Origin of the sequence: Paucibacter soli (genome assembly GCF_037482845.1) — a bacterium.
GTDB classification, from domain to species: domain Bacteria; phylum Pseudomonadota; class Gammaproteobacteria; order Burkholderiales; family Burkholderiaceae_C; genus Paucibacter_B; species Paucibacter_B soli.
The window spans coordinates 1-54,429 of the sequence record NZ_JBBHJW010000014.1 but is presented as its reverse complement, the minus strand read 5'-3'; the positions used below and the strand labels follow the sequence as shown (position 1 = coordinate 54,429).

Sequence of the window (54,429 nt, the reverse complement as noted above, 5' to 3'; positions counted from 1 at the left end):
CTAATCTTCGATGTGGGGCTCAGGACAGCCGCACGCGCGGATCCACCCAGGTGTAGGCCAGGTCGATGAGCGCATTGCTGGCCACATAAAGGGCCGCGCCCAGGAACACCATGGTGCGCACGATGGCGAAGTCCTGGCCCGAGATGGCCTCGATGATGAAGGCGCCCAGGCCGGGGATGCCGAAGAAGCTCTCGAACACCAGGCTGCCCAGGAACACATAGGGCAGGTAGGAGCCGGCGCTGGTGATGATGGGAATCAGCGCATTGCGCAGCACGTGGCGGAACAGCACCACCGGTTCGGAGAGCCCCTTGGCGCGGGCGGTGCGCACATAGTCCTTGCCCACCTCCTCCAGGAACATGGCGCGGTACAGGCGCGCCTCGCCGCCCAGGCGCGAGAGCAGCGAGAGCACGATGGGCAGGGCCAGGAACTTGATCGCGTCCAGGCCCGGCTCGTAGCCGCCGATGGGCACCAGTCGCAACAGGCGCGAGAAGAAGTATTGGCCGACGATGATGTAGAACAGGCTGGAGATCGACAGCATCAGCACGCACAGCACCACGCCCCAGAAGTCGATGCGCGTGTTGCGGAAGAACACCAGCAGCAGCGCGAAGGCGGTGCTCACGATCACCTGCAGCACAAAGAGCGGCACCGCCAGCTGCAGGCTCACGCCCATGCGCACCTTGACCTCGTGCCCGATGTTGACGGCCTGGCGCGCATCCGAGCGGCCGAAGTCCAGCAGCATCAGCGAGATCGAGCGCTCCCACAGAATCGTGTGGGTGAACTTCTGGCTGCCCGCCTGCGCTGCGTCGTAGTACAGCGGCTTGTCGTAGCCGCGCTCGGTCTTCCATTTCTCGATCTGCTCCTGGGTGACGCGCTTGCCGCCGATGTTCAGGCGCGCCATGTCGTCGGGCGTGTTGACCGAGAAGAACAGGAAGAAGGTCAGCAGGTTCACGCCCACCAGCACGGCGATGCCGTAGCCGAGGCGACGTAGCAGGTACTTGATCATGTCCTCAGGCCTCAGGCGCCGCGCGCGGTGGCGAGCTCGCGGGCGCGGAAGGAACGGCGCGTCAGCCAGGCGATCACGGCCGCGCCCGCCGCCAGCAGCAGCAGGGGCCACCAGATCGGATGGTTCCACTCGGCCTGCCTGCGCGCGCGCTCGGCGGCATCGACGCGGTAATAGCGCCCCACGTCGCGTACCACGATGCTGGGCTTGCCGTTGTAGACCCAGTGCTGGAAGGCCAGGCCCACATAGGGCCAGTAGCCCCAGGACCAGGGCGCGTCCTCGCGCACGATGGCCAGCATCTCGTCCATTACGCGCTGCTTTTCCGGGCCATCGTCCAGGGTCTGCAGGCGCTTGTAGAGGCGATCAAACGCGGGGTTCTCGTAGTTGGAGGCGTTCTCGCCCTCGAACCTGGACTTGCTGTTCGGGCCGTAGAGCAGGAACAGGAAGTTCTCGGCATCCGGATAGTCGGCCAACCAGCCCCACCAGTAGATCTGGTGCTTGCCCTTGAGCACCTTTTCCTGGAACTGGTTGAAGTCGGTGGCGCGCACGTCCAGCTGTAGCCCCAACTTGGCGAACTGCTTGACCATCCAGTCGTTCTCGGCCTTCATCTCGGGCGTGACCACGCGCATGAAGTCATAGCTCAGCACCAGGGGCTTGCCGGTGCCGGCGTCGCGCCCCTCCGGGTAGCCGGCCTCGGCCAGCAGGGCCTTGGCCTCCTCGATGGAGCGCCGTTGCACCTTGCCATCCACCATCTTGTGCGTCACCGGGTTGTGCCAGCCCGGCTGGCCCTCGCGCGAGCCGAACACGCCGGGTGGCGTGGGGCCATGGGCGGCATCGCCGCCCTTGTTGCGGAAGATGCGGCCATAGCCCTCCTCCCAGTCGATCGCGATCGAGATGGCCTGGCGCAGCTTCTTGTTGCGCTCGCGCTGCTCCGGCGTGCTGCCCTGCCCCACCACCGGATCCAGCCAGTTGAAGCCCACGTACCAGCTGCCGATGTCGGTATCCATGGGCAAGCGGTAGCCCTTCGCCGCGTAGTTGCGGAACACCTCGTCGGAGTCGCTCTTGTCCACCATGAACTCGACGCCCCAGTCAGTGCGCTCGATCTCGGGCAGGTCCAGATAGCCCTGCTTGAACAATTCCTTGCGCGGCACCCTCTCCTTGATGATGTTGGCGACGATCTTGTCGACAAAGGGCAGGCGCTTGCCGCAATCGTCCAGCAGACCGGCGGCCTTGTCGCCGGGCGCCCCCTCACAGGGGTAGCTGTCCTGGCGGTAATAGGGGTTGCGCGCCATCACATGGCGGCGGTCCTGCACATACTCGGTCATCATGAAGGGGCCGGTGCCCACCGGCCACTGGTTCCACGACAGGCTGTTCTCGTTCATGCCCGGCTGGGCATAGAAGGCGTCCACCTCCCAAGGCACGGGTGCGAAGAAGGTGGTGGCCAACCAGTACTGAAACTGCGGGTACTTGCCATTGAGCCGGATGCGCAAGGTATGCGAGTCCAGGGCCTCGGCCCCTTCCAGCGGCCACTTGCGAAAGTCCAGGAACGGCTTGTCGGCGAGGTTGTCGGGCAGGCCCTTGAGCAGCTTGGCGTTCTCCTCACGCACCCGCTGGCTGTAGGCTTTGAGGCCAAGCACATGTTCCGAGAACACACCGAACAGCGGCGCCTCGATACGCGGAGTGGCCTGGCGCTTGATGGCAAACACGAAGTCCTCAGCCACCAGCTCGCGCGTGCCCTGCTGGGCAAACTCCCAGGGCGAACGCTTGTCACCGAGCTCCGCGCGTGTGAGGCGGTGGTAGATGTACTGCCCCTGGGCATTCTTGGCAAAGGCCGGGTGCGGCGCGTAGCGCAGTCCGCGGCGGATGGGGATGTCGTAGACCGCCTGGGCGATCTGCTCGGCCGGCGCATCGTCGGGCAGACGCTCACCCTTGGCGTCCAGGTAATAGGGTTTGACTACCTCGGCCGCGGCGCGGCCCTCCAGCTGGTAGGGACGCTTGAGGTAGTGGTAGCCGTAGAGCGGCTCGTAGATATGGTAGGCGTAGGCACCCTCGGGCGCGGTGTAGGAGGCGGTCGGGTCCAGATAGCGCGGCGAGCGCTCATCGAAGGACATATAGAGCGTGTTGTCCTTCTCGGCACCGATCGGATAGGGGCTGTTGTTGCAGGCACCCAGCAGCACGCCCACGCAGGCCAGCATGCCCCAGCACAGTCGTTTCAACACGCCCCCTGCCACGACAGGTCAGTGGCCCCAGGCCAGCAGCGCGTCGCGCCCCTGCACCACCATGTCCACGCGGGCGCCCACCGGCAGGCAGACCTTGGTGGCCACGTGGCCGAAGGGCAGACCGGTGAAGATCGGCGTCTTGGTGCGCGCACGCACCGCCTCGATGGCCGTCTTCAGCGTGTAGCCACGGTCCAGCGGCGACTTCTTCCATGCGCTGAATTCACCCAGCACGATGGCCTTCTGCGCGTCCAGCACCCCCGCCTGTTGCAGCTGCAGCAGATTGCGTTCAACCCGATAGGGGTGCTCGTTGACATCCTCCAGAAACAGGATGCCTCCCTTGATGCGCGGAAGGTAGGGCGTGCCCAGCAGCGAGTTGAGCACGCACAGATTGCCGCCCCACAGGGTGCCGCGCGCCTCGAAGCCGTCGTGCCCGGCCTCGGTGCGAAAGCCCACCGCCTCCAGCAGCCCGCTCATGGCCTCGGTGAAACAACCCTGCGTCACGTCGTCCACGCCGCCCTCGGCATCGCTGCGGCCAAAGTCATCGCAGGCCAGCGGGCCAGCCCAACTCTGCAGCTTGGCCTTGGCCAGCAGCCCCAGCTGCAGCGAGGTCAGATCGCTCTGCCCGACCCAGCGGGTGCCGCGCTCCACGCTCTTGGCCAGCAAGGTCCAGTCGAGCTGGTCCAGCAAGCGCGTCAGGCCGTAGCCGCCGCGCGTGGCCAGCGCCACCGAGGGCGCGGCCCGGGCCACGCGGTGGATGGCTTGCAGGCGCGTTGCATCGTCACCGGCAAAGCGCTGATGCTTGGCCAGCGCCGCTTCGTCTATCGTCACCTCGAAGCCCAGCGCGCCCAGGCGCTTGGCGGCACGCTTGAGGGGCTGGGCCTGTGCCAGCACGCCGGCTGGGGTGTAGAGGGTCAGGGAACTCATGGTTTGAAGTCGTCCAGGTGAATGGCATCGCCCGTGGGAATGGGCTGGGATTCGCAATCGGAGTCGCTATGGGATGGTGCTTGCGCCGCGCGTGCCAGTTCGCGGCGCTTGCGTGCGGCCTCGCGCCGCTCGGCAAAGAATTCGCGCAGCAGCCTGGCCGAGGCCTCGCCCAGCAGGCCGCCCTGGATGCCGGTGTGGTGGTTGAGCTTGGCTTCGGCGAACAGGTCCAGCACCGAGCCAGCCACGCCGGTCTTGGGGTCGGGCGCGGCGAACACCACGCGTTTCAGGCGCGCATGCATCATCGCCATCGCACACATCGCGCAGGGCTCCAGGGTCACATAGAGCTCGCACTCGGGCAGGCGGTAATTGCCCAGCAAGGTGGCGGCATGGCGCAGCGCCACGATCTCGGCATGCGCGGTGGGGTCATGCGTAGTGATGGGCCGGTTGTAGCCGGTGGCGATCACCTGGCCCCGGCGCATCAGCACCGCACCCACCGGCACCTCGCCCACCAGCAGGGCGTTGTGGGCCTGGTCCAGCGCGAGCCGCATCGCGTATTCGTCGGCGGCACTGAAGGGGGCCTGCGGCTGGGGGGGATTGAATGGCTCGGTCATGGGCAGGCGAGCAAGTGTAGCAACCGTGGTCCCAAGCAGCCCCGCACAGCCGGTGCGAGCCCGGCAGCAGGACCATTGCCAAGCAGATGGCGCCGCGAGTGCTTGCGCTGGCGCAAGAAGTCATCAATGTTATGGACGCCGCGCCGCCAGAAGCTTAGAGTGATCGGGCAGATCCCGATTCCCTTTTAGGAGCAGATCATGTCAAGCGGAAAGATTCACAACTTCTCCGACAGCGGCCTGCACACTGCACTCCTGGCCGCGTTGATCGGTATCGTGGCGCTGATTCTGGTCGACGCCTTCTTCTTCACGCCCGAGGGTCGCACGCCGGTGATCTGGCGGCTGGATCGGGTGGTGGTGGAAGGCCAGGCCACGCCTCCCGGCCAGCTACCTGGCCGTTGAGTTGTGCGCCTTTGCTACATCTGCCGGAACAGGTGCAGATAGCTGCGGCTGACCGGCAGGATCTCGGGCCGACCCTTGAGATGCAGGTCGGCGGTCTCGTTCGGCCCGCGCGTCACATGGCTGACCGCATGCAGGTTCACCACCACCGAGCGGTGCACCTGCACAAAGCATTGCGGATCCAGCTGCTCCACCAGCTCGCGTATCGGCGTGCGTATCAGCGCCTCGCCCTCGTGCCAGACCACCAGGGTGTATTTCTCGTCCGAACGCATGAAGACGATCTGGTCCACCGGGATCAGCTTGAGCGTCGACCCCACGGAGGCGCGTATCCATTGCAGATGGCCCGCCGCTGAGCCAGTTGTCGAGGCCGCCGCGCCGGCGCCGCCCTCGGGCTGCATCAGCTTGCGCGCCAGGGTTTCGATCGCGGCCTGCAGATCGAGCTGCGGCGCCGGCGTGCCCGCCGCGCGCGCTCGCAGGCGCTCCTGCAGGCGCTGCACGGTGTCGGCCAGGCGCAACTCGTCCACCGGCTTCACCAGATAGTCGAGCGCGCCCTGTTCGAAGGCCTGCACAGCGTACTGCTCGTAGGCGGTGACGAACACGACCTGCGCGCGGCGCGCGATCTGGCGTGCCGCCTCCACGCCGTTCATGCCGGGCATGTGGACGTCGAGGAACACGATGTCGGGCTCATGCTGCTCGAACAGCTCCACCGCCTCGCGCCCGTTGCGCGCCTGGGCCAGCACGCGCAACTCGGGCCAGGCCGTGGCCAGGGCGCGCTGCAGGCTTTCGCGCAGCAGGGGCTCGTCGTCGGCAATCAGGGCGGTGGGGGCGGTGCTAGCGGTCATGGCGTGAAGCGGATCTCGGCGCGCAGGCCGTGGGGCCGATTCTCCTGCAGGTCGAGCGCGGCGCCCTCGCCATAGACCACCTGCAGGCGCTCGCGCAGATTGCGCAGGCCGGTGCCCGAGCCCATCTGCTGCACCAGGCCCACACCGGTGTCGGAGACCCACAAACGCACCTGCCCGTCCTCGAGCAAGCCGCCCAGTTCGATGCGCCCGCCCTCCTCGCTGGGGTCGATGCCATGGCGCACCGCATTCTCCACCAGGGTCAGCAAGGCCATGGGCGGAAAGCGCTGGCGCAGCAGCTCGGCAGGCACAGCGATCTCGTAGACCAGGCGATCCGGCATGCGCAGATGCATCAGCTCCAGATAGGCCTTCACCAGACCCAGCTCGTCGGCCAGGCAGGCGGTCTCGTCCTGCAGCCTCGGCATGGCGGCGCGCAGATAGGCGATCAGGCTGCGCAACACCGGCGCGGCCTGCGGCGATCCCGCTTCCACCAGGGCGCGCACATTGGCCAGAGTATTGAAGAGAAAGTGCGGCTCCACCTGGGCCTGCAAGAGGCGCAGGCGCGCGTCGAGTGCGCGCCGCTCCAGCTCGCTGCGCTCCAGCTCGAAGCTGAGCGCCTGGTTGCGTGCCTCAGCGTCGCGCTGACGGTACAGCGCGCCCATCGCCAGCAGCGGCCCCACCAGCAGGCCCGAACCGGCGATCCACAGAAAGCCCATCACCCGCCCCTCGCTGCGGATCAGCGAGGCGAAGTCGCCGCCCACCGCCACCAGGTAGACCAGCAGGGTGGCCACCGGCACCGCCAGCGCCACCACCAGCACCTGAAACAGCCAGCGCGCCCACCAGCGCGGCAGGCGCCGTGGCCATTGGCCCGCAGCGGCAAAGGCAAGCAGCGCCCACAGGCCGACGAACATGGTGCGGCCCACCAGCACCGGGAAGGGAGTGATGAAGATCGGGCCCAGCATCACCGCCGCCAAGCCCGCCAGGCCCAGCGCCAGCGCCAGCCGCAACGGCGTCAGGTAGGCAACGAAGCCCTGCCAGGGGCTGGGCGCTGCGGGCGATGCCGCGGGGGCAAGAGGGCTGGCGGTCGACATGGGCCGCACGATAGCGGCCTTGCGCGCCCCCACCAAGCGTCGGCGGCTGGCGGCGCGACGAACGACCGGAATCAGGCCTCGGGTGGCAGGGTCAGGGCATGGCCGGGCGGCCACACATCACTGCGTCGCGCCCGGCATTGAGCGCGAAGCGCAAGGCCTCCGCGGGCGATGACCAGGCAAAACCGCCCGCCAGGCTCTCGTCGCGATAGGTCTCGCGACGCGGCTGGCCGGCCGGCATGCGCACTACCACCACGGCGGCCACATAGCCGTACTGGCGTGGCCGCTCCAGCGCCCCCGCGTAGATCCTGAAATCCCCTGCGTCTACTTCTTGGAAATGCATGACCGACTCCTGTGCGATCAACGCATCGCCGACCGCAGCGCGACTGTGAACCTATACGCAGCGGCGCGCACCTCCCACTGAGGGGGGATGCAGATGTAAGCGACTGACCCGAGCTCGGCCAGGCCTGCGGCCGCAGATCGACGATCACATGCAACAGCATGTGTCAAGGCGCCGCCAGCCGCTCCAGCCAGGTGGCGAACTCGCCGTCCATGCTGCTGCCCCAGCCGCGCAGCAGGGCCTGGTAGCGCGGGTAGTCGCCGGCGCGGGTGAAGACCAGCATCTGGTCGATCTTGTCGCGCTGGCGCTCCATCATGAAGCGCACCGCCAGATAGCCCCAGCTGTAGATGCGCGCCTCACCGCTATTGGACTCATAGCCGGTGTCGAACAACTGACTCAGCGCAAAGGTCTTGGCGCCCGCGGCCTGCAGCGCCTTGGGATGATCGCTGCCACGCGCGAGGTACTCGGCCACACCCTCGCTCCACCACACCAGATAGGGCGTCAGCGGCGCCGGCCGCGGGCAGTTCTCGGGCGGTGCATGCGAATCATGCAGATTGGCGCAGAAGTCGCCGTAGAGGTTGTAGCGGCCATCGAGGTAGTGGACATACTCATGGCCGAGATTGCGCACCGTGCCATCGGCCCTCTGGTTGGCGACGAACTCGGCCTGGTTGCCCGCCCGACCGGGCAGGCCCTCCAGATACATGCCGCCGTTGTTGGTGGGCATGTTGAAATGGACGCCCGCATAACGCACAAAGTCGTCGCCCGAGCGATAGATATTGGCGCGCAGCGAGGTGTTCAGGTCATGCGCCATCGGCTTGCCGGCGGTGTGGAATAGCGCATGAAAGCGCGCCTCGATGGCGGCCAACTCGCGGCAGATGTCCGCCTCCTGATGGGCATCGAGCGCCTGAGAACGCAGGCTCAGGCTGGCGCTGCAGCGGTGCACGCGGCTCAGCACCTGCTCGACACCCGGGACGGCGCTGGACGGCGTCGTGGGCGCCGCGCAGGCGGCCAGCAATAGCATCACGCTGGCCGTGCTGAGGGCGCGCACGAAGGGGCGCCTACGGAAGGATGTGGAAGGCATGGACGCGGCCGCATGGTTTTGAAACAGTAACGCATATTACGATATATTTACACCATGCAAGGCGTCTCAAGATGCGCGCGAGGCGCTCCGGTTCAGGCGCTTTTCTGGGTGCGGCCGCACAGCGCGCAGGTCTGCGGCTGATCCGGCCCGACCGGGCGGAACTTGCTGCAGGACAGCAGTTTGGACGGCGGCACACCCTTTGGGCATTTGGCTCGCTTGGGCAGCGCTGCCGGCTGCTCGGCCGCTGGGCTGCTGGTGGCGCTAGGTTTGCCGCTCATGCTGAAGTCCTCGGTGTATGTAGGGGTGCCTGCCAGGCTTGTACGCGATGGCCGGGTCGCCGGCAACGCGCCGCAGCAAAGAAAATGCCCCGACGCTGGCGCGACGGGGCATTTCGTTTGGAGGAGAGGGGGGGATTCGAACCCCCGAGGCGTTTCCGCCCGCCTGATTTCGAGTCAGGTACATTCAACCACTCTGCCACCTCTCCGGTATTCGGTGCTCGCGTGGTTCAGTGCGAGTCAAGCCCGCTAGTATAGCGAACTTTTTCCAGCCTGTCAGGGTTTTGCGACTCAGCCGCGCAAAATTTCTCGGCCACCCAGATAGGGGCGCAGCACCTCGGGCACCGTGATGCTGCCATCGGCGTTCTGGTAGTTCTCCAACACCGCTACCAGCGTGCGGCCGACCGCCAGGCCGGAGCCGTTCAGGGTGTGCACCAGTTCGTTCTTGCCCTGGGCGTTCTTGAAGCGCGTCAGCATGCGCCGCGACTGGAAGGCCTCGCAATTCGAGCAGGAACTGATCTCGCGATAAGTGTTCTGCGCCGGCAGCCAGACCTCGAGGTCATAGGTTTTGGCAGAGGTGAAGCCCATGTCACCGCTGCACAGACTCACCACGCGGTACGGCAGGCCCAGCTTCTGCAGAACGGCTTCGGCATGACCCACCATCTCCTCCAGCGCCGCATAGCTCTGCTCGGGGTGAGTGATCTGCACCATCTCGACCTTGTCGAACTGATGCTGGCGGATCATGCCGCGCGTGTCGCGGCCGGCGCTGCCCGCCTCCGAGCGGAAGCAGGGGCTGTGGGCGGTCAGCTTGATGGGCAGTTGGGCGGCGTCCAGCATCTGTTCACGCACGCTGTTGGTGAGCGAGATCTCCGAGGTGGAGATCAGATACTGCTCGGCCTGTTCCTCATCGCCGCCGCGCAGCACCCAGAACATGTCTTCCTTGAACTTGGGCAGTTGTCCGGTGCCCTCGAGCACCTCGCGGTTCACGATATAGGGCGTGTAGCACTCGGTATAGCCATGCTCATCGGTCTGGGTGTTGAGCATGAACTGCGCCAGCGCGCGGTGCAGCTTGGCGGCCGGGCCGCGCAGGAAGGCGAAGCGCGAGCCGCTTAGGCGGGCGCCGGTGTCGAAATCCAGGCCCAGCGGCGCGCCCAGGTCGACATGGTCCTTGACCTCGAAGTCGAAGCTGCGCGGGCTGCCCCAGCGGCGCACTTCGACGTTGGCACTTTCGTCACCGCCGACCGGCACGGACTCATGCGGTAGATTGGGCACGCCCATCAGCATGGCGTTGAGCTCTTGCTGGATCGCGTCCAGGCGCTCGGCGCCGGCCTTCAGTTCATCGCCGATGCCGCCCACCTCGGCCATCACGGCGCTGCTGTCTTCGCCCTTGCCCTTGAGCATGCCGATCTGCTTGGACAGGCTGTTGCGGCGCGCCTGCAACTCTTCGGTGCGGGTCTGCACGCCCTTGCGCTCGGCTTCCAGCGCGGTGAAACGCGCCACATCCAGGAAGGGCTGGGGATTCTTGCGGGTATTGAGTCGCGCGATGACCGCATCCAGGTCTTTGCGCAGCAGGCTGATATCTAGCATGGGGATTCCTTGTTCAGTCCGGATTCTATGAAGCAAAGCGGCGCCACCAGCGGGCGCCGCTTGCAGCGACAACGCCCGCGTCAGGATCGGGATGAATTCGTCTCGGCCATGGACTTGTCGCCCAGGCCCAGTGGCAGTGGGAACCGCACATGCTCCTCCACGCCGGCCAAGCTGCGCACGGCGGTGGCCCCCAGGGCGCGCAGGCGGCTGATCACCGCCTGCACCAGTACGTCGGGCGCCGAGGCTCCGGCCGTGAGGCCCACACGGCTGCGGCCCTCCAGCCACTCGGCCTGCAGGTCTTCGGCGGCGTCCACCATATAGGCGGGCGTGCCCAGGCGCTCGGCCAGTTCGCGCAAGCGGTTGCTGTTGGAGCTGGTGGGGCTGCCCACCACCACCACCACGTCCACCTGCGGCGCCAGCACCTTGACGGCGTCCTGGCGGTTCTGGGTGGCGTAGCAGATATCCTGCTTCTTGGGCTCGCGCACCAGCGGGAAATGGCGCTTCACCGCCGCCAGGATCTCTGCGGCATCGTCGACGCTCAGCGTGGTCTGCGTCACCACCGCCAGCTTGGCCGGATTGACAACACGCACATGCGCCACGTCAGCCGCCTCCTCGACCAGGTAGATGCCTTCGCTGAGCTGGCCCATCGTGCCCTCGACCTCGGGATGCCCCTTGTGGCCGATCATGATGAACTCATAGCCCTCGCGGTGCAGCTTGGCCACCTCCACATGCACCTTGGTAACCAGGGGGCAGGTGGCGTCGAACACATGGAAGCCGCGCTCGGCCGCCTCGCGCCGCACCGCCTGGCTGACGCCATGCGCGCTGAACACCAGGGTGGCGCCGGCTGGCACCTCGGCCAGGTCCTCGATGAAGATCGCGCCCTTGGCCTTGAGGTCGTTCACCACATAGGTGTTGTGCACGATCTCGTGGCGCACATAGATGGGCGCGCCGAACTTGACGATGGCGCGCTCGACGATCTCGATGGCGCGGTCCACGCCGGCGCAAAAGCCGCGCGGCTCGGCCAGCAGGACCTCCTGCGGTTGGGTGATCAGGCTCATGCTCACAGCACCCCGATGACCTGCACTTCGAAGCTCACCGGCTGCCCGGCCAGCGGATGGTTGAAGTCGAACAGCAACCAGTCCTCGCCCACCTCGCGCACCAGGCCGGCATAGCTACCCTGCCCGTCCGGCGTGGGGAACTGCACCACGTCGCCGATGCCGTACTGCTCGTCGGGGTCGCCCAGCTGGCGCAGCAGCTGCAGCTTCACGCGCTGCAGCAGCTCCGGGTTGCGCGCGCCAAAGGCCTCGCCCGGCGCCAGCTCGAAACGCTGGTGCGCGCCCTCGGCCAGGCCGATCAGGCGCTGTTCGATGGCCGGGGCCAGTTCGCCATTGCCCAGCGAAAGCGTCGCCGGCTTGTCGGCAAAGGTGTTGATCAGCTCGCCGCCATCGGGGCCGGTCAAGCGGTAGTGCAGGGTCAGGAAGGACCCTTGTTGAATCAGGTTCACGGCGATTCCGGGCTTGTCCGGCTGCGTTGGTTTGGGGGGATTTTAGGCTTGGCCGACAATGCGGGCTTTTCCAGCCCCCTCCTGCCCTGCCCATGCCGCTCGATGCACTGCCGCCCGACGCGCGCCCGCGCGAAAAGCTGCTGGCACGCGGCCCCGCCAGCCTGGCCGATGCCGAACTGCTGGCCCTGCTGTTGCGCACCGGTTTCAAGGGCGTATCGGTACTGCAGCTAGCGCAGCAATTGCTTGACCATTTCGGCGGCTTGGCTGGCCTCTTGCGCGCCGATGTGACGGCCCTCGCAGCCGTCAAGGGCCTGGGTCCGGCCAAGCGTGCAGAGATCGCCGCGGTGCTCGAGATCGCGCGCCGCGCCCTGCATCAACAGCTGGAGCGCCGCACCGTCTTCGATACGCCCGACAGCGTCAAGCAGTTCCTGCGCCTGCAGCTCGACGGCCTTGGCCACGAGGTGTTCGCCCTGCTCTTCCTCGATGCCCAGCATCGCCTGATCGCGATGGAAGAACTGTTCCGCGGCACCCTCACGCAAACCTCGGTCTATCCGCGCGAGGTCGTCAAGCGGGCACTGGCCCATGGTGCGGCGGCGCTGATCCTGGCGCACAACCATCCGTCCGGCGTGGCCGAGCCCTCGCGCGCCGACGAATTGCTGACCCAGGCATTGAAGAACGCGCTGAGCCTGATCGACGTGCGGGTGCTGGATCATTTCGTGGTCGGCGGCGGCGACGCCGTCTCGATGGCCGAGCGAGGCCTGCTGTGAGCCCCAAGCCCGCCATCTTTCACAGCCTGCAGGATCTCAAGGCGCTGCAGCAGGAGTTGCTGCTGCGCCGCCGCGAGGCCGAGGAACGCGCCGAGCGCGCGGCCGCCGCGGCGCGCCTGCGCGAGCAGGAGCAGCGCCTGTTCGAGCTCAGCATTGGTGCCGTGACCCGGCTGCCCGATGCCCGGCGCGTGCTGCTGCGCGCCGAGCCGCCCACACCCGAACCGCGCCAGCGTCTGCTGGACGAACAGGCGGTGCTGCGCCAGGCGCTGTCGGACGATTTCGACGTCGACTCGCTGCTGGAGACCGACGAGACCCTGTCGTTCCGGCGCGCCGAGCTGGGCCCCGAGACGGTGCGCAAGCTACGCCGCGGCCATTGGGCCCTGCAGGGCCAGATCGACCTGCACGGCCTGCGCCGCGACCAGGCGCGCGAAGCGCTGGGCGCCTTCGTGCATGAAAGCGCCAGGCGCGGCCTGCGCTGCGTGCGCGTGGTGCATGGCAAGGGCAACGGCTCGCCGGGGCGCGAACCGGTGCTGAAAAGCCGCGTGCGCCGTTGGCTGGTGCAGAAGCAGGAGGTGCTGGCCTTTGTGCAGGCGCGCGCCAGCGATGGCGGGGCCGGTGCGCTGATGGTGCTGCTGGGTCAGCCCTGACGCTGATCAGACATTGCGCATCCAGTCGGCCGTGTTCATGAAGGAGGCGTCGAGGCGCTGCCGCAACTCAGCGTCCAGCTCGGTTTCCAGCATGGCACGGCGCATGCAGTCCATCCACTGATCGCGCTCGGCAATGCCGATTGCAAACGGCAGGTGGCGCGCGCGCAGGCGCGGGTGGCCAAAGCGCTCGATGTAATAGTCGGGGCCGCCCAGCCATCCGCACAGAAACCAGTGCAGCTTGTCGCGCGAGCCGTCCAGGCTGCCGGGATGCAGGGCGCGCAGCGGCGCATAGGCCGGCTCCAGCTCCATCAGATCGTAGAAGCGGTCCACCAGGGCGCGCACGGCGGCCTCGCCCCCCACCCGGTCGAAGGCCGTCGCCGGCGTATTCGTCTCAGCCATGGGCGATTCAGCCAAGCACCTTGCTGGCCAGTGCCTTGATGGCCTGGGCCGCATCGCTGCCCGGGTAATGCTCCATCAGCAGCTGGCGCTTCAGCACCGCCTGGCGCACCGCCTGGTCGTTCTTCACCTCGCCCAGCAGATCGAGCCGGAAGGTTTGGCCCGGCGTGGGGCCCACAAAGCGCTGCAGCACCTGCTGCAGCTGGCCACAGATCAGCTTGCCTTCGCCGGGCCGGTTGGCCTGGTTCACCACCAGACCCACCTCGCGGCGCCCCTGCTGGGTGGCCAGCACCTTGATGGTGGCGTAGGCGTCGGTCAGCGAAGTCGGCTCCGGCGTGGCCACCACTAGTACATCGGTGGCCAGCGAGACGGCGAACAGCACCACGTCGGAGATGCCCGCGCCGGTATCGAGCAGCACCCAATCGAAGCGCGGTTTCACCAGATCGATGATGGAGAGCAGCTTGTCGCGCACCTCGGCCGTAAGGCGCGAATACTCGACCATGCCCGAGCCGGCCAGCAGCACATGGAAGCCCCCAGGGGCGGGCAGGATGGCCTGCTCCAGCGTGGCCTTCTCGGTAAACACATCGTGCAGGGTGAGCTTGGGATGCAGGTTCAGCACCACATCCAGATTGGCCAGGCCAAGGTCGGCATCCAGCACCAGCACCTTCTGGCCGCGCGCGGCCAGGGCGGCGGCCAGATTGGCCGTGACGAAGGTCTTGCCCACACCGCCCTTGCCGCTGGTGACGGCAAGGGTGCGTGCGACGGCGCGACCCGACTTCGAAGGAGCAGCAGGCGCCATGGTGGTAGTCATTCGCTTTCCTGTTGCGTTACGGCAAACAACATGCCTTTTTCCTCTGCGCTGACGAGCGACTCCACCTGACTCTCCAGGCAGGCACGGTTGCGGCCCTCGGCCTTGGCGCGATACAGCTGGCGATCGGCACGCTCCATCCACAGCAGAGACGATGAACGCACCCACTGCGGGGCGTAGGCGCCGCCCAGGCTGATGGTGACGCGCAGGCTCTGCGCCGGCGTGACCGGCACCTCCATCGCAGCGACGCGCTCGCGTATGCGCTCGGCCACGGTCACGCCGAAGCTGGGCGGGCAACTCGGCAAAATGATCGCAAACTCCTCCCCGCCCACACGTGCCACGGTATCCATGGGCCGCACGGTCTGGCCAATCGCGTCGGCCACCGCCTTGATCACCAAATCCCCGGCAGCATGACCGTAGGTGTCGTTGACGGCCTTGAAATGATCGATGTCCAGCACCAGCAGCAGCGCCGATTCGCCCGAACGCGCCACCCGGTCGACCTCGCGCGACAACGCCATCTCGAAGCTGCGGCGGTTCACCAGGCCGGTGAGCGCATCCTTGCTGGAAAGGTCGCACAGCGCATCGATCACGCCTTGCAGCCATGCCGCGCTGAAGGGCTCGGCCTCGGGCAGCATGGCACCGGCCTGTTGCAGGAGTTGCAAGGCCAGTTCGAGTCGCAATTCGCTGGCGTCGACCGGACGGGGTGTTGCGCTGGGTTCCAAGGGGCTCCTGGGGTAGTGCCGGGGCAGTCTAGCAGCGGGGCAGCGCCTCAATCCGTGCAAAAAAACATCCAAGCACCGGCCTGTTCGCCATTTAGCCTCGCCAGGCTGGCGCACAAACTCCAGAAACCCGAGAATCCCCCGGAGTGCGCATGCCTGCGCAGCCGCCAACCAGAAGAAGCGAGCCCTACATGCGCCCAGGAACGCCTCAGTCCACGGCAACCGAAGCGGTCGACCACGAGTTCAGCTTCAGCCGCGCCGACTTTGATCGCGTACGCCAACTCATCTACCAGCATGCCGGCATCAGCCTGCACGATGGCAAGCACGCGATGGTCTACAGCCGGCTCTCGCGCCGCCTGCGCGACACCGGCCACCGCAGTTTTGCCGACTATCTGCAATGGCTGGAGCAGGCCAGCGGCCCGCAGGGCGAGCAGGAGTGGCAGGAGTTCGTCAACTGCCTGACCACCAACCTGACCTCCTTCTTCCGCGAGGAGCACCATTTCCATTGCCTGGCCGACGACCTGAAGGCGGTCAACAGCAAGCCGGTGCGCATCTGGTGCTGCGCCGCGTCCACGGGCGAGGAGCCCTATTCCATTGCCATGACCTGCGCGGAGTCGCTGGGCTCGGGCGCACAGGTGCAGATCGTGGCCAGCGATATTGACACCAATGTGCTCAATACCGCCAAGCGCGGCGTTTACAGTGCCGACTCGCGCGGCCTCTCGCCGGCACGGCTGAAGAACTTCTTCATGCGCGGAACCGGCGCCAACGACGGGCGCATCCGCGTCAAGCCCGAGCTGGCGCGCAGCATTGAATTCCGCACCCTCAACCTGATGCACACCCAATGGTCGCTGGGCGAGCCCTTTCACATGGTGTTCTGCCGCAATGTGATGATTTATTTCGACGCACCGACGCAGCGCAAGGTGCTGGAGCGCATCCACAAGGTGATGCGGCCGCACGGCCTGCTGTTCGTCGGGCACTCGGAGAACTTCACCGAGTCCAAGGACTTGTTCCGCCTGCGCGGCAAGACCATTTACGAGCGCGTCTGAGGCTGCGCTCAAGTCCACCCTGTAACCGGCCGAAAACCAACCAATGAGCACGCCCCTGCCCCCGTCCGGAGCCAGCGCCGGCAGCTATCTCGCCGGTGGCCCCGGCGCCGCCCGCGTGGCCCAGCTCAAGGCGCAGTCGCGCAAGCAGGGCGAAGCCTCCTTCTTCTTCTACGACGCGCATTTCAAGAACGCCGCGGTCAAGGTGCTGCCCGGCGAATATTTCGTCGACAACGAGGACCTGCTGGTGATGACCACGCTAGGCTCCTGCATCGCCGCCTGCCTGTGGGACCGCCACGCACAAATCGGCGGCATGAACCACTTCATGCTGCCCGAGGGCACCGGCGACTCGGGTCGCTACGGCTCCTTCGCGATGGAACTGCTGATCAACGAGATGATGAAGCGCGGCGCCTCCAAGAGCCGCATGGAAGCCAAGATCTTCGGCGGCGGCGCCGTCATCTCCGGCATGAACACCATCAATGTCGGCGAACGCAACACCAACTTCGTGCTCGACTACCTGAAGACCGAGCGCATCCCGATTGTTTCCAAAGACGTCATGGACATCTATCCCCGCAAAGTCTGTTTTCTGCCGCACAGCGGCAAGGCCATGGTCAAGCGCCTGGCGCCGACCAATACCGATGCGCTGATCCAGCAGGACCGCGCAGCGGCGCAGAAGGCCCAACCCGTGGTGGCCAGCGGCGGCTCCATCGATTTGTTCTGAGCCGGCGCGCACGAGGAGTTTTCAAGAATGGCCAAGATCAAAGTCGTGGTGGTGGATGACTCGGCGCTGGTGCGCAGCATCCTCACCGAGATCATCAATCGTCAGACCGACATGGAATGCATAGGCGCGGCCGCCGACCCCCTGGTGGCGCGCGAGATGATCCGCAACCTCAATCCGGACGTGATCACGCTGGACGTGGAAATGCCCAAGATGGACGGGCTGGACTTCCTCTCGCGCCTGATGCGCTTGCGGCCCATGCCGGTGGTGATGGTGTCCACGCTGACCGAGCGCGGCGCCGAGGTCACCATGAAGGCGCTGGAGCTGGGCGCGGTGGACTTCGTCGCCAAGCCCAAGATCGGCGTGGCCGACGGCATCCGCCTGCTGGCCCAGGACATCACCGACAAGATCCGCATCGCCTCCAAGGCCCGCATCCACCGCAGCCATGCGGCCCCCGCCAGCGCCGCCGCACCCGGCGCGGCGCCGGCGCCCAAGCCCGTGCCAATGGCCAGCCTGGGCCGGCTCTCCACCGAGAAGATCATCTTCATCGGTGCCTCCACCGGCGGCACCGAGGCTACCAAGGACGTGCTCATCAACCTGCCCGCCGACTGCCCGGCCGTGGTGATCACACAGCACATGCCGCCTGGCTTCACGCGCAGCTATGCGGCGCGCCTGGACGGGCTGTGCCGCATCCGTGTGAAGGAGGCCCAGGACGGCGAGCGTGTGCTGCCTGGGCACGGCTATATCGCACCCGGGGGCATGCACCTGAGCGTGGAACGCTCGGGCGCCAACTACATTGCGCGCGTGCAGGACGGCGAGCCGGTGAACCGCCACAAGCCCTCGGTGGAGGTGCTGTTCAACTCCGCCGCCCGCGTGGTGGGGCCCAACGCGCTGGGCATCATGCTCACCGGCATGGGCGCCGACGGCGCCAAGGCCATGAAGGCGATGAAGGACGCCGGCGCCTACAACCTGGTGCAGGACGAAGCCAGCTGCGTGGTGTTCGGCATGCCCCGCGAGGCCATCAACGCCGGTGCCGCCGACGAGGTGCTGCCGCTGGACCAGATCGCGCCGCGCCTGCTGGAGCGCCTGCGCAGCACCGCCGGCTTCTCCACCAATCGCGTGTAGTTTCGCAGCCCTGTCATCAACTGTCGGCAAGCTCGCTGCTTGAGCGAGCCTACCGACATGATGACCACTCTCCCTGACCGCCAGCAAGCCCTGCCCATGCAGGTGCAGACCCTCATCGCCGAGGATCTGCTGCACACCCTGTTCCAGCCCATCGTGAAGCTGGACTGCGGCGAAATCTACGGCCATGAGGCGCTGGTGCGGGGCCCCGCCGGCTCGGCGCTGGAATACCCCGACGCGTTGTTTGCTGCCGGCCGCCGCGAGGGCCTGACGGTGGAGCTGGAGGTGCGCTGCGCGCTGCAGGCGCTGAAGGATTGGGCGCGGCTGAAGCTGCCCGGCAAACTGCTCGTCAATATGAGCGCCGCGGCGTTGGCACGCGCCGTGAGCGACGCCTATTGGGCGCGCGGCCTGGGCCTGTGCGAGCGTATCGGCATCGCACCGGCCGACATCATCATCGAGCTGACCGAGCATGAACGCGTCGCCGACATCGAAGCCCTGCGCCAGGGCCTGACGCGCCTGCGCCGACTGGGCGTGGGCATCGCGCTGGACGACTTCGGCGACGGCCGCTCCTCGCTGCGCCTGTGGTCCGAGATCCAGCCCCAACTGGTCAAGATCGACAAATACTTCACCCACCACCTGCCCGCCCACGCCGAGAAGCTGCAGACCTTTCGCGCCCTGCTGCAGCTGGCCGAGACCTTTGGTGCCCAGCTGGTGGCCGAGGGCATCGAAAGCCCGGAAGAGCTGCGCGTGTTGCGCGATCTGGGCGTAGCCTTCGGCCAGGGCTGGCTGCTGGGCCGACCCGGCCCGGCGGGCCATCGCGAGGTGCTGGGGCCGGCTGCCGAGGTGCTGGCCAGCGCCGACATCGCGGTGCTGCCAGAGTTGCGCCGCGCCGGCGGCAGCAGTATCTGCGCCGAGCAGCTGATGGTGACGGCACCCACCCTGCACGAGAGCGCCAGCAACGAGCAGCTCTACCGCCTCTTCAACGCGCATGAGCAATTGCACGCGGTGGCCATACTCAACGACGCCGGCATTCCGGTGGCCCTGGTGGACCGTGCCCAGTTCATCGGCCGCTGGGCCAAGCCCTTCTTCAACGATCTCTACGGGCGCCACGCCTGTACCCTGTTCGCCAATGCCTCGCCGCTGGTCGTCGATGCCGCCACCGGCATCGAGGCGCTCACCCGCGTGCTGACCTCGGCCGACCAACGTTATCTGCGCGAGGGCTTCATCATCACGCGCGCGGGTCGCTATCTGGGGCTGGGCACGGGTGAACAGCTGGTTCGCTCGGTCACCGAGGCGCGCATCGAGGCGGCGCGCCATGCCAATCCGCTGACCTTTCTGCCCGGCAACATCCCGCTCAGCCAGCACATCGGCCGCCTGCTGACGAGCGGGCGCGAGTTCGTCGCCGCCTATGCCGACCTGAATCACTTCAAGCCCTTCAACGACGAGTACGGCTACTGGCGCGGCGACGAGATGATCCGCCTGCTGGCGCGCGTGGCCAGCGCGCATTGCGACAGCCAGCGCGACTTCCTCGGCCATGTGGGCGGCGACGATTTCGTGATGCTGTTCCAGAGCGACGACTGGGAACAGCGCTGCGAGCTCATCGTCGAGCGTTTCAACGAGCTGGCGCGCAAGCTCTTCGACGCCGCGGCGCTGGAAGCCGGCGGCATCATGGCCGAGGATCGCCAGGGCAATCTGCGCTTCCACCCCTGCACCACGCTGTCGATCGGCGCGGTGCGCGTCAGCCCGGGCAGCCTGCATCGCTCGGAGGATGTGGCCAGCGCGGCGGCCACCGCCAAGCGCCATGCCAAGCATGGCGCCCTGGGCATTTATGTGATGGCCAGCTGAGGCTCACCGGCGGCGAAAACGGCCGACTGGATCAGGCCGCCGTCAACGTCGTAGATGGCAGCCATCTCCAGCTGGCCCGGCCCTTCAGGTTAGGTCCGGCTCATGCCCCTCGGCCACCGACGTAGCCAGGTAGAGGTATTGGCGGGCCTGGGGCGCATAGGTCGCCAGCCAAGCGTCCATATTGCGGGCGTTGTAGGCCTCCAGCTGGCGCTGGATCAGCTCGGCAGGACTCGTTGGCAGGGGCATGCGATTGGGCTAGAAGTTGGGTGGCAGAAGTGGGCTGAGGCTGCGCAGGCGGCAACTCATACAGCTCCGCCCCCAGCTGCGCCGGTGCCGCCCAGCAGGTGCACAACAGGCTGCTGGCAGCGGCGGCGCTCAGGGCCATGGCGGTGGTGGCGAGATAGACAGCGAGGGGATGTTTGCTCATGAGAATCTCCTGATGCAGTGCTGGTCATATTAAGCATTAATACCCGCCGGCAATAGCGCGAAAATCGGGCCATCTTGTTCAGCTTTGCTTACCAGCATGCCCAGAGCCCCACGCCTGCCCCTGCAATACCTGGCCGCTTTCCGCGCCACGGCCCAGACCCAGAATTTGCGCGCAGCGGCCGAGCGCCTGCACCTCAGCCACAGCGCGGTAAGCCAGCAGCTCACGGCGCTGGAAACGCAGCTGGGTTTCCAGCTGTTCGAGCGCAGCGGCCGCCGCATCCGGCTCAACGAGGCGGGCGAGGCCTTGCAACGCGGCGTGGAGCGCGCCTGGGTCGAGCTGGAGCGCGGGCTGCAGGCCGCCAGCGCCGCGCATGGCAGCGCGCTGCAGGCCTTGCGCATCACCGCCTTGCCCTCCTTCGCGCAACGCTGGCTGATGCCACGGCTGGGGCGCTGGCATGCCCTGCATCCGGAGATCGCCTTGGAGCTGAACGTGTCACAGCAGCTCGTCGACCTGGAGCGCGAGGGCTTTCATCTCGCGCTGCGCCAGGGTGTCGGGCCCTGGACCGGCCTGGTCAACGAGGTGCTGCTGCAGTCGCGCTCGGTGCCGGTGGCCGCTCCGGCGCTGGCGCAGCGCCTGATCGGCGCGCCCCTGGAGGAGCTGGCCGCGCAATCGCTGCTGGGCGACGCCGCCCAATGGACCCAATGGTTTGCCGAGGCGGGCCTGAGCCGGCAGATCCGCACCATGGCCAGCTTCAACGATGCCGGCCTGCTCCTGCAGGCGGCCGAGCAGGGCATGGGGGTGGCGCTGACGCGGGAGTTGCTGGCGGCCGATGCCTTGCTGGACGGCCGCCTGGTGCGCGTCTCGGGCCAGGCCCTGGAGGGCTCGCAGGCGCAGAGCTACCACATCGTCTACCCGCCCGCGCTGAAGGACGAACCCGCGCTGCGCGCCCTCTGCACCTGGCTGCACGCCGAGATCGAGCAATCGGCGCGCGCGCTATACGGCGACTAGGCGAGGAACAGCGACTGCAGGTCGCTGAGGAAATCGAAGCCGCGCGGCGTGGGCTGGATGCGCAGCGGATCGAGCTCCAGCAGGCCCTTGCCGCGCCCCTGCTGCAAGGCCTCGGCGATGCTGGAGGGCGGCAGGCCGGTGCGCTCCAGGAATTGCTGCATCGGCACACCCTCGCGCAGGCGCAGCGCGTTGAGCATGAACTCGAAGGGCAGTTCCTTGCGCGCCACCTCGTGCTCGTTGGACACCGCCGCGCCCTCGCCCGCCTTGGCCATATAGCTGGCCGGTTCGCGCCAGCGCACCTGGCGCAGCACGCGGTGCGGGAAGCTCAGCTTGCTGTGCGCCCCCGCGCCTATGCCCAGATAGTCGCCGAACTGCCAGTAGTTGAGGTTGTGCGTACAGCGATGGCCGGCGCGTGCATAGGCCGAGACCTCGTAGCGCTCCATGCCCCGGGCGCCCGTTTGCGCGGTGATCAGGTCCAGCATGTCGCTGGCCAGATCGGCGTCGGGCACCACCGGCGGCGCGATCGCGAAGCGCGTATTCGGCTCGATGGTGAGGTGGTAGACGGACAGATGCGGCGGCGCATAGCCCAGCGCCAGGCTCAGGTCTTGCTCCAGCTCGGCCAGACTCTGGCCCGGCAGCGCGTACATCAGGTCGATATTGAAGGTCTCGAAGGCCTGGGCGGCCTCCTCGATCGCGACGCGCGCCTGTGCGCCGTCATGCACCCGGCCCAGGGCCTTGAGCTTGGCATCGTCAAAGCTCTGCACGCCGATCGACAGGCGCGTCACGCCAGCCGCGGCAAAGCCACGGAAGCGGTCGCGCTCGAAGGTGCCGGGGTTGGCCTCCAGCGTGATCTCGCAACCGGGCTCCAGCGGCAGGCGCGCACGGATGTCGGAAATCAGCTCGGCGATCTGCTCCGGCGCAAACAGGCTGGGCGTACCACCGCCGATGAATATGCTTACCACCGGCCGACCCCAGATCAGCGGCAGCGCGGCCTCCAGGTCGGCGCGCAGCGCGCCGAGGTAGGCGCGCGCGGTGTCCACGGGCAGTTGCCTGCCATCCTTCCACTCATGCGAGTTGAAGTCGCAATAGGGGCATTTCTTGAGGCACCAGGGCAGGTGCACATAGAGCGAGAGCGGCGGCAAGGCGGCCAGGCTCAGCGTGCCGGGGCGCATCATGTGCATGAGCTCAGCCAAGTTGCCAGACCTCACGCAGTTGCTGTGCCAGCGAAGCGGCAGCCAGCGCCCGATGGCTCAGCTGGTTTTTCTGCTCGGCGCTCAGCTGCGCCACGCTCTGGCCCAGGCTGGGAATGAACACCAGCGGGTCGTAGCCGAAACCGCCCTCTCCCTGCGCCGCGGGCAAGATCTGCCCCTGCCAACGCCCCATCGCGATCAAGGGCACCGGATCCCGGGCGCTGCGCACGGCCACCAGGGCGCAGACGAACTGGGCGCGGTGCGGGCCTTCGCCATGGGCGGCGAGCTGCTCCAGCAGCACGCGGTTGTTGTCGGCGTCCGACTTGGGCTGGCCGAACAGCGTGGCATAGCGCGCCGAGAGCACGCCGGGCGCGCCGTCCAGCGCATCGACGGCCAGGCCCGAATCGTCGGCCAGCGCCGGCAGGCCGCTGGCCGCCGCGGCGTGGCGCGCCTTCGCCAGCGCGTTCTCCACAAAGCTCTCGAAGGGCTCCTCGGCCTCCGCAATGCCCAGCGAGCCCTGCGTCACCAGTTCCACACCCAGCGGCGCGAACAGGGCCTGCAGCTCGGCGAGCTTCTTGGCGTTGTTGGAGGCAAGGACCAGCTTCATGCTCACAGGCCCAGGGCCTTGCGCTGCGCCGCGAGCAGGTCCTTGATGCCTTTTTCGGCCAGGTCCAGCATGGCGTTCATTTCCAGGCGATTGAAGGCCAGGCCCTCGGCCGTGCCCTGCAGTTCCACAAAGCCGCCCGAGCCGGTCATCACCACATTCATGTCGGTGTCGCAGGCCGAGTCTTCGGTGTACTCGAGGTCCAGCAGCGGCGTGCCCTCCAGCATGCCCACCGAGATCGCGGCGACGGCATCCTTGATGGGCGATTGGGCAATCTTGCCTTGCGCCAGCAGCCAGCTGACCGCATCGTGCGCGGCCACATAGGCGCCAGTGATCGCGGCGGTGCGCGTGCCACCATCGGCCTGCAGCACATCGCAGTCGAGGTGGATGCTGCGCTCGCCCAGCAGGGCCAGATCGAACACGCAGCGCAGTGAGCGGCCGATCAGGCGCTGGATCTCCTGGGTACGGCCGCTCTGCTTGCCCTTGGCCGCCTCGCGGTCGCTGCGCGTATGGGTGGCGCGCGGCAGCATGCCGTACTCGGCCGTGACCCAGCCCGAGCCCGAGCCGCGCTTGTGCGGCGGCACTTTTTCTTCCACCGAGGCGGTACACAAGACCTTGGTGTTGCCGAACTCGATCAACACCGAACCCTCGGCATGGCAGGTGTAGTGGCGGGTAATGCGCACCGGGCGCAAAGCAGCAGCGGCGCGCTCGCCCGCGCGTTGGACTTCAGCAGACATCGGGAAAAGACCTTTCAGGATTACTTTTTGCCGGCCTTGCGGATCGCATCCTGGATCTCGCGTACCGAGCGCTCGATCTCAGCTTCGCTGAGATCCTCGCGGCGTTCCTGCGCTTCCAGCGCGGCCGCCTGGATGGTGGAGGCGAAGCCGTCGTCGGCCAGGTTCTGGGTCGAGATCGAGTCGGCCGTGTCGGGCTCGTCCTCACCTTCCCATTCCACCGCCAGCGCGGTGACATTGTCGCAGCGCGTGCCGCCGTTGCGCAGCGCCTGCTCCACCAGCTCGGGCACGGCGTCCGCAATCACGCGGGTGGAGAGCTGATCGGCAATGGCCAGATCGCTCACCGTGCTCCACATGCCGTCGGAGCAGAGCATGAAGCGGTCGCCGGTCTGCAGCGGAATCGGGCCGCAGATATCGATCATGGGCTTGCCGGGGCTACCCAGGCAGGTGAACAGCACGTTGCGGTTGAAGCGCTCGGCGCCATTTGCATGGCGACCCAGGGCCTCCTGCAGCTCGCTGTAGGAATGGTCGCGCGTGCGCGCCATCAGTTCGCCGCCGCGCACCATGTACAGGCGCGAATCGCCGCAATGCGCCCAATGGGCATTGCCACGTTGCAGCACGCCTGCCACCACGGTGGTGCGCGGGGTGTCGGTGAGGCCCTTGTCCTGGCCGTAGCGCAGCAGTTGCTGGTGCGCGACCAGGATCGCATCTTCCAGAAAGCGATTCGGGTCGTCCAGCACCGGCTTGGCGTCGCGCTGGAACATGCTGGCCACGGTCTGCAGCGCGATCTGCGCCGCCACCTCGCCCTCAGGGTGGCCGCCCATGCCGTCGGCGAGGGCAAACAGCACCGCGTCGCGGGTATAGCAATACCCCATGCGGTCTTCGTTCTTTTCCCGGCCGCCACGTCGGCTCACCTGATAGATGCCGAACCTCACGCCTTGGCCCCTGCCTTGAGGTTCTCAAGCTGGAGTTTGAGGCGCTCGCTGAAGCTCAGCTTGGTGTAGCGGCGCTCGGTCTCGCGCGCCAGTTCCTTTTGCAACGCGAACACGCTCTGCGGCCGCGCCAGCGGGTCCAGCGACATGCACCACTCGGTCACCTCGATGAGGTTGTCGGAATAGACATTGCGCAGCCGCGACAGGCTCAGCGCCAGGCGGTCCTTTTCAAGACGCTGCGGTGCATCGTTAGGCGGATAGCCCTGCATGCAGGCGTAGATGCAGGCGCCGATCGCATAGATGTCGGTCCAGGGGCCCAGGGCGCCGTCGCGGCGGTACATCTCGGGCGCGGCAAAGCCGGGCGTGTACATCGGGCGGATGAAGTTGCCTTCCTTGCTCAGCACCTCGCGCGCCGCACCGAAGTCCAAGAGCACCGCCTTGTTGTCGTTGGTGATGAAGATGTTCGCCGGCTTGATGTCCAGGTGCAGCATCTTGTGCTGGTGCACGATGCGCAAGCCCTTCAGGATCTCGTCGAAAAGCGAGCGGATGGTGGACTCGCGAAACACCTTGTCGCGCTTCAGATCGCGTGCGGTGACGATGAAGTCCTGCAAGGTGTCACCCTGCAGATAGTTCATCACCATGTAGACGGTTTCGTTCTCGCGCAGGAAATTCAGCACCGAAACGACGCTGGGGTGCGAGATCTGGGCGAGCGAACGCCCTTCCTCAAAGAAGCTGCGCAGCCCGAGTCGATACAGGGGCTGCTTCTCGGGCTTGACGCGCGGAGTGAGTTCTCCGGGGGAGCGCTCCGCCAGGGACGAGGGAAGGTATTCCTTCAGGGCCACCAGGTGGTGCTCGGGATCCTCGGCGAGATAAACCACACCGAATCCGCCTGCCGCCAACTTCTTGATGATCTGGTAGCCCCCAACTACCGTCCCTGCAGGCAAGGGCGCCGGTTTCGGCTTTGACATAATCGCGCTTTGATTGCTCAACCGAATGCTCATGCCAGTTTACAGCATGACGGGTTACGCCAGCGCCAGCTCGCAACCCGTTTCACCGAGCGAGACCGGCACCGTCTCGAGCGCCAGCGTGACCGTGGAAGCACGCTCCGTCAATGGGCGTTTCCTCGACCTGGGCTTCCGCATGCCCGAGGATCTGCGCGGGCTGGAGCCCTCCCTGCGCGAATTGCTCACCAAGGCGTTCAAGCGCGGCAAGATCGAGTTGCGCATCAACACCCAGCGCGAGGGGGACAACAACTGGCCCCAGCCCCAGGCCGAGCAGCTCAACCGGCTGGCGCGCCTGGAGGGCACGGTGCAGAACTGGCTGCCCAAGGCGCAGGCGCTCTCGGTGCACGAGATCCTGCAATGGTGCAAGGGCGGCGGCGCGGCCGAGCGGCTCGACGAGGCCACGCTGGAGGCGGCGCGCCTGTGCGTGGCCGGCCTGGCCGAGGCGCGCGAGCGCGAGGGCGAAAAGCTGGTGGCGATTCTGCAGGAGCGCATCGACACCCTGCGCGGCCTGGCCGAGCAGGCCGCGCCCCTGGTGCCCGCCGTGGTGCAGCGTCAACAGCAGCGCTTCCTGGAGCGCTGGCAGGAGGCGCTGGCAAGCACGGGCGCGGCCCAAACGATACCCGAGGAGGCGCTGCGCGAGCGCGCCCTCAACGAGGCGGCCGCCTATGCCATCCGCATCGACGTGGCCGAGGAGCTGGCACGCCTGCGTGCCCATCTGGAAGAGATCGAGCGCCTGCTCAAGAAGGGCGGCGAGCTCGGCAAGCGCCTGGACTTCCTGATCCAGGAGCTGCACCGCGAGGCCAATACCCTGGGGTCCAAGTCCGCCGCGCTGGAGCTCACCAACATCTCGGTGGAGATGAAGGTGGCGATCGAGCAGATGCGCGAACAGGTCCAGAACATCGAATAAGCAGGCACAAGACCCGACCATGGAATACCCCGGCAATCTCTTCGTCGTCGCCGCCCCTAGCGGCGCCGGCAAATCCAGCTTGGTGAAGGCCCTGCTGGAACTCGACGCCAAGCTGGACGTCTCGATCTCGCACACCTCGCGCGCGCCGCGCGGCCAGGAACAGCATGGCCGCGAATACTGGTTCACCACGCCGGAGGAGTTCCGCGCCATGGCCGACCGCGGCGAGTTCTTCGAATGGGCCGAGGTGCATGGCAACCTTTACGGCACCTCGCGCGCCGCCATCGAGGCCCGCATGGCGCATGGCGACGACGTGGTGCTGGAGATCGATTTCCAGGGCGCCTTGCAGATCAAGAAGCTGTTCCCCTACGCGGTGCTGGTGTTCATCCTGCCGCCCAGCTGGGAGGAGCTGGAGCAGCGCCTGAAGCGCCGTGGCGACACCGAGCCGAGCGTGATCGCCCAGCGCATGGCGAATGCACGCGTCGAGGTGGCGCAGGCCCAGCAGTTCGATTTCGTGGTGGTGAATGCGGTGTTCGAGACCGCTCTTTTCGACCTCAAAGCCATCGTGCATGCGCAGCGGTTAAAATACGCGGCTCAGCGTCGCAACCGTTCCGCGGTTTTCCGAGCTCTGGACCTGCCCTGACGCTCCCCAAGATTCATTACCAGGATAAAAAATGGCCCGCATCACCGTTGAAGACTGCCTGACCAAGATCCCGAACCGCTTCCAGCTGGTGCTCGCCGCGACCTATCGCGCCCGCATGCTGAGCCAGGGCCACACGCCCAAGATCGAAAGCAAGAACAAGCCCGGCGTCACCGCCCTGCGCGAGATCGCCGCCGGCGAAGTCGGCATCGAGATGCTGCGCAAGGTGCCGGTCTGAGGTCACGGCCGACCAGCCAGGGGCGCCTTCGGGCGCCCTTTGTCTTTTTCCGGCCTGCTGCGCGCATGCGTTAAATTCGGACCATGGGTTTTCGATCCTTCGCCGTCGCTCGCCTGCCCGCCGCCCTCGGCGGCCTGTCGGGCATTACCAAGACCAGCCCGGAACCGACACAGGCCGAGGCGGCGTCTTTTGACGCCCTGCTGCACAAGCTCGCCTACCTGCCCAAGGGCGACATCAAGCGCATCCGCGAGGCCTACAAGTTCGCCGACGAGGCCCATCTGGGGCAGTTTCGGGCTAGCGGCGAGCCCTATATCACCCACCCGATCGCGGTGGCCGGCATCTGTGCCGATTGGCGCCTGGACGCCCAGGCCATCATGGCCGCGCTGATGCACGACGCCATGGAGGACTGCGGGGTCACCAAGACCGAGCTGATCGAGCGCTTCGAGGCCCCTACCGCCGAGTTGGTGGACGGGCTCACCAAGCTGGACAAGCTGCAGTTCTCCACCAAGGAGGAGTCGCAGGCCGAAAGCTTCCGCAAGATGCTGCTGGCGATGGCACGCGATGTGCGTGTGATCCTGATCAAGCTGGCCGACCGCCTGCACAATATGCGCACCATGGGGGCGATGGCCTTCGAGAAGCGCCGCCGCATCGCGCGCGAAACCCTCGACATCTATGCCCCGATCGCACACCGCCTGGGGCTCAACGAGATCTACCGCGAGCTGCAGGAGCTCTCCTTCCAGTACATCCACCCCTGGCGTCACGCCGCCCTGTCCAAGGCGATCGCGAAAGCGCGCGGGAATCGGCGCGATCTGGTCTCGCGCATCGAGCGCGACGTCATCAAGGCCTTCAACGAGGCTGGCCAGAAGGCCGAGATCCAGGGCCGCGAGAAGACCCTGTTCTCGATCTACAAGAAGATGCGCGAGAAACACCTGAGCTTTGCCCAGGTAAGCGACATCTTCGGCTTTCGCATCATCGTGGCCGAGCTGCCCGATTGCTATCTGGCACTGGGCGTGCTGCACCAGCTCTACAAGCCGCAGCCCGGTCGCTTCAAGGACTACATCGCCATCCCCAAGCCGAATGGCTACCAGTCGCTGCACACCACCCTGGTGAGCCCCTTGGGCACGCCGGTGGAGTTCCAGATGCGCACCGAGACCATGCATATGGTGGCGGAAAAAGGCGTGGCCGCGCATTGGCTCTACAAGAACAAGGGCGACCCGCTGGCGGCCCAGCAGCTGGGTTCGCGCTGGCTGCAGTCGCTCATCGACATCCAGGACGAGACGCGCGACGCCAACGAATTCCTGGAACATGTGAAGATCGATCTGTTCCCGGATGCGGTCTATGTCTTCACGCCCAAGTCCAAGATCATGGCGCTGCCGCGCGGCGCCACGCCGGTGGACTTCGCCTACGCCATCCATTCGGACGTGGGCGACCATTGCGTGGCCGCCAAGGTCAACGGCGAGCCGGTACCGCTGCGCGCCGAACTGCGCAGCGGCGATGTGGTGGAGATCATCAGCGCCGCCGGTGCCCGCCCCAATCCCGCCTGGCTGAGTTTTGTGCGCACCGGCCGCGCGCGCTCCAAGATCCGCCATTTCCTCAAGAACCTGGAACAGGAAGAGTCGCGCGAGCTCGGGCAGAAGATGCTGGCCCAGGCCCTGCGAGCCGAAGGCCTGGCCATGCCCGGCCTGGACGACGAGGACAACAGCGCCGCCCAGCTCTGGCAAGACCTGGCCCGCTGGGCCGGCAACCGCCATGTGGACGAGTTGTTGATCGAGATCGGCCTGGGCCGCAAGATCGCCACCATCGTGGCCAAGAAGCTGGCACGCATGCTGGCCGAGCAGGGCCAGCGCCCCGACGCAGTGATGCTCAGCATGGGTCGCTTTGGCGCCGACGACGGCCCGGCCCAGGGCCAGGTCACGATCGACGGCACCGAGGGCGCCTCGGTGCGGCTGGCGAGCTGCTGCCGCCCGATCCCGGGCGACGACATCAAGGGCTATCTGGGCCGCGGCGAGGGCCTGGTGGTACATACCGGTGAATGCCAGGTCGGGCGGCGCCTGTTCCAGCGCGACAGCGAGCATTGGATCGCGGTGGCCTGGGGCGAGGAACTGAGCCGCAGCTTCGAGGCCGCCGTGGGCGTGCTGATGAAGAACGGCAAGGGCGTGCTGGCGCAGATTGCCACGGCCGTCAGCGCCGCCGAGGCCGACATCACCCATATCGCGATGACCGACGAGGCGCAGGCGCGCGAGACCGCCGAGATGCAGCTGCTGCTGAGCGTGCGCGATCGCCTGCACCTGGCCGATGTGCTGCGCACCCTCAAGCGCTCACCCGCAGTGCTGCGGGCCTGGCGCATCAAGCCTTAGGTTTCGGGTACATCACTTCGAGCACCTCCAGGCGCTCCAGCCCGCCGGGCGTCATCAACTGCACCTCGTCGCCCTCACGCGCCTTCAGCAGCGCGCGCGCGATCGGTGAGACCCAGCTCACCTCGCCGTTCAGGCTGTCGCTCTCGTCGATGCCCTTGATGGTGATGGTGCGCTCCTCGCCCTTGGTATTGGCATAGGTGACGGTGGCGCCGAAGAAGATCTGGTCGCTGCCATGGTGCAGGCTGGGGTCGGCCACCTCGGCGATGTCCAGGCGTTTGGTGAGGAAACGCAGGCGGCGGTCGATCTCGCGCAGGCGTTTCTTGCCGTAGAGATAGTCGCCGTTCTCCGAACGGTCGCCATTCTTGGCCGCCCAGGAGACGATCTCGACGATCTTGGGGCGTTCCTCGTCCAGCAGGGTCATGAACTCGGCACGCAGCCGCGCATAGCCCTCGGGGGTGATGTAGTTGCGCGCGCCCGACGGCAGCGCGGGCAGCGCCATGTCTTCGTCGTCGTCGCCGTCGTTTTCCTTGGTGAAGGCCTTGCTCATCCGTATATTGTGCCCGGCCAACCCCAAGCGCATCAGACAGGAGCAAGGCATGACCCAGGGCCCTTTGGCAGGACTGCGCGTGATCGAATTTGCCGGCATCGGGCCGGGGCCCATGGCCGGCATGCTGCTGGCCGATATGGGCGCCGAGGTGATCGTGGTGGAGCGCCCCGCCGCCTTGCGCACCCTGGGCGGCGGCGCGGCCATGAACCGCGGCAAACGCTCCATCTGCGTGGACCTGAAGTCGACCGCCGGGGTCGCCGCCATCAAGCGCCTGGTGGAGAGCGCCGACGCCCTCATCGAAGGCTACCGGCCGGGCGTGATGGAACGCCTGGGCCTGGGGCCCGAGGCCTTCGAGGCACAGCACCCGCGCCTGGTCTATGGCCGCGTCACCGGCTGGGGCCAGAGCGGGCCGCTGGCCCAGGCCGCCGGCCACGACATCAACTATGTGGCGCTCACCGGCGTGCTGTCGATAGCCTCGCGCGCCGGCCAGGCCCCCACCCTGCCTGCCACCCTGCTGGGCGATATGGCGGGCGGTGCAATGTTCCTGGCCTTTGGCGTGGTCTGCGCCCTGCTGGAGGCGCAACGCTCTGGCCGCGGCCAGGTGGTGGACGCCGCCATGATAGACGGCGTGGGCGCGCTCAGCAGCCTGGTGCATTCCTTGCGCGGCATCGGCCTGTGGGGCGACGATCCGGCGCAGAACTTCTTCCTGCATGGCTCGCCCTTCTACGACAGCTTTGAATGCGCCGATGGGCGGCACATCACGCTGGGCGCGATCGAGCCACCGTTCTACCAGCTGCTGCTGCAGAAGCTGAATCTGGAGCATCTGGACGCCCAGCTGCAATACGACCACCGCCGCTGGCCGACGGCGCGCGCCGAGGTCGCCGCACGCATCAAGCAAAAGACGCGCGATGAGTGGACCGCCTTGCTGGAGGGCAGCGATGTCTGCTTTGCGCCGGTGCTGAGCCTGACCGAAGCGGCAGAACATCCGCACCAGCGCGCGCGTGGCAATTTCGTGGAGGTCGACGGCAAGATCCAGCCGGCCAGTGCGCCACGCTTTGCGCGCACACCAGGCCCCGCGCCGCGCCCATCCCCGCAGCCTGGCCAGGATACCCACAGCGTGCTGGCCGAGCTGGGCCTGGGCGAGGCCGAGATCGCCGCCATGGACCGCGTGTAAATATCGCTACAAAGCAAAAGGGCCGGTGATTGCTCACCGGCCCTTTGCCATTTCTTTTTATTCTGGTGCGGCTGGCAGGATTCGAACCCACGACCCCTTGGTTCGTAGCCAAGTACTCTATCCAACTGAGCTACAGCCGCCGAAGCCTTAGACTATAGCATGCTTTTTATCGCATACACAAGCTAAGCGCTTGATTTTCAATTTTCACATCTCTCTCGAGAACCAGAAAAACAAAGCCAGTGAAAGCTCACTGGCTCTTGGCATTCTGGTGCGGCTGGCAGGATTCGAACCCACGACCCCTTGGTTCGTAGCCAAGTACTCTATCCAACTGAGCTACAGCCGCTGAAGCTGTCTAGTATAGCCTGAAATTCTCGGGCTCAGCAAGCTTTCATGCCAAGGTGGCCGCAGCCTCGTGGCAGCGGGCGCGCCGCTCGGCGTCGCCATCGCGACCGGCCAGATCGGCCAGGGTCAGCCAGCTGCGGCGGCGTGCTGCCACCGAGAGTGCGCGGTCGCCGCCCGCCTGCTCCAGCATCAACCTGGCCTTGCCCCAGAGCTGACGCTCCGCCAGCGCATGCCCCAAGGCATAGGCCATGTAGTTGTCGCGCGGGAAACGCTGCGCAGCCTGCTCCAGGCGCTGCAGCCATTCGGGGCCCATGCCGGCCATGCAGACCACCAGGGCCTCGGCCAGGGCCACGCGCTCGTCGGTGCCCAGCTCGGCGACTTCTTCCCAGGCCGGGCGCAACCAGCCGCGCCCATCGTCCGGCGCACCCAGCGCGGCCGCACACTGCGCCGCGCGGGCGGCCACGAAGACATCGCGCCGATCGGCCGCGTCGAGGTGCTGCCAGATGCCGCGCAGCTGGTCCACGTCGCGCGCCGATTCCAGCGCCTCGAAGGCCAGCGAGCGCAGCAGACCCTGTGCCGCCAGCTTGGAAAATCCCTGGTGCTTGGCCAGCAGGCGCGCGGTGCGCAAGGCCTCCAGCGGCTGCTTGGCCATGCGTGCGGCCTGCAGCTTCAGGCGCAGAGCCTGGGTGCGGCGCGCCACACCGGGGCTCAGCTCGGCCAGCAGAGCCAGGGCGCGGCCGGCGTCGCGGTCGTCCAGCGCCCATTCGGCGGCGAGCAGGCGGGCGCCCTCTTCCTGCGCCTTGGCCTGGGGCGAACGCTGCGCCAGCTCCAGCGCCAGCTGCAGCTGCTCGTCGCGGCGGCGCTTGTCCTGCATGCGGTGCGAGCTCTGCGCGCCGAGCAAATGACCCAGCGCCAGGAAGCCGGTGTCCTGGGCCAGGTCGGGCGTCTGTGCCTGTATGCTCAGCGCCTTCTGCGCGGCCTTCTGGGCGCGCCCGTAACGCGCGCCGAAGTACTCGCCCAGGGCGTCGCGCAGCGCCAGCTGGGCGCTGCGTTCGCGCTGTGCCAGCCGCCACTCGCGCGCACGCCGCGGCAGGGTGGTGAGCGAATCCATGGCCTTTATGACCGTCACCAGCGCAAAACAGCTGCCTACCAGGGTGAGCAGGAACAGATTCAGCGAGACGTCGAGGCGCCAGCCATTCCAGTAGAAGCTGGCCAGACCATCGTTGCTGCCCAGGGTCAGGGCCGCCACCACCGCCACCGCGAACAGCAGCACCAACCAGATCACCGTGCGCATGGGGATCGTGCTCCGGATCAGCGGCCCGCGGCGGCCAGGGCCGCCAGCGTGTCATCGGGGCGTGGCACCGCCACCTGGCGCGCCTGGCCCACCACCTGACGCAGCAGCTCATTGGCCGCCGTAACCTTGCGCGAACGCGCGTCGAAGTAGCGATCCAGCATGCCGAGGGTGTCGCGCAGATCGCTCTGTGCGGTTTCGAACTGCCGGCTCAACAGCGCCAGCCTGGCGTTCAACAGGCGCAGCTTGATGTTCTCGCGCAGGAAATAGGCCTGCTCCGGCGCCATCAGCATGGCCTCGGGGTGGTTGATGCGCGTCACCCGCAGGAGCGACTTGGCTTCCTGCCAGGCCAGCCCGGCGGTGTCGCCCCAGCGCTGCTGCACCAGCTCCCACCAGCCACTCATGCCACTCACGCCGGGCTCGATCGCCTTGCTGGCGGGCTTTGGGGCTGGCTTGGTGTCAGGTCTTGCCTGGCGCGCCGGCTCGCCGGCCTTGTCGGCCGCGGACAGCAGGGGCAGCTCGTCGACCAGGCGCACCACCTCGTCGAGCTTGATGCTGAGGGTGGAGACGTCGACCACGCTGATCGCCTTGACGCGGTCCAGGTCGCGCACCACGGCGCGGCGCACGCCCTCCAGGCGCGGCTGCTTGTAGCGCACCAGGCGCTCGTCGGCCTGCTTGAGCGCGGCCACCAGGGGCTCGGCACTGCCGGTGATGCTGGTCTGCTGCAGCGCCACCCGCAGCGAGGCTTCGATATCGCCCACCACGTTCTCGTCGCGCGACCTCGACATCGACTGAATCAGCTCTTCCAGCTGGCCGCGTTGCAGCGAGACCTCGGCCAGGCGCGCGTCCAGCAGTGCCACCTTGGCGGCGGTGTCGCGGCTCAGGTCCTGCGACTGCTTGGCCTGGTTGGCGGCCTCCTGGGCCGCGGCCTGGCTGCTGTCCTGGCGCCGCACCAGCTCCTGCTCCAGATTGCGCAGCCGGCTGTTGCTCTGCCAGGCCAGCACCAGGGCCACCAGGGTGCAGACCGCCAGGCCCGCGGCCAGCGCCGGCATCAGCATCGAAGGGCGCGCGCTGGCCGCTGCCATGGGCTGCGGCGCCGCGTCTGGAGAAAGGGGGTTGGGAAGCTCGCTCACGTTGGCGCAGATTGTAGGGTCCGCACCTAGAGGCTTCGCAGCGCTGCGGCGATGGCGCCGGGCTCGGGTCGCGCCAAAACCACATGCCCACATCCGAGGGCTCGCGCGCGCTCGGCAATGCGTTCATGGGTGGCGATCGCCAGGCTGCGCGACCAGACCGCGTCGGGGCCCGCCAACTGCTGCAGATGGGCGATGGCCTCGGAACTGCTGAACAGCCAGACCAGGCGCTCGGGCGCAGCCAGCGCGGCGTCCAGCAGGGCCCGCTCGGCAGGCGCCAGCTGCGGGCAGGTGCGCCGGTAGACGGAAACCTGCCGCACCTGGGCGCCGCGCTCCTGCAGGCGCTCGGCCAGCCAGTCGCGCCCGCCGTCGCCGCGCAGGATCAACGCCAGCCGGCCGGCCCAGTCGCGCCCTTGCAGCAGCGGCCACAGATGTTCGGAATCGAAGCTGGCCGCGTGCGCCGGCGGCTGCACGATCAACTCCTCGGGCACGCCCGCAGCGCGCAAGGCCTGGGCACTGCCGGGGCCGACCGTGGCCGCCAGCGTCGCGTCCGGCCAGCACGCTCCCGTGGGCCGGGCAGCGAAGAAGGCGGCCACCGCATTGGGGCTGACGAACATCGCCAGCGCCGCCTTCGGCAGCTCATGCCAGGCCTGGGCCGCGGCGTCCGGCGCATTGCCGGGCTGGATCGCGATCAGCGGCAGCACCGCCGTCGGCACGCCCTGCGCCGCCATGCGCGCCACCCAGTCCTCGGCCTGGGCACGCGGCCGCGTCAGCAGCAGCGTGCGCTCGCTCATGCCCGGCTGCACGGTCACTCAGGCGGACGCCAGGTAGGCGCTGGCGCCCTGCTCGCGCAGCGCCTGCGCCACCTGCTCGCCCAGCGCGCGCGCCTCGGCCTCGTTGCGTGGCTGGCCGCGGCCCAGCGTCTTCAGCAGCGGTTTCTCATGGTGCTCGGGATGTCCCAGCGCGGCGGTGAGCTGCAGCTCGCCGCCCTCCCACACCGCATGCGCGGCCAGCGGCATGCTGCAGCTGCCGCCCAGGGCGCGCGACACCGCGCGTTCCGCCTGCGTGGCCAGCCAGGTGGCTTCGTGCATCAGGCTGGCGAGTTGCTGGCTCAGTTCGGTGGCATCGGCGCGCACCTCCAGGCCCAGGGCGCCCTGGCCGGCGCAGGGAATCATCTCGTCCACCGCGAACAGGCTGCGGATGCGCCCGGCCAGGCCCAGGCGCTTGAGCCCGGCGGCGGCCAGCACGATGGCGTCGTAGCCGCCTTCGTCGAGCTTGCGCAGGCGCGTGTCCAGATTGCCGCGCAGCGGCTCGATGCGCAGGTCGGGGCGCAGATTCTTCAGCTGCACCACGCGGCGCAGGCTGGAGGTACCCACCACCGCGCCCTGCGGCAGCTCGGCCAGGCTGGCGTAGCGGTTCGAGACAAAGGCGTCGCGCGCATCCTCGCGCTCCAGGATGCTCACCAGGGCAAAGCCCTCGGGCAGGTCCATGGGCACATCCTTGAGCGAATGCACGGCCAGATGGGCGCGCCCCTCTTCCAGCGCCGTCTCCAGCTCCTTCACGAACAGGCCCTTGCCCCCCACCTTGGAGAGCGAGCGGTCGAGGATCTGGTCGCCGCGCGTGGTCATGCCCAGCAGGCCCACATCGAGTTTCAGGCGTTCGGCCAAGAGGGCCTGCACATGCTCGGCCTGCCACAGCGCGAGGCGGCTTTCGCGCGTCGCGATCAAGAGTTGTTGCGTCATGCCGTCATGCTAGCTCAGCGCGGCGCGAGCCCATTCCGGCTTGCGCAAAGAAACTGTTAAAGTCGAAAACTGGTAACTTGGTTACACGCGCCCCACCCCCAACGCTCCCCCAAATCCAGACCATGCCAGCCCGACCAGCCCCTCCCGCGCCCCGCGCCGTCAAGACGGCCGCCAACTCCAGCAAGGCCGAAGCCAAGGACAAGAATGCGCCGCTGATGCACGACATCCGCCTGCTGGGCCGCATCCTCGGCGAGGTGATACGCGAGCAGGAGGGCCGCGATGCCTACGAGCTGGTGGAGCGCATCCGCAAGCTCTCGGTGGCCTTTCGCCTGAAGCGCGATGCGCAGGCCGGCAAGAGCTTCGACAAGCTGCTGAAGAGCCTGTCGGGCGAGCAGACGGTGAGCGTGATCCGCGCCTTCAGCTATTTCTCGCACCTGGCCAATATCGCCGAGGACCGCCACCATGTGCGCCGCCGCGAGATCCACGAGCGCGCCGGCAGCCTGCAGCCCGGCTCGCTGGCCTATGCGCTGGAGCGCCTGCACGAGGCCGGCGTGCGCCCCGGCGAGGTTGCCAAGACGCTGCAGCATGGCTTCATCTCGCCGGTGCTGACCGCCCACCCCACCGAGGTGCAGCGCAAGAGCATCCTGGACGCCGAGCGCGCGATTGCCGAGCTGGTGGGCCAGCGCGACAGCCTGCACACCGAGCGCGAGCTGCGCGACAACGAGACCCTGATGCGTGCCCGCATCACCCAGCTGTGGCAGACGCGCATGCTGCGCTACTCCAAGCTGACGGTGGCCGACGAGATCGAGAACGCGCTCTCCTATTACCACGCCACCTTTTTGCGCCAGATCCCCAAGCTCTACGCCGAGCTGGAAGAGGCCCTGCCCGGCCACGAGTTCAAGAGCTTTCTGCGCATGGGCCACTGGATCGGCGGCGACCGAGACGGCAATCCCAATGTCAGTGCCGCCACACTGCGCCATGCGATGAAGCGCCAGGGCGAGGTGGCGCTGCGCCACTACCTCACCGAGCTGCACGAGCTGGGCGCCGAACTCTCGATCTCGGCCCGCCTGGCCAGCATCAGCCCGGAGCTGCAATTGCTCGCCGAGCGCAGCCCGGATCGCAACGAGCACCGCATGGACGAGCCCTACCGCCGGGCGCTCACCGGCATGTATGCGCGCCTGGCCGCCACCCTGCACGAGCTCACCGGCACCGAGGCGCTGCGCCATGCCGTGGCCCCGCAAGATCCCTACCTGAGCCCGGATGAGCTGCTGGCCGATCTGCGCATCATCGAAAGCTCGCTGCGCAGCCACCATGCCGAGGCCTTGATCGCGCCGCGCCTGAAGCCGCTGATGCGCGCCATCCAGGTGTTCGGCTTCCATCTCGCCACGCTGGACCTGCGCCAGAGCTCCGACCAGCACGAGGCCGTGGTGGCCGAGCTGCTGCAGGTCGCGCGCATCCAGCCCGACTACAGCGCGCTCGGCGAGGCCGAGCGCCGCGCCCTGCTGCTGAGCCTGCTGCAGGACGCCCGCCCGCTGCGCGTGATCGGCGCGGTCTACAGCGAGCGGGCCCAGGGCGAGCTGGCCATCTTCGAGGCCGCGCGCGAGGTGCTGCAGCGCTTCGGCCGCGAGGCCCTGCGCCACTACATCATCAGCCATACCGAGTCGGTGAGCGATCTGCTCGAGGTGATGCTGCTGCTCAAGGAGGTCGGGCTGCTGCGCGGCACGCTCGATGGCGAGGCGCAGACCGCTGCCATCAGCGACCTGATCGTCGTGCCGCTGTTCGAGACCATCGGCGACCTGCGCGAGGCGCCCGGCATCATGGGCGAGTTCTACGCCCTGCCCGGCATTGCCGCGCTGGTGCAGCGCTCGGGCGGCGAGCAGGACATCATGCTGGGCTATTCCGACTCCAACAAGGACGGCGGCGTGTTCACCAGCTCCTGGGAGCTCTACCGCGCCGAGATCGCGCTGGTCGAGCTGTTCGAGCAACTCAAGGCCCGGCACCAGCCCGTCACACTGCGCCTCTTCCATGGCCGCGGCGGCACGGTGGGGCGTGGCGGCGGCCCCAGCTACCAGGCCATCCTGGCCCAGCCCCCCGGCACGGTGAACGGCCAGATCCGCCTCACCGAACAGGGCGAGGTGATCGCCTCCAAATACGCCAATCCCGAGATCGGCCGGCGCAATCTCGAAACCCTGGTGGCGGCCACGCTGGAAGCCACCCTGCTGCACCCCACCAAGAGCGCGCCCAGGAGTTTTCTGGAGGCGGCGCAAGCCTTGTCGGACGCCAGCTTCAAGGCCTACCGCGGCCTGGTCTACGACACGCCCGGCTTCGCCGAATACTTCTTCGCGTCCACGCCGATCCGGGAGATCGCGGAGCTGAACATCGGCTCGCGCCCGGCCTCGCGCAAGGCCACCCGCGCCATCGAGGACCTGCGCGCCATCCCCTGGGGCTTCAGCTGGGGCCAGTCGCGCATCGCCCTGCCGGGCTGGTGCGGTTTTGGCTCGGGGGTGGAGGCCTTCCTGGGCAAGGATCCGGCGCAGCGCGCGCAAAACCTGACCCTCTTGAAGCGCATGGTCAAGCAATGGCCCTTCTTCCGCACCCTGCTGTCCAACCTGGACATGGTGCTGGCCAAGACCGATATCGACATCGCCGCGCGCTATGTCGAGCTGGTGGAGAACAAGCGCCTGGGCAAGAAGATCTTCGCGGCGGTGAAGGCCGAGTTCGAGCGCACCCAGGAGGCGCTGGCGCTGATCACCGGCGAGCACAAGCGCCTGGCCGCCAACCCGGGGTTGGCGCGCTCGATCGAGCACCGTTTTCCCTATATCGACCCGCTCAACCACCTGCAGGTCGAGCTGATGCGGCGCTACCGCGCAGTGGCACCCGAGCTGCGCGCCGACGATCCCAGCATGGAACGCGTGCAGCGCGGCATCCACCTGTCGATCAACGGCATCGCCGCCGGGCTGCGCAACACCGGCTGATTGCCCGGCGCCCCGCTCGTCCTGTAAGCTCGGCGCACTCCCGCCGCTTGCTGGCAGGCACAGGACGAGCATGCGCGCCGACACCCCCTATTCCCGGATCGAGGCCCTCGTGGTCGACGATATGGCCACGCAGCAGACCACGCTGCGCGGCCAGCTGGGCATGCTGGGCATCCACAGCATCGAGGGCGCCAGCTCGGCCGAAGACGCGCTGCGCCACGTGCGCGCCAAGCCCTTCGGCCTGATCCTGTGCGACTACAACCTCAACCACAGGACCGACGGCCAGCAGCTGCTGGAATACCTGCGCGAGCACCAGCTGCTCGCGCCGGACTGCCTGTTCTTCATGATCACGGCCGAGAACAGCTACCTCTCGGTGGCCGCGGCCAGCGAGCACCTGCCCGACGCCTATCTGCTCAAGCCCATCACCGCGGGTGACATCGAGGACCGCCTCAAGGCCCAGCTGGAGAAGCGCCAGGCTCTGCTGGAGATCAACAAACAGCTCGGCCGCAAGGATTTGGCCGCAGCGCTGAAGGCCTGCGACGCGCTGCTGGCCAAGAAGGACCGCTGGACCATGCAGGCCCTGCAGCTCAAGGGTCAGGTCTTGCTGGAGCTGGGCGCGCTGGACGAGGCGCGCGCCGTCTACCAGCAGGCGCTGGAGCTGCGCCCACAGCTGATCTGGGCCCAGCTGGGCCAGGCGCGCGCGCTCAGGGCCGCCGGCCGCCTTGATGAGGCCGTGCAGCTGATGCGCGAACTCATAGGCAGCGCCGAGGGCGCCAAGAACCTGGCCGCGCACGAGCTGCTGGCGCAGGCCCTGGAGGCCCTGGATCGCCAGGCCGAGGCGCTGGCGGTGCTCAAGCAGGCGGCCGAGATCGTGCCCTCGGCCAAGCGCCTGCGCACGCTGGCCGAGAGCGCCTACCGCAACGGCGATACCGAGCTGGCCAAGCAGAGCCTGGCGCGCGCCCTCAAGTCCAGCCAGGGCTCGCTGAGCGCCCAGCCCATGGACGCGCTGGTGCTGGCCCAGGCCCATATCGACCTGGGCGAGGCCAAGGAGGCACTGGCGGTGCTGGTCGAGCCCTCGCCCAAGCCGCAGCGCAGCGCCGAACAGGCTTCAGCCATGCTGGCGCTGCGCGCGCAAGCCCATGCCCTGCTGGGCGAGGCCGGGAAGGCGCGCGAGCTGGCCGAGCAGGCCTTGGCCGAGACGCCGCAGGCCAGGGCCGATTTCGCCACCATCGCGGTGGCGCGCGCGGCGCTGTCCACCGGCCAGGCCGAGCGCGGGCTGGCCCTGCTGGGCAAGGTGGTGAGCGCCGACCATGAGAACGCGCGCATGCAGCAGTTGGTCAGCAAGGCCTTGCGCGACACCGGCCATGCGGACCAGATCGCCAACATCGTCACCGCCACCAGCGGCGGCCTGAAGACGCGGCTGCACCAGGCCAAGCTGGCGCTGCGCGCCGGCCAGCTGGACGAAGCCCTGGCCGCCATCGAAGCCGAGCTGCATGACTTCCCCGAGAACACCACGGTGCTGCTGGAATGCGCGCAGATGAACTGTATGGTGCTGCGCCTGCGCAAGCGGCTGGATGCCCAGCGCGTCGAGCAGGTGCGCGGCTATCTGAGCCGGCTGGAGCGCCTCTTGCCGGGCCACGACCGCGTCGCCCAGATGCGCAAATACCTGCGCGACACCCTCAGCGCCCTGGCATGAACCGCGAGCTGCTGGCCCTGCTGATCCACGACCTGAAGAACCAGCTGGGGGTGCTGGAGGCCGAGCTGGCGCAGCTGGAACGGCGGCCCGAAACCGACTTGGCGCACCGCGCCCACCAGCATTGCGCGCAGCTGCGCCAGCGCCTGATCGCCTACCTCACGCTCTACGGCGCCGACGGCAGCCGCCTGCTCGCGCAGGCCTCGGACGAGTCGCCGCAGGCCTTTCTGCAAGGCCTGCTGCATGTGGACTCGCGTCCCGACCATGCACCGCTGCGCCTGGGCCCCTGCAGCGGCGCGCCGGCCTTCTGGTATTTCGACGCAAGGCTGGTGCGGCTGGCGCTGGAGGCGGCGCTGCAGAACGCCTGGCGCTTCGCGCGCAGCGAGGTGGTGCTGGACGCCGGCCTGCGCGAGGGGCAGCTGCTGTTCTCGGTGGACGACGACGGCCCCGGCCTGGGCAGCGCCGACCCCTCGGCGCAGTCATCCACCGGCCTGGGCCAGGAGCTGTGCGCGGCGGTGGCACGCGCCCACCGGCTCGGGCCGCGCAGCGGCAGCGTCAGCCTGCTGGACCGCCCAGGCGGCGGCACGCGCTTCGAGATCCTGCTGCCCTGAACCCGGTCACGCCTCGCCGGACTCCGGCAGGTGGATCATGCCGGTGTGGTAGTTGTACTCGAACACCTCGCCATAACGCGCCCATTCGATGGCCACCTGGAGCACGCGCTCGGCATCAAAGGCATCCATGCTCTCCTGCAACAGCTTGAGGAAGGGCTCCTCGCGCAGCTCGCCATGCGGCTCCTGCTCCAGGCTGTGGCGGATCAAGGCGGCGATCGGCACATGGGCGAGCAGCTGCTGGCCGAAGATCTCGCGGCGGAACTCGTGCTCGCCCTCCACATATTTCTGGCCCAGCGGCGTGATGAGGATGTCGCCATGCTCGAGCTGGGCCAGGCCCAGGCGCTGCAGGGCATCGGCCAGTGGCAGCAGGTCCTCGTCGGTGAGCTCGCTTTCCTCGGCCAGCTGGGGCAGGTCGGCGCGCCCCTTGAAGCGCTCGTCCACCAGCAGCTCCAGCAGGCTTTCCATGCGGCCCACGTCGGCCTCGGGCAGGCGGTCCGACAGATGCGGCTTGGGCGCCTCGGCCTGGCCGGCAGGCACGACGCCCACCGTCATCAGGCTGTACACCTCGTCGATCAAGAGGCGCACCTCGGGGCTGTCGGGGTGGCGCGGGCGCGGCAGGCTGATCGGCAGCTCGGCGCGCACCCGGCCGGGGTTGCTGGAGAAGATCAGCACCCGGTCGGCCATCAACACCGCTTCCTCGATATTGTGAGAAACCACCAGCATGGCTTGCGTCGGCATGCTGCCGCCGTCCCAGAGCTCCAGGATCTCGTTGCGCAGGCGCTCGCCGGTGAGCACGTCCAGCGCCGAGAAGGCCTCGTCCATCAGGAGCACCGCAGGCTCGGTGACGAGGGCGCGCGCCAGGCCCACGCGCTGGCGCATGCCGCCGGAGAGTTCACGCGGCAGCGCGCCTTCGAAACCGGCCAGGCCGATCAGCTCGATCGCCGCCTCGGCACGCTTGGCGCGCTCGTCCGGCGCCACGCCGCGCGCCTCCAGACCCAGCTCAACGTTCTGCTGCACCGTCAGCCAAGGGAACAGCGCAAAGGACTGGAACACCATGGCGATGCCCTCGGCCGGCCCGAACAGCGGCTGGCCGCGGTAGCTGACCGTGCCACCATCCACCGGAATCAGCCCCGCCATGATGCGCAGCAAGGTGGATTTGCCCGAGCCCGACTGGCCCAGCAGCGCCACGATCTCGCCCTTGGCGAGTTCGAAGTCCACCCGTTCCAGCACCGAGCGCGAGCTGCCGTCCGAGGACTTGAAGCTCTTGGCCACGTTCTTCAGTTCGATCAGATTCGTCATGGCTGGGTTCAGAAGTGCATTCTTTGCTCGGCGAGCCGGTACAGGCGCCGCCACACCCAGTGGTTGAGCGCCATCACGAACACGCACATCACGCCGATGCCCAGCGCGATGCGCGGAAAGTCGCCCGCCGCCGTCATTTGCTGGATATAGCTGCCCAGGCCCTGGGCCTGCAGGCTGGTGTCGCCCCAGCTCACGTATTCGGCCACGATGCTGGCGTTCCAGGAGCCGCCGCTGGCGGTGATGGCGCCGGTCACGAAGCTCGGGAAGATCGCCGGCAGCAGGTAGCGCCGCCACAGCAGCCAGCCCTTCAGGCCGAGGTTGTGGGCCGCGTAGCGCAGCTCCGACGGAATCGTGGAGGCGCCCGCCACCACGTTGAAGAGCAGGTACCACTGCGTGCCCAGGATGATCAGCGGCGAGAGCCAGATGTCGGGGTCGAGGTGCCAGCGCAGGATCAGCAGCACCGCGACCGGAAACACCAGGTTGGACGGGAAGGCGGCGCAGAACTGCGCCAGCGCCTGCACGCGCCCGGCGATGCGCGGGTTGAGCCCGATCCACACGCCGATGGGCACCCAGATCAGCGAGGCCAGCGCGATCAGCAGCAGCACGCGTGCGAGCGTGTAAAAGCCCAGTTTGAAGACATGCCCGGCCTCGGCCCAGCCGACCTCTGTGTGGATGAAGCCCAGCAGGCGCCAGAGCGCGAACAACACCAGCGCCGCAAGCACCGCGTCCCAGGCCCGCCCCCACAGCGGGTTGGCGGGCCGGGGTCGGGCGCGGATCGAGGTGCCGTCAAAGCGCAGCCGCGTCAGCGCGAAGCTGGCGGTGAGCCAACGCCCCGGCCAGTCGCCCAGGCGCCGCAGCAGCTGGGTGCGGCGCAGCCAGGTCAGCAGCCAGGAGCTCGGCGCGGTCTCGCTGCCCGACTCCTCGAAGCGGAACTTGTCGGCCCAGGCCAGCAGCGGGCGGAAGAACAGCTGGTCGTAGAGCAGGATGCCGATCAACATGCCCAGGATGGCCCAGCCGATCGCGCTCAGGTCCTTGGCGGCGATCGCCATCGCGATATAGGAGCCCACGCCCGGCAGCTTGATGTCCTGGTTGGCCACCGAGATCGCCTCCGAGGCGACCACGAAGAACCAGCCACCCGACATGCTCATCATCATGTTCCACAGCAGTCCCGGCATCGCGAACGGCAGCTCCAGGCGCCAGAAGCGCTGCCAGGCCGAGAGCCTGAAGATGCGCGCAGCCTCCTGCAGTTCGGCCGGCACGGTGCGCAGCGACTGGTAGAGGCTGAACGCCATATTCCAGGCCTGCGAGGTGAAGATGGCGAAGATGGCCGCGCATTCCACTCCCAGCAGGCTGCCCGGGAAGAGCGCGATGAAGCCAGTCACGGTGATCGACAGAAAGCCCAGGATGGGGATGGACTGCAGGATGTCCAGCAGCGGCACCAACAGCTTCTCGGCCGCACGCACCTTGGCGGCGAGCGCCGCAAACACGCAGGCGAACAGCACCGAGGCCGCCAGCGCCAGGAACATGCGCAGCGTGGTGCGCAGCAGGTAATAGGGCAGCGCCAGCGGGTCCAGGCTGATGGGCAGGACCTCGCCCACATGGAAGGGCCTGGCCATTTGCGTGGCGGCCAGCGCCAGCAGGCTGAAGCCGGCCAGCACCAGAGGCAGCAAGGCCCAGTCCCAGCGGTTGAGCGCTGGCTCGACCACCTGGCGGGGAAAGAATTCTTGGCGCTGCTCCTGCATGGTGCGCCATGCTAGGCGACTTGAGCTGAGCGGAAGCTGACTTGGCGCCCTTCAGCCCGATGCGGCCGCCAACGCCTCGCGCACCGCCGCCACCTGGCGGCGCGAGACGGCGAGCCATTCATTCACCGTGGCAACGCGCACCGCCCAGCCCTCGGCACCTTCGCTGCCTTCGCCCGCCTCGCCGGCTTCGGCACAGCTGCCTTCAGTGGCCGCATGGCGTTCCAGCTCGCGCACCGCGGCCTTGGCCACCAGGGCATTGCGGTGCACGCGCAGAAAGCGCTCACCCAGGCGCTGCTCGAGTTCGCTGAGGCTGCCGTCCATCACATAGCTCTGGCTGGCGGTGCGCAGGGTCAGGTACTTGAGCTCGGCCTTGAAGTACAGCACCTCGGCCAGCGGCACGCGGATCAGACGGCCGCGGTCGCTGATATTGATCACCGGACCTTCGGCGGCGGCGTCGGCGGCGCCCTGTTGAGACCTGGCGGCGGCGCGCTCGGCGATGCGCTGTGCCACGCGCGCCAACGCCGCCTGCAGGCGCTCGCGCCGCACCGGCTTGGTGAGGTAGTCGATCGCCTCCAGTTCGAAGGCGCGCAGGGCATGCTCGGCATGGGCGGTGACGAACACCACCGCCGGACGTGGCTCGCGCGTGCGCAGCACGTCGGCCAGCTGCAGGCCGTCCGGGCCGGGCATCTGCACGTCCAGCAGGATCAGATCGCAGCCATGCTCGCGCAACCATTGCTGGGCCTGCGAGGCGGTGCCAGCCTCGGCCACCACCTCGGCATGGGGCTCGGCGCAGCTCTCCACCAGGCCGCGCAGGCGCATGCGCGCGAGCGGCTCGTCGTCGACGATCAGGACCTTGAGGGCGGGCTGCAGATGCATGATGGTTCAGCGGGGCAGAACGATTCGGACGGTGAAGCGGCCGGGCTCCTGGCGGACCTCGAAGCGCGCGGCCACATCATGCATCAGACGCAGGCGGTCGCGCACATTGCGCAGCGCCAGGCCATGGCCAGGCACCGTCGAGGCGGCAGCGACGCTGTTGCTGACCAGGATCTCGACCTCGGCGCCGCGGCTCTTGCTGCGCACCTCCAGCGTGCCGCCGGCGTCATTGGGCTCGACGCCATGGCGCACCGCGTTTTCGACCAGGGGCTGCAGCAGCAAGGGCGGCACGCGCGCATTGCCGGCGGCGGCGTCGAGCTGCCAACGGATGCGCAGGCGCTCACCAAAGCGGATCTGCTCGATGTCCAGATAGCGCCGCGCCAGCTCGACCTCCTCGTTCAGGCTGACCACCGTGCTGGCCTCGGCCAGGGCCACGCGGAACAGCTCGCTCAGGTCCTCCAGCACCGCCTCGGCGCGGTTCGGATCCACGCGCACCAGGGCCATCGCGGTGTTGAGGGTGTTGAAGAGGAAATGCGGGCGGATGCGCGCTTGCAGCTCCACCAGCTGCGCCAGCGCATCGGCGGGCCGCTGCGAGCGCTCGCGCAGCTTCATCCAGTACAGCAGCATGGCGGCCATGGCGGCACCGGCCAGCGCCACGCTGAGCAGCCGGAAGCGGCCGCTCGCCTCGTCGCTGGCCAGGTTGAGCAGCTGCCAGCCCAGGCTGGCGCTGAAGGCGCCCAGGCCCAGCAGCACGGCCCATTGCCAGGGCTCACGCAGGCGCGCCAGCGGCCGGCGCGCGCCGCACACCACCAGCAGCCAGAACAGCACGGCCGAGAGCGTCACCACCGTGCCGCTACTCATCCACCACAGCCATTGCACGGCATCGCGCGCCGCCAGCGCCAGGCCCAGTGCCAGCAGGGCCTGCACGCCCAGCACTGCGCGCAGCACCAGGCCCACATGGCAGACGTCGAAGACGCGTTCGCCGTCGAACAGCGGCGCCACCTGGTCCTCCACCTCGGCGGGCGTGGGTGCAAGACCCAGCATGCTCGTGAGGTTGCGGCTGTCCTGCCAGTCGTCGTGGTGCTTGCCTGCCATGCCAGGGGGCCCATGGAGCCCCGCCCTTAGAATCGATGCCTGCATTCTGCTTCAGCGGCGCGCCCTGCCCCCTTCCCACCCTTCCTGCAACCTTCCCGCCATGTCCGCCGACAACCAACTCGACAACAAGTCCCAAGCCTGGTCCGCGCTTTTTTCCGAACCGATGAGCGAGTTGGTGAAGCGCTACACCGCCAGCGTGTTCTTCGACCAGCGCCTCTGGAAGGCCGACATCCAGGGCAGCCTGGCGCATGCCGAGATGCTGGCCGCCCAGGGCATTCTGAGTGCAGACGACCATGCCGCCATCCAGCGCGGCATGGCGCAGATCACGCGCGAGATCGAGGCCGGCGAGTTCGAATGGAAGCTCGACCTGGAGGACGTGCACCTGAACATCGAGGCGCGCCTGACCACCCTGATCGGCATCGCCGGCAAGCGCCTGCACACCGGCCGCAGCCGCAACGACCAGGTGGCCACCGATGTGCGCCTATGGCTGCGCGATGAGATCGACGCCATCGGCGCGCTGCTGCAAGCGCTGCAGCTGGCCATGGTGGAGGTGGCCGAGAAGCATGCCGAGGTCATCCTGCCTGGCTTCACGCATTTGCAGGTGGCGCAGCCGGTCGCCTTTGGCCATCATCTGCTGGCCTATGTGGAAATGTTCGCCCGCGACGCCGAGCGCCTGGCCGACGCGCGCCGCCGCGTCAATCGCCTGCCGCTGGGCGCCGCCGCGCTGGCCGGCACCAGCTACCCGCTGGACCGCGAGCGCGTGGCGCGGACCCTGGGCATGGTGGATGACGAAGGCGTGGCCTGCGTGTGCCAGAACAGCCTGGACGCGGTGAGCGACCGCGACTTCGCGATCGAGTTCAGCAGCGCCGCCACGCTGGTGATGGTGCACATCTCGCGCTTGTCCGAAGAGCTGATCCTGTGGATGAGCCAGAGCTTCGGCTTCATCGACCTGGCGGACCGCTTCTGCACCGGCTCGTCCATCATGCCGCAGAAGAAGAACCCCGATGTGCCCGAGCTGGCGCGCGGCAAGACCGGCCGCGTGGTCGGCCATCTGATGGGCCTGATCACGCTGATGAAGGGCCAGCCGCTGGCCTACAACAAGGACAACCAGGAAGACAAGGAGCCGCTGTTCGACACCGTCGACACGCTCAAGGACACGCTGCGCATCTTTGCCGAGATGATGGGCGGCCTGAGCGTCAAGCCCGAGGCGATGGAGCGCGCGGCCTTGAAGGGTTATGCCACCGCCACCGATCTGGCCGACTACCTGGTGAAGAAGGGCCTGGCCTTCCGCGATGCGCATGAGATCGTGGCGCATGCGGTCAAGACGGCGATTGGCATGGGCGTGGACCTGTCGCAGCTGCCGCTGGCCGAACTGCAGAAGTTCGACGCCCGCATCGAAGCCGATGTGTTCGAGCTGCTCTCGCTGCGCGGCTCGCTGAACGCCCGCAACATCCTGGGCGGCACCGCGCCGGCCCAGGTGCGCGCCCAGGTGGCCAGGCATCGCGCCCGACTGATGGGCTAAGTGTCCGAGCGGCGCCAGCGCTTGCGTCATCTCAAAGCTCGGCCGGCCCGCGCGCGCTACGCTCGCTCACCATGAGCACACTGACTTGGCATGAACAGCTCGCGCTTGGCGACGAGAAACTCGACGGCGACCATCGCGCCCTGTTGGAGGGCCTGGCCCAGTTGAACGCGCAGATCGAGGCTGGCGCGCCAGTGGCACAGGCCCTGACGCTGTTCGATGCGATCATCGCCGCCACCAGCACCCACTTCGAACTTGAAGAGCAATGGATGGCGGCCAGCGGCTTTGCGCGCGACAACTGCCACAGCACGCAGCACGCCATGGTGCTGCGGGTGCTGGGTGAGGTGCGCGAGCATGTCGCGCAAAAAGCGGAGTTGACCCCGCTGCGTAGCCTGATCGCCGAGTTGGCCGCTTGGCTGCCCGCCCATGTGGACATGATGGATGCGGCCCTGGTCTACCACCTGCGCCAGGTCGGCTTCGACCCCGCCACAGGCCAGTGCAGCCAGGCCCTGCCGGCACAGGCGCTCACCAGTTGCGGCTCCGGCGCCTGCGGCTGAGCTGCGACAATAGCGCCCTTGCCGCGGCCATCGTGCCGGCCCCACTTCCGCAGCCCCTCATGAGTACCCTGACCTGGCGCGACGACCTCGCGCTCGCGCACCCGCAGATCGACCAGACCCACCAGGAGTTCGTCGGACTCCTCAATGAACTGGACGCGGTGCTGCCAAGCGGCGCCGACCCCCTGCCCGCCTTCCAGCGCCTGCTCGCCCATACCGAAGAGCATTTCGCGATGGAAGAGCGCTGGATGGCCGCCACCGGCTTCGCGCCCGAGAACTGCCACAGCAAGCAGCACGCCATGGTGCTGGACACCCTGCGCGAGGTGCGGCGCTATGCGGTCGATCTCAAGGACATGGAACCCATGCGCATCATCGTGGGCGAGCTGGCGCAATGGTTCCCGGCCCATGCCGAGATGATGGACGCCTCGCTGGTGTTCCACATGAGCCAGGTGGGCTACGACAGCGCCACCGGCACGCTGGCCCAGCCCCTGGGCGGCGAGCCCACCGCCATCAGTTCCTGCGGCAGCAGCAGCTGCGGCTGAGCGCAATTGCTGCCCCCCTATGTCCGCGTCTTTTGACATAGGGCAACCCGATCGCTTGACCCAAGGGTAAACCCCCAAGTCCAATCCCCTGGTCCGCCGTCTTCGCGCCGATCCGACGCCGCGGCAGGAACACAGGGAAGGACAAGATATGAGCAAGAGGATCGCTGACCTCGGCATAGGCGTGCGCCTGGGCCTGGGATTCGGAGTGTTGTTGCTGATGATGACGGTCGTCATCTTGATCGCCTGGCAGCAGTTTGGCCATGCCGACCTGATCAACAGCCGCATCATCGAACAGGAATGGGTCAAGGCCGATGCGGCCAATGTGGTGAACGCCAGCACGCGCGCCAATGCGCGCAATACCCTGGAGCTGATCGTCAGTGCCGAGCCGGCTCAGGCGGCCCGCGCCAAGCAGCGCATCGAGGCCAACAGGCAGATCATCAACGAGGCCTTGCAGACCCTGGAGGCCTTGGTGCGCCTGCCCGAGGGCAAGGCCATGCTGCTCCAGCTGAAGGAGACACGCAGCAAATACGTGGCCTCCTTCAGCAAGGTGGCGGCGCTGGTTGACGCGGGTCGCAAGGACGAGGCCACGCAGTTGCTCAACGGCGAAACCCTGGCGCTGCTGGACGCCATGCAGGAGCCGATCAACGGCTTGACCGCGCTGCAGAAGAAGATGGTGGTGGCCAGCAGCGCCGAATTGCGTGCCGGTCTCGGCCAGGGCCGCATGCTGCTGCTGGGGGTCGGTGCGCTGGGCCTGGCCCTGGGGCTGGGCTTCGCCTGGTGGATCACGCGCTCCATCACCCGGCCCCTGCAGGAGGCCTTGCGCGTCGCACGCACGGTGGCGGCGGGCGACCTCAGTTGCCGCATCGAGGTACGCAGCGCCGACGAGTGCGGGCAGCTGCTGCAGGCCCTGCACGAGATGAATGCCAGCCTGGTGAACATCGTCAGCCAGGTGCGCCAGGGTGCCGACTCGATGGCTGTTGCCACCGACCAGATCGCGGCGGGCAATCTCGATTTGTCCTCGCGCACAGAGCAGCAGGCCAGTGCCCTGCAGCAGACCGCGGCCTCGATGGAGCAGTTGTCGGCCACCGTCAAGCACAACTACGACGGCGGCCGCCATGCCAACCAACTGGCCGAGACCGCCTCGGGCGTGGCGCTCAAGGGCGGCGCCGTGGTGGCACAGGTGGTGCAGACCATGGAAGCCATCAACACCTCGTCCAACAGAATCGCCGACATCATCGGCGTGATCGACGGCATCGCCTTCCAGACCAATATCCTGGCCCTCAACGCCGCGGTCGAAGCGGCGCGCGCGGGCGAGCAGGGGCGCGGCTTTGCCGTGGTGGCCGGCGAGGTGCGCAGCCTGGCGGGCCGCAGTGCCGAGGCCGCGCGCGAGATCAAGAAGCTCATCACCGGCTCGGTGGGCAATGTGCGCGAAGGCTGCAAACTGGTGGAGCAGGCCGGCAGCACCATGGACGAGATCGTCGTGCATGTGCGGCGCGTGGCCGATCTGATGGGCGAGATCACCACCGCCAGCAAGGAGCAGACCACCGGCATCGAACAGGTCAATCAGGCGGTGGGGCAGATGGACCAGGTGACGCAGCAGAATGCCGCCCTGGTCGAGGAGGCCGCCGCTGCGGCGCAGTCGCTGTCCAGCCAGGCCCAGGGCCTGGTGCGCGCGGTAAGCGTGTTCAGGTTGGACACTGCAACGCCGAGCCAGGGTTGACGCCATGGCCTACTTCGAATGGGCCGATGACATGGTGATCGACGGCGGAGCGATCGACGCGGATCACCGCCATCTGGTCGAACTGGTGAACCAGTTGCACAGCGCCACCACCGAGGGCCGCGGCATGGAGGTGGTGGAGGCCATCCTCAAGGAACTGCTGGACTACACCGCCGAGCACCTGCGGCGCGAAGAGCAGCGCATGGCCGAGCTGCAGTTCCCCGAACTCGAGCGCCACCGGCTCACGCACCAACAGTTCGTGGCCGATCTGCAGACCCTGCGCGCGCGCTTCGAAGCCGGCAGCATCAGCGTGGCGGCGCAGCTCTCGGCACTGCTGCGCGACTGGCTGTCGCTGCACATCCGCCGCGGCGACAAGGAGTTGCTGCGCTTCATGCGCGGCCGTCAGCGCGCCTGAGCGGTTGGCCGCGCTGCTGCCATTGCCTGTCAGCAGCGCGCGCCACAATGCGGCATGGCCGCATCGCCTCCCCCCTCCACCGCCAGCGGGCCCCTGCCCAAGCGCCTGATCGCGCACCTCGACATGGACGCCTTCTATGCCTCCGTCGAGCTGCTGCGCTATCCCGATCTGAAGGGCCTGGCGGTGGTGGTGGGCGGGCGGCGCGCGCACGAGCCCAAGACCCTGCCCGACGGCACGCGCCAATACGCGCGGCTGCGCGACTACACGGGCCGCGGCGTCGTCACCACCTCCTCCTACGCGGCGCGCGATCTGGGCGTGTTCTCGGCCATGGGCCTGATGAAGGCGGCGCTGCGTGCGCCCGACGCGATCCTGCTGCCCACCGATTTCGACGCCTACCGGCGTTACTCGCGGCTCTTCAAGGCCGCCGTGGCCGAACTGGCGCCGGTGATCGAGGACCGCGGCATCGACGAGATCTACATCGACCTCTCCGAGGTGCCGGGCATCCGCGAACCGGTGGGCCACGATCCGCTGGGCGGGGTGCGCGCGGTGGCACGCGAGATCAAGAACTCGGTGCTGCGCGCCACCGGCCTCACATGCTCGATCGGCATCACGCCCAACAAGCTGCTCTCCAAGATCGCCTCCGAGCTCGACAAGCCCGACGGCATCACCATCCTGATGGCCGAGGAGATCCCCACGCGCATCTGGCCGCTGGGCGTGCGCAAGATCAACGGCATCGGCCCCAAGGCCGGCGCCAAGCTGCTGGAGCTCGGCATCGAAACCGTGGGCGAGCTGGCGGCCGCCGATCCGGCGCTGCTGCGCCAGCATTTCGGCGCGAGCTACGCGGCCTGGCTGCACGAGGCCGCGCATGGCCACGACGAGCGACCGGTAGTAACTCATAGCGAGCCGGTCTCGATCAGCCGCGAGACCACCTTCGAGCGCGACCTGCATGCCAGGCACGACCGCGCCGAGCTGGGCGCGATCTTCACGCGCCTGTGCGAGCGGCTCGCCGCCGACCTTGAGCGCAAGGGCTATCTGGGCCGCACGGTGGGCATCAAGCTGCGCTTCGAGGGCTTTCGCACCGTCACGCGCGACCTCACGCTGGAGCTGCCCACCCAGGACGCCAGCGAGATCCGGCGCGCCGCCGGCGCCTGCCTCAAGCGCGTGGACCTGAGCCAGCGCCTGCGCCTCCTGGGCGTGCGCATCGGCAGCCTGTCGCGGCCGGGCGATGCCGCAGTGCCGCGGCGTGCCGCCAAGCCCGCCGCGCCGGCCAGGGCCGAGAACCTGCCCTTGTTCTGATGCTCAAGCGCTCAGCGCGTTGGCAGGCGCCACATCCAGAAGGCCACGCAGGCGCAGCAGGCGGCCGGCAGCCAGCACCAGGCCAGCGGCAGCCGGTAGCCGGCCCATAGCGAGCCCAGCGTCATCATGCTCCAGGCCAGCTGTTTGGCGCGCAGCGGGATCGCATGGTGGTCGCGCCAGTTGCGCACCATAGGCCCGAAGCGCGCATGGTTCAGCAGCCAGGCCTCGCAGCGCGTGCTGCCGCGCGCAAAGCAGAAGGCCGCCAGCAGCACGAAGGGTGTGGTGGGCAGCAGCGGCACGAAGATACCGACGATACCCAGCGCCAGGCTGGCGACGCCGGCCAGCACCCACAGCAGGCGCTGCCAGACCGGCCGGCGCGGCAATAACAAGGTGGTTTCGCGCATGGGCAAATCATCGCATGGGCGGCAGTGCCCAACTTGGAGGCAGGACACTGCGTCGACGTGTCAGACAACACCGAGCGATTCGATGCGGAACGGGCAATGCATGGTGAGAATGCGGCTGACCTGGGTGGGTGGGGTTCAGATGAAAGACCTCCCAGTGACCCCAGGTTCATTCAGGTTCACTTACTTACCGACGCCGACGCCGCCGCCGCCGCCGACACAGCCTCCCCCGTCGGAACGATGGACAAATCGAGCATGACCGCCTCCAATGGCAGCGGCCGCCATCACGGGGTTGCTACCGAGCCGCCCCGGGGTCCAGCCAGTTCAGAATTGGGTGAGGTTTTTCGCAGCTATTTAGCACTGTACGCACACACAGCACATGCAAGGCAAGCCAAGATTTCAAGCGGCCCAGCGGCCGAACCCACGACCGGACATATGGCGACAGCTGGCGGTGCTATGCGTCACTTCATGCGCCATACATCAACGTTCGGCCCCACAAAACACAACCGTGCCGGTCGGTTGCGATGCTTAATTGATGTAGCTACAATTAAGTATGCGGATTGAGTTCGACCCAGCCAAAGATGCGTCCAATCAAGAGAAGCACGGCCTATCACTTGCGCTGGCATCAGCGCTCGACTGGGATGAGGCTCTGGTCTGGGTTGATGATCGGTACGAGTACGGCGAGTTGCGGATGATCGCGCTCGCGCCGGATACCGGGATTCTGTACTACGTGGCGTTTGTGGATCGTGATGACGTCCGTCGGATCATCAGCTTGCGCAAGGCCAATCGACGTGAGGTGAAGCACTATGTCCAAAGTTACTAAGCGGCCAGCGGTTGTCATGCCGACCGTGGCCGAAGACAAAGCCATCACGACAGCGGCCAAGGCCGATCCTGATGCGCAGCCACTGACGCCCAAGCAATTGCAGGCCATGGTTCCGCTCAAGGCGGTGCGCGGTCGACCCAAGTCTGAAAACAAGAAGTTGCTTGTGTCTGTCCGCTACAGCCCTGAGGTGGTGGCGTACTTCAAATCCACAGGTGAGGGCTGGCAGTCGCGGATGGATGGCGTGTTGCAACAGTATGTCGCCCGTCATTCGCGCAGAGCGTGAGGCCGAACCAGTCGTTCGACCCGACAGCCCTCGGCAAGCCTCGGTCTGCGGCTCAACTCGAACGTTATGCACCAGGCTAGCCAAACTGCCGAGGCCGCTTGTGGTTCCGGCGTGCGCCATCAGCTGAGCGCCAGGCCAAGCAGCTCGCTCGCCATGATCCGCCGTGCCCGACCTGGGTCCGCTGCGGCGGCCGCTGATCCGGCGGGATTCGGACGGCTGGTTGCGCTGTCGGTCTTGGTTCGCGGCGAAACAATGCTCTCTCGGACGAGCCTGACGCCATCGGTTTGCGCCTCGCGGCGCACACTTCGGTATGCTGGTGACCACTTCCACGTCAGTGCCAGCAGCTGGGCTGTGCATAACCTGGCAGTCGAGCGGACCGCCTTCGGCGTCCGCTCACCTCT

55 protein-coding genes and 3 tRNA genes are annotated in these 54,429 nt (G+C 67.6%); 24 read left to right on the top strand and 34 right to left on the bottom strand.

The genetic code is table 11. From position 1 onward, the window contains the following. Positions 1–19: 19 nt before the first annotated feature. The 4 genes from WG898_RS23795 to tadA are packed head-to-tail and all read right to left on the bottom strand — an operon-like array spanning position 20 to position 4,754. Positions 20–1,003 carry an ABC transporter permease gene (locus tag WG898_RS23795; RefSeq protein WP_339605264.1) on the bottom strand — a complete coding sequence of 328 codons (984 nt, stop codon included), beginning with the start codon at positions 1,001–1,003 and terminating at the stop codon, positions 20–22. A gap of 11 nt (positions 1,004–1,014) precedes the next feature. Next, complete coding sequence (locus WG898_RS23790; protein ID WP_444718995.1) at positions 1,015–3,219, bottom strand: ABC transporter substrate-binding protein; 2,205 nt, start codon at positions 3,217–3,219, stop codon at positions 1,015–1,017. Between the two features lie 18 nt (positions 3,220–3,237). Then, a complete protein-coding gene (locus WG898_RS23785; RefSeq protein ID WP_339605262.1) occupies positions 3,238–4,143 on the bottom strand; it encodes an LD-carboxypeptidase in 906 nt (301 codons plus the stop codon). Further along, a complete protein-coding gene (tadA, locus tag WG898_RS23780) occupies positions 4,140–4,754 on the bottom strand; it encodes a tRNA adenosine(34) deaminase TadA (protein ID WP_339605261.1) in 615 nt (204 codons plus the stop codon). The genes WG898_RS23785 and tadA overlap by 4 nt, the downstream gene beginning before the upstream one ends. Positions 4,755–4,952: 198 nt before the next feature. On the opposite strand from tadA, the gene WG898_RS23775 reads away from it, so the two are divergent. Beyond that, positions 4,953–5,153, top strand: coding sequence for a hypothetical protein (locus WG898_RS23775; RefSeq protein ID WP_339605260.1), 201 nt, complete (start codon positions 4,953–4,955; stop codon positions 5,151–5,153). A gap of 14 nt (positions 5,154–5,167) precedes the next feature. On the opposite strand, the gene WG898_RS23770 is transcribed toward WG898_RS23775, so the two are convergent. The 9 genes from WG898_RS23770 to WG898_RS23730 form a co-directional block, all read right to left on the bottom strand. Then, positions 5,168–5,992 (bottom strand): LytR/AlgR family response regulator transcription factor, encoded by an 825-nt coding sequence (locus WG898_RS23770; protein ID WP_339605259.1) that lies wholly within the window; start codon positions 5,990–5,992, stop codon positions 5,168–5,170. Continuing rightward, positions 5,989–7,080, bottom strand: coding sequence for a sensor histidine kinase (locus tag WG898_RS23765; RefSeq protein ID WP_339605258.1), 1,092 nt, complete (start codon positions 7,078–7,080; stop codon positions 5,989–5,991). The genes WG898_RS23770 and WG898_RS23765 overlap by 4 nt, the downstream gene beginning before the upstream one ends. Positions 7,081–7,171: 91 nt before the next feature. Then, entirely contained in the window at positions 7,172–7,420 is a 249-nt protein-coding gene (locus WG898_RS23760; RefSeq protein WP_339605257.1) for a hypothetical protein, read from the bottom strand. A gap of 163 nt (positions 7,421–7,583) precedes the next feature. After that, positions 7,584–8,498 carry a collagenase gene (locus WG898_RS23755; protein ID WP_339605256.1) on the bottom strand — a complete coding sequence of 305 codons (915 nt, stop codon included), beginning with the start codon at positions 8,496–8,498 and terminating at the stop codon, positions 7,584–7,586. Positions 8,499–8,590: 92 nt separating this feature from the next. Beyond that, on the bottom strand, positions 8,591–8,776 hold the full coding sequence (locus WG898_RS23750; protein ID WP_339605255.1) for a hypothetical protein: 186 nt from the start codon (positions 8,774–8,776) through the stop codon (positions 8,591–8,593). 118 nt (positions 8,777–8,894) lie between these two features. Next, a tRNA-Ser gene (locus tag WG898_RS23745) sits at positions 8,895–8,982 on the bottom strand. Between the two features lie 82 nt (positions 8,983–9,064). Next, positions 9,065–10,360: a serine--tRNA ligase gene (gene serS / locus WG898_RS23740; protein WP_339605254.1), complete on the bottom strand. Its 1,296-nt coding sequence runs from the start codon at positions 10,358–10,360 to the stop codon at positions 9,065–9,067. An 80-nt stretch (positions 10,361–10,440) separates the two neighbouring features. Beyond that, entirely contained in the window at positions 10,441–11,418 is a 978-nt protein-coding gene (ispH, locus tag WG898_RS23735; protein ID WP_444718994.1) for a 4-hydroxy-3-methylbut-2-enyl diphosphate reductase, read from the bottom strand. A gap of 2 nt (positions 11,419–11,420) precedes the next feature. Further along, positions 11,421–11,864, bottom strand: coding sequence for an FKBP-type peptidyl-prolyl cis-trans isomerase (locus WG898_RS23730; protein ID WP_339605253.1), 444 nt, complete (start codon positions 11,862–11,864; stop codon positions 11,421–11,423). A 92-nt stretch (positions 11,865–11,956) separates the two neighbouring features. Here WG898_RS23730 and radC point away from each other — a divergent pair, with 92 nt between their 5' ends. Continuing rightward, on the top strand, positions 11,957–12,631 hold the full coding sequence (gene radC, locus WG898_RS23725) for a RadC family protein (RefSeq protein ID WP_339605252.1): 675 nt from the start codon (positions 11,957–11,959) through the stop codon (positions 12,629–12,631). Next, complete coding sequence (locus WG898_RS23720) at positions 12,628–13,278, top strand: Smr/MutS family protein (protein WP_339605251.1); 651 nt, start codon at positions 12,628–12,630, stop codon at positions 13,276–13,278. Before radC ends, WG898_RS23720 begins: the two co-directional genes overlap by 4 nt. Before the next feature lie 6 nt (positions 13,279–13,284). Here WG898_RS23720 and WG898_RS23715 read toward each other — a convergent pair whose 3' ends face one another. From WG898_RS23715 to WG898_RS23705, 3 genes are read right to left on the bottom strand one after another with little or no spacing between them, the layout of a single operon-like run. Next, entirely contained in the window at positions 13,285–13,677 is a 393-nt protein-coding gene (locus WG898_RS23715) for a group II truncated hemoglobin (RefSeq protein ID WP_339605250.1), read from the bottom strand. Between the two features lie 7 nt (positions 13,678–13,684). Beyond that, complete coding sequence (locus tag WG898_RS23710) at positions 13,685–14,485, bottom strand: MinD/ParA family protein (RefSeq protein ID WP_339605249.1); 801 nt, start codon at positions 14,483–14,485, stop codon at positions 13,685–13,687. Continuing rightward, positions 14,482–15,204: a GGDEF domain-containing protein gene (locus WG898_RS23705; RefSeq protein ID WP_339605248.1), complete on the bottom strand. Its 723-nt coding sequence runs from the start codon at positions 15,202–15,204 to the stop codon at positions 14,482–14,484. Before WG898_RS23705 ends, WG898_RS23710 begins: the two co-directional genes overlap by 4 nt. Before the next feature lie 188 nt (positions 15,205–15,392). Here WG898_RS23705 and WG898_RS23700 point away from each other — a divergent pair, with 188 nt between their 5' ends. From WG898_RS23700 to WG898_RS23685, 4 genes are read left to right on the top strand one after another with little or no spacing between them, the layout of a single operon-like run. Then, positions 15,393–16,247 (top strand): CheR family methyltransferase, encoded by an 855-nt coding sequence (locus WG898_RS23700; RefSeq protein WP_339605247.1) that lies wholly within the window; start codon positions 15,393–15,395, stop codon positions 16,245–16,247. 43 nt (positions 16,248–16,290) lie between these two features. Continuing rightward, entirely contained in the window at positions 16,291–16,965 is a 675-nt protein-coding gene (gene cheD, locus WG898_RS23695) for a chemoreceptor glutamine deamidase CheD (RefSeq protein ID WP_339605246.1), read from the top strand. A gap of 27 nt (positions 16,966–16,992) precedes the next feature. Continuing rightward, positions 16,993–18,087: a protein-glutamate methylesterase/protein-glutamine glutaminase gene (locus WG898_RS23690; protein ID WP_339605245.1), complete on the top strand. Its 1,095-nt coding sequence runs from the start codon at positions 16,993–16,995 to the stop codon at positions 18,085–18,087. Between the two features lie 57 nt (positions 18,088–18,144). Beyond that, positions 18,145–19,929: an EAL domain-containing protein gene (locus WG898_RS23685; RefSeq protein WP_339605244.1), complete on the top strand. Its 1,785-nt coding sequence runs from the start codon at positions 18,145–18,147 to the stop codon at positions 19,927–19,929. 84 nt (positions 19,930–20,013) lie between these two features. On the opposite strand, the gene WG898_RS23680 is transcribed toward WG898_RS23685, so the two are convergent. Then, the gene (locus tag WG898_RS23680) at positions 20,014–20,175 is read right to left on the bottom strand and encodes a hypothetical protein (protein ID WP_339605243.1); all 162 of its coding nucleotides are present in this window, start codon (positions 20,173–20,175) and stop codon (positions 20,014–20,016) included. Between the two features lie 277 nt (positions 20,176–20,452). Here WG898_RS23680 and WG898_RS23675 point away from each other — a divergent pair, with 277 nt between their 5' ends. Then, a complete protein-coding gene (locus tag WG898_RS23675; protein ID WP_285232798.1) occupies positions 20,453–21,364 on the top strand; it encodes a LysR substrate-binding domain-containing protein in 912 nt (303 codons plus the stop codon). On the opposite strand, the gene hemW is transcribed toward WG898_RS23675, so the two are convergent. The 5 genes from hemW to WG898_RS23650 are packed head-to-tail and all read right to left on the bottom strand — an operon-like array spanning position 21,361 to position 25,792. Then, positions 21,361–22,545, bottom strand: coding sequence for a radical SAM family heme chaperone HemW (gene hemW, locus WG898_RS23670; protein ID WP_339605242.1), 1,185 nt, complete (start codon positions 22,543–22,545; stop codon positions 21,361–21,363). The genes WG898_RS23675 and hemW overlap by 4 nt on opposite strands. Positions 22,546–22,549: 4 nt before the next feature. Next, positions 22,550–23,161, bottom strand: coding sequence for an RdgB/HAM1 family non-canonical purine NTP pyrophosphatase (gene rdgB, locus WG898_RS23665; RefSeq protein ID WP_339605241.1), 612 nt, complete (start codon positions 23,159–23,161; stop codon positions 22,550–22,552). A gap of 2 nt (positions 23,162–23,163) precedes the next feature. After that, positions 23,164–23,895: a ribonuclease PH gene (gene rph / locus WG898_RS23660; RefSeq protein WP_339605240.1), complete on the bottom strand. Its 732-nt coding sequence runs from the start codon at positions 23,893–23,895 to the stop codon at positions 23,164–23,166. A gap of 20 nt (positions 23,896–23,915) precedes the next feature. Next, positions 23,916–24,827, bottom strand: coding sequence for a PP2C family protein-serine/threonine phosphatase (locus tag WG898_RS23655; protein WP_339605239.1), 912 nt, complete (start codon positions 24,825–24,827; stop codon positions 23,916–23,918). Further along, on the bottom strand, positions 24,824–25,792 hold the full coding sequence (locus WG898_RS23650; RefSeq protein ID WP_285232802.1) for a serine/threonine protein kinase: 969 nt from the start codon (positions 25,790–25,792) through the stop codon (positions 24,824–24,826). The genes WG898_RS23655 and WG898_RS23650 overlap by 4 nt, the downstream gene beginning before the upstream one ends. Positions 25,793–25,823: 31 nt before the next feature. Here WG898_RS23650 and WG898_RS23645 point away from each other — a divergent pair, with 31 nt between their 5' ends. From WG898_RS23645 to WG898_RS23630, 4 genes are all read left to right on the top strand, one after another. Beyond that, the gene (locus WG898_RS23645; protein ID WP_339605238.1) at positions 25,824–26,735 is read left to right on the top strand and encodes a YicC/YloC family endoribonuclease; all 912 of its coding nucleotides are present in this window, start codon (positions 25,824–25,826) and stop codon (positions 26,733–26,735) included. 19 nt (positions 26,736–26,754) lie between these two features. Beyond that, on the top strand, positions 26,755–27,375 hold the full coding sequence (gene gmk / locus WG898_RS23640) for a guanylate kinase (RefSeq protein WP_339605237.1): 621 nt from the start codon (positions 26,755–26,757) through the stop codon (positions 27,373–27,375). Positions 27,376–27,406: 31 nt separating this feature from the next. After that, positions 27,407–27,610: a DNA-directed RNA polymerase subunit omega gene (gene rpoZ, locus WG898_RS23635; protein ID WP_124452325.1), complete on the top strand. Its 204-nt coding sequence runs from the start codon at positions 27,407–27,409 to the stop codon at positions 27,608–27,610. An 83-nt stretch (positions 27,611–27,693) separates the two neighbouring features. Further along, complete coding sequence (locus tag WG898_RS23630) at positions 27,694–29,967, top strand: RelA/SpoT family protein (protein WP_339605236.1); 2,274 nt, start codon at positions 27,694–27,696, stop codon at positions 29,965–29,967. Here the strand turns inward: WG898_RS23630 and greB are convergent. Next, positions 29,957–30,514, bottom strand: a complete 558-nt coding sequence (greB, locus tag WG898_RS23625) for a transcription elongation factor GreB (RefSeq protein WP_339605235.1) — start codon at positions 30,512–30,514, stop codon at positions 29,957–29,959. The genes WG898_RS23630 and greB overlap by 11 nt on opposite strands. 49 nt (positions 30,515–30,563) lie before the next feature. Here greB and WG898_RS23620 point away from each other — a divergent pair, with 49 nt between their 5' ends. Beyond that, positions 30,564–31,688: a CaiB/BaiF CoA transferase family protein gene (locus tag WG898_RS23620; RefSeq protein WP_339605234.1), complete on the top strand. Its 1,125-nt coding sequence runs from the start codon at positions 30,564–30,566 to the stop codon at positions 31,686–31,688. Between the two features lie 63 nt (positions 31,689–31,751). Here the strand turns inward: WG898_RS23620 and WG898_RS23615 are convergent. From WG898_RS23615 to hemC, 6 genes are all read right to left on the bottom strand, one after another. Then, positions 31,752–31,828 (bottom strand) — tRNA-Arg (locus tag WG898_RS23615). Between the two features lie 126 nt (positions 31,829–31,954). Further along, positions 31,955–32,031: transfer RNA gene (locus tag WG898_RS23610), tRNA-Arg, on the bottom strand. Between the two features lie 45 nt (positions 32,032–32,076). Beyond that, positions 32,077–33,324, bottom strand: coding sequence for a heme biosynthesis HemY N-terminal domain-containing protein (locus WG898_RS23605; protein WP_339605233.1), 1,248 nt, complete (start codon positions 33,322–33,324; stop codon positions 32,077–32,079). A 17-nt stretch (positions 33,325–33,341) separates the two neighbouring features. After that, positions 33,342–34,454, bottom strand: a complete 1,113-nt coding sequence (locus WG898_RS23600; RefSeq protein ID WP_339605232.1) for a uroporphyrinogen-III C-methyltransferase — start codon at positions 34,452–34,454, stop codon at positions 33,342–33,344. 26 nt (positions 34,455–34,480) lie between these two features. Further along, entirely contained in the window at positions 34,481–35,245 is a 765-nt protein-coding gene (locus WG898_RS23595) for a uroporphyrinogen-III synthase (protein WP_339605231.1), read from the bottom strand. A gap of 18 nt (positions 35,246–35,263) precedes the next feature. Beyond that, positions 35,264–36,193 carry a hydroxymethylbilane synthase gene (hemC, locus tag WG898_RS23590; RefSeq protein ID WP_339605230.1) on the bottom strand — a complete coding sequence of 310 codons (930 nt, stop codon included), beginning with the start codon at positions 36,191–36,193 and terminating at the stop codon, positions 35,264–35,266. Positions 36,194–36,315: 122 nt separating this feature from the next. Between hemC and ppc the strand changes: the two genes are divergently transcribed. From ppc to WG898_RS23575, 3 genes are all read left to right on the top strand, one after another. Next, positions 36,316–39,168 carry a phosphoenolpyruvate carboxylase gene (ppc, locus tag WG898_RS23585; RefSeq protein ID WP_444718993.1) on the top strand — a complete coding sequence of 951 codons (2,853 nt, stop codon included), beginning with the start codon at positions 36,316–36,318 and terminating at the stop codon, positions 39,166–39,168. 70 nt (positions 39,169–39,238) lie between these two features. After that, positions 39,239–40,861 (top strand): tetratricopeptide repeat protein, encoded by a 1,623-nt coding sequence (locus WG898_RS23580; protein WP_339605229.1) that lies wholly within the window; start codon positions 39,239–39,241, stop codon positions 40,859–40,861. Further along, positions 40,858–41,469: a sensor histidine kinase gene (locus WG898_RS23575; protein WP_339605228.1), complete on the top strand. Its 612-nt coding sequence runs from the start codon at positions 40,858–40,860 to the stop codon at positions 41,467–41,469. The genes WG898_RS23580 and WG898_RS23575 overlap by 4 nt, the downstream gene beginning before the upstream one ends. A 6-nt stretch (positions 41,470–41,475) precedes the next feature. Here the strand turns inward: WG898_RS23575 and WG898_RS23570 are convergent, their stop codons facing one another. From WG898_RS23570 to WG898_RS23555, 4 genes are read right to left on the bottom strand one after another with little or no spacing between them, the layout of a single operon-like run. After that, positions 41,476–42,768, bottom strand: a complete 1,293-nt coding sequence (locus WG898_RS23570) for an ABC transporter ATP-binding protein (RefSeq protein WP_339605227.1) — start codon at positions 42,766–42,768, stop codon at positions 41,476–41,478. Between the two features lie 8 nt (positions 42,769–42,776). After that, positions 42,777–44,510, bottom strand: a complete 1,734-nt coding sequence (locus WG898_RS23565; protein WP_339605226.1) for an ABC transporter permease — start codon at positions 44,508–44,510, stop codon at positions 42,777–42,779. A gap of 51 nt (positions 44,511–44,561) precedes the next feature. Then, complete coding sequence (locus tag WG898_RS23560) at positions 44,562–45,386, bottom strand: LytR/AlgR family response regulator transcription factor (RefSeq protein WP_339605225.1); 825 nt, start codon at positions 45,384–45,386, stop codon at positions 44,562–44,564. Between the two features lie 6 nt (positions 45,387–45,392). Further along, the gene (locus tag WG898_RS23555; RefSeq protein ID WP_339605224.1) at positions 45,393–46,478 is read right to left on the bottom strand and encodes a sensor histidine kinase; all 1,086 of its coding nucleotides are present in this window, start codon (positions 46,476–46,478) and stop codon (positions 45,393–45,395) included. A 100-nt stretch (positions 46,479–46,578) separates the two neighbouring features. On the opposite strand from WG898_RS23555, the gene argH reads away from it, so the two are divergent. The 6 genes from argH (at position 46,579) to dinB (ending at position 52,521) form a co-directional block, all read left to right on the top strand. After that, complete coding sequence (gene argH, locus WG898_RS23550) at positions 46,579–48,000, top strand: argininosuccinate lyase (RefSeq protein ID WP_339605223.1); 1,422 nt, start codon at positions 46,579–46,581, stop codon at positions 47,998–48,000. Between the two features lie 71 nt (positions 48,001–48,071). Next, positions 48,072–48,554, top strand: coding sequence for a hemerythrin domain-containing protein (locus WG898_RS23545; protein WP_339605222.1), 483 nt, complete (start codon positions 48,072–48,074; stop codon positions 48,552–48,554). Positions 48,555–48,613: 59 nt separating this feature from the next. After that, positions 48,614–49,093: a hemerythrin domain-containing protein gene (locus WG898_RS23540; protein WP_339605221.1), complete on the top strand. Its 480-nt coding sequence runs from the start codon at positions 48,614–48,616 to the stop codon at positions 49,091–49,093. 148 nt (positions 49,094–49,241) lie between these two features. Next, the gene (locus WG898_RS23535) at positions 49,242–50,813 is read left to right on the top strand and encodes a methyl-accepting chemotaxis protein (protein WP_339605220.1); all 1,572 of its coding nucleotides are present in this window, start codon (positions 49,242–49,244) and stop codon (positions 50,811–50,813) included. A gap of 4 nt (positions 50,814–50,817) precedes the next feature. Further along, positions 50,818–51,225, top strand: coding sequence for a bacteriohemerythrin (locus WG898_RS23530; protein WP_339605219.1), 408 nt, complete (start codon positions 50,818–50,820; stop codon positions 51,223–51,225). A gap of 54 nt (positions 51,226–51,279) precedes the next feature. Beyond that, the gene (dinB, locus tag WG898_RS23525; protein ID WP_339605218.1) at positions 51,280–52,521 is read left to right on the top strand and encodes a DNA polymerase IV; all 1,242 of its coding nucleotides are present in this window, start codon (positions 51,280–51,282) and stop codon (positions 52,519–52,521) included. Between the two features lie 11 nt (positions 52,522–52,532). Here the strand turns inward: dinB and WG898_RS23520 are convergent, their stop codons facing one another. After that, positions 52,533–52,925 carry a YbaN family protein gene (locus WG898_RS23520; RefSeq protein ID WP_339605217.1) on the bottom strand — a complete coding sequence of 131 codons (393 nt, stop codon included), beginning with the start codon at positions 52,923–52,925 and terminating at the stop codon, positions 52,533–52,535. A 550-nt stretch (positions 52,926–53,475) separates the two neighbouring features. On the opposite strand from WG898_RS23520, the gene WG898_RS23515 reads away from it, so the two are divergent. Together WG898_RS23515 and WG898_RS23510 are read left to right on the top strand one after the other, a co-directional pair. Further along, the gene (locus WG898_RS23515) at positions 53,476–53,745 is read left to right on the top strand and encodes a BrnT family toxin (RefSeq protein WP_339605216.1); all 270 of its coding nucleotides are present in this window, start codon (positions 53,476–53,478) and stop codon (positions 53,743–53,745) included. 16 nt (positions 53,746–53,761) lie between these two features. Beyond that, positions 53,762–54,028, top strand: coding sequence for a BrnA antitoxin family protein (locus WG898_RS23510; protein ID WP_339605215.1), 267 nt, complete (start codon positions 53,762–53,764; stop codon positions 54,026–54,028). Positions 54,029–54,429: the final 401 nt, after the last annotated feature.

Bases quoted from the DNA above. Each gene is read 5' to 3' on its own strand.
- WG898_RS23680 (WP_339605243.1), bottom strand. From the start codon at position 20,175: ATGCCCCTGCCAACGAGTCCTGCCGAGCTGATCCAGCGCCAGCTGGAG.
- WG898_RS23530 (WP_339605219.1), top strand. From the start codon at position 50,818: ATGGCCTACTTCGAATGGGCCGATGACATGGTGATCGACGGCGGAGCG.
- WG898_RS23650 (WP_285232802.1), bottom strand. From the start codon at position 25,792: ATGTCAAAGCCGAAACCGGCGCCCTTGCCTGCAGGGACGGTAGTTGGG.
- WG898_RS23775 (WP_339605260.1), top strand. From the start codon at position 4,953: ATGTCAAGCGGAAAGATTCACAACTTCTCCGACAGCGGCCTGCACACT.
- rpoZ (WP_124452325.1), top strand. From the start codon at position 27,407: ATGGCCCGCATCACCGTTGAAGACTGCCTGACCAAGATCCCGAACCGC.
- WG898_RS23755 (WP_339605256.1), bottom strand. From the start codon at position 8,498: ATGCCTTCCACATCCTTCCGTAGGCGCCCCTTCGTGCGCGCCCTCAGC.
- WG898_RS23750 (WP_339605255.1), bottom strand. From the start codon at position 8,776: ATGAGCGGCAAACCTAGCGCCACCAGCAGCCCAGCGGCCGAGCAGCCG.
- WG898_RS23710 (WP_339605249.1), bottom strand. From the start codon at position 14,485: ATGACTACCACCATGGCGCCTGCTGCTCCTTCGAAGTCGGGTCGCGCC.
- WG898_RS23795 (WP_339605264.1), bottom strand. From the start codon at position 1,003: ATGATCAAGTACCTGCTACGTCGCCTCGGCTACGGCATCGCCGTGCTG.
- radC (WP_339605252.1), top strand. From the start codon at position 11,957: ATGCCGCTCGATGCACTGCCGCCCGACGCGCGCCCGCGCGAAAAGCTG.
- serS (WP_339605254.1), bottom strand. From the start codon at position 10,360: ATGCTAGATATCAGCCTGCTGCGCAAAGACCTGGATGCGGTCATCGCG.
- WG898_RS23515 (WP_339605216.1), top strand. From the start codon at position 53,476: ATGCGGATTGAGTTCGACCCAGCCAAAGATGCGTCCAATCAAGAGAAG.
- WG898_RS23510 (WP_339605215.1), top strand. From the start codon at position 53,762: ATGCCGACCGTGGCCGAAGACAAAGCCATCACGACAGCGGCCAAGGCC.
- WG898_RS23765 (WP_339605258.1), bottom strand. From the start codon at position 7,080: ATGTCGACCGCCAGCCCTCTTGCCCCCGCGGCATCGCCCGCAGCGCCC.
- WG898_RS23770 (WP_339605259.1), bottom strand. From the start codon at position 5,992: ATGACCGCTAGCACCGCCCCCACCGCCCTGATTGCCGACGACGAGCCC.
- WG898_RS23555 (WP_339605224.1), bottom strand. From the start codon at position 46,478: ATGGCAGGCAAGCACCACGACGACTGGCAGGACAGCCGCAACCTCACG.
- greB (WP_339605235.1), bottom strand. From the start codon at position 30,514: ATGAGCAAGGCCTTCACCAAGGAAAACGACGGCGACGACGACGAAGAC.
- ispH (WP_444718994.1), bottom strand. From the start codon at position 11,418: ATGAGCCTGATCACCCAACCGCAGGAGGTCCTGCTGGCCGAGCCGCGC.
- WG898_RS23785 (WP_339605262.1), bottom strand. From the start codon at position 4,143: ATGAGTTCCCTGACCCTCTACACCCCAGCCGGCGTGCTGGCACAGGCC.
- WG898_RS23520 (WP_339605217.1), bottom strand. From the start codon at position 52,925: ATGCGCGAAACCACCTTGTTATTGCCGCGCCGGCCGGTCTGGCAGCGC.
- cheD (WP_339605246.1), top strand. From the start codon at position 16,291: ATGAGCACGCCCCTGCCCCCGTCCGGAGCCAGCGCCGGCAGCTATCTC.
- ppc (WP_444718993.1), top strand. From the start codon at position 36,316: ATGCCAGCCCGACCAGCCCCTCCCGCGCCCCGCGCCGTCAAGACGGCC.
- WG898_RS23575 (WP_339605228.1), top strand. From the start codon at position 40,858: ATGAACCGCGAGCTGCTGGCCCTGCTGATCCACGACCTGAAGAACCAG.
- gmk (WP_339605237.1), top strand. From the start codon at position 26,755: ATGGAATACCCCGGCAATCTCTTCGTCGTCGCCGCCCCTAGCGGCGCC.
- WG898_RS23580 (WP_339605229.1), top strand. From the start codon at position 39,239: ATGCGCGCCGACACCCCCTATTCCCGGATCGAGGCCCTCGTGGTCGAC.
- WG898_RS23620 (WP_339605234.1), top strand. From the start codon at position 30,564: ATGACCCAGGGCCCTTTGGCAGGACTGCGCGTGATCGAATTTGCCGGC.
- WG898_RS23560 (WP_339605225.1), bottom strand. From the start codon at position 45,386: ATGCATCTGCAGCCCGCCCTCAAGGTCCTGATCGTCGACGACGAGCCG.
- WG898_RS23595 (WP_339605231.1), bottom strand. From the start codon at position 35,245: ATGAGCGAGCGCACGCTGCTGCTGACGCGGCCGCGTGCCCAGGCCGAG.
- WG898_RS23570 (WP_339605227.1), bottom strand. From the start codon at position 42,768: ATGACGAATCTGATCGAACTGAAGAACGTGGCCAAGAGCTTCAAGTCC.
- WG898_RS23700 (WP_339605247.1), top strand. From the start codon at position 15,393: ATGCGCCCAGGAACGCCTCAGTCCACGGCAACCGAAGCGGTCGACCAC.
- WG898_RS23760 (WP_339605257.1), bottom strand. From the start codon at position 7,420: ATGCATTTCCAAGAAGTAGACGCAGGGGATTTCAGGATCTACGCGGGG.
- hemW (WP_339605242.1), bottom strand. From the start codon at position 22,545: ATGCACATGATGCGCCCCGGCACGCTGAGCCTGGCCGCCTTGCCGCCG.
- WG898_RS23605 (WP_339605233.1), bottom strand. From the start codon at position 33,324: ATGCGCACGGTGATCTGGTTGGTGCTGCTGTTCGCGGTGGCGGTGGTG.
- WG898_RS23565 (WP_339605226.1), bottom strand. From the start codon at position 44,510: ATGCAGGAGCAGCGCCAAGAATTCTTTCCCCGCCAGGTGGTCGAGCCA.
- WG898_RS23675 (WP_285232798.1), top strand. From the start codon at position 20,453: ATGCCCAGAGCCCCACGCCTGCCCCTGCAATACCTGGCCGCTTTCCGC.
- rph (WP_339605240.1), bottom strand. From the start codon at position 23,895: ATGTCTGCTGAAGTCCAACGCGCGGGCGAGCGCGCCGCTGCTGCTTTG.
- argH (WP_339605223.1), top strand. From the start codon at position 46,579: ATGTCCGCCGACAACCAACTCGACAACAAGTCCCAAGCCTGGTCCGCG.
- tadA (WP_339605261.1), bottom strand. From the start codon at position 4,754: ATGACCGAGCCATTCAATCCCCCCCAGCCGCAGGCCCCCTTCAGTGCC.
- WG898_RS23715 (WP_339605250.1), bottom strand. From the start codon at position 13,677: ATGGCTGAGACGAATACGCCGGCGACGGCCTTCGACCGGGTGGGGGGC.
- WG898_RS23540 (WP_339605221.1), top strand. From the start codon at position 48,614: ATGAGTACCCTGACCTGGCGCGACGACCTCGCGCTCGCGCACCCGCAG.
- hemC (WP_339605230.1), bottom strand. From the start codon at position 36,193: ATGACGCAACAACTCTTGATCGCGACGCGCGAAAGCCGCCTCGCGCTG.
- rdgB (WP_339605241.1), bottom strand. From the start codon at position 23,161: ATGAAGCTGGTCCTTGCCTCCAACAACGCCAAGAAGCTCGCCGAGCTG.
- WG898_RS23545 (WP_339605222.1), top strand. From the start codon at position 48,072: ATGAGCACACTGACTTGGCATGAACAGCTCGCGCTTGGCGACGAGAAA.
- WG898_RS23645 (WP_339605238.1), top strand. From the start codon at position 25,824: ATGCCAGTTTACAGCATGACGGGTTACGCCAGCGCCAGCTCGCAACCC.
- WG898_RS23690 (WP_339605245.1), top strand. From the start codon at position 16,993: ATGGCCAAGATCAAAGTCGTGGTGGTGGATGACTCGGCGCTGGTGCGC.
- WG898_RS23535 (WP_339605220.1), top strand. From the start codon at position 49,242: ATGAGCAAGAGGATCGCTGACCTCGGCATAGGCGTGCGCCTGGGCCTG.
- WG898_RS23685 (WP_339605244.1), top strand. From the start codon at position 18,145: ATGATGACCACTCTCCCTGACCGCCAGCAAGCCCTGCCCATGCAGGTG.
- WG898_RS23630 (WP_339605236.1), top strand. From the start codon at position 27,694: ATGGGTTTTCGATCCTTCGCCGTCGCTCGCCTGCCCGCCGCCCTCGGC.
- dinB (WP_339605218.1), top strand. From the start codon at position 51,280: ATGGCCGCATCGCCTCCCCCCTCCACCGCCAGCGGGCCCCTGCCCAAG.